The sequence below is a fragment of the uncultured Porphyromonas sp. genome (assembly GCF_938023125.1).
Classification (GTDB): domain Bacteria; phylum Bacteroidota; class Bacteroidia; order Bacteroidales; family Porphyromonadaceae; genus Porphyromonas.
Genome location: NZ_CALHDW010000011.1, coordinates 1 through 57,671 on the forward strand (window position 1 = coordinate 1; position 57,671 = coordinate 57,671).

Genomic DNA, 57,671 nt, shown 5'->3' on the forward strand with positions numbered 1-57,671 from the left:
ATTGACGCATAATTTTTTATTGAGGATTATATTACGACTTTTGTACCCCATATATTGTACTTTAATCCTCCTACTGCTTTTTGATGGAAGTTTCATTCTAAACATACCTATGTGATTAGAAATTGTACCTATATTGGAATTTTCCAAAATTACAGAGGCTCCGTCTAACGGCTGGAGGGTTTGTCCATCAGTAATTTGCCCAAAAACAATCTTTTGAGCAAATATATTCTGCCATGTAAATGAGAGAATTAGCACCAATAGGAAGTTGTGAAGTATATTCTTATCGCTCATGATTATTGTTTAAATCCATATTCTTTTTGACCTTTAAGCACTTGGAATACTCCCATTTTATTAAAAATGAACATTGCTTGGTTTTGTTCATAAAAAAGCGCACCGTTTTTTCTTGAACGGTGCGCTTGGCTTAACGGGAACCCATATCCCTGTGGTATGTCGTGTTTATTTCTTATCATAAGAATGAAATTTATTCGGTGCAAAGATAGAAAAGGTAAGGAAATGATACAATACCTCAAAATAGGTATTTTATAATGAAGTCTGATGATGATAGTTCCACCCTTTCAGTAAAAGTAATTTCCAATTCGCAGTTTGCATCATAGATGCGTAACTCTAAAAGTAGCAACAATACCACACGAAATGAATCGTGGTAGCACACGAGCCTCCTGTGGTGATTGCCGTGCTTGGCTTGTCAGACGAATACACTACGCCAGTTCGGGATAAAAAAGTGTCCTAAAAAGTTGGCAATCTCGCTATTATTTTGTAACTTTATAGTTGTAAATCAATAACTTACAAAACATATATAGCGATGATTACCACAGACAAAGTTACAGAAATATTTTGTATATTGGATGAGTTCTGCAAGAATTTAGATGCCGAGTTAACTAAAAACCTACACATCGCCCCCATAGACGAGGGATATAAGCGCATGCGAAACCGTAAAGGACAGATGTCCAAGAGCGAAATCATGACCATCCTGTTGTGCTATCATTTTGGCTCTTTCCGCAACTTCAAGCACTATTATCTCTTCTTCATCAAGGAGCATTTGGCAAGCTACTTCCCTAAGGCCGTGTCCTACACGCGTTTCGTGGAACTCATGCCTCGCGTGTTCTTCGAGCTGATGGCCTTCATGCGCATCCAAGGTTTTGGAAAGTGCACGGGCATTAGTTTCGTGGACAGCACGATGATTCCCGTATGCCACAACATGAGAAGGAATTTCAACAAGGTGTTTGATGGACTTGCTAAGAACGGAAAGGGAACAATGGGGTGGTGTCATGGTTTCAAGCTTCATCTGCTGTGCAACGAGATGGGCGATGTACTCACGTTCTGCCTAACTCCCGCAAACGTGGACGACAGGGACCCTAGGGTGTGGCAGGTCTTCACCAAGGTGCTCTACGGCAAAGTATTTGCCGATAAGGGCTACATCAAGCAAGAGTTCTTTGAGAACCTCTTCAACCAAGGCATCCATCTCGTTCACGGGCTCAAATCAAACATGAAAAACAAGCTTATGCCCTTGTGGGACAAGATGATGCTGCGCAAGCGATATATAATAGAATGCATCAACGAACTGCTCAAGAACAAGGCCAACCTTGTCCATTCACGCCATCGCTCCGTACATAACTTCCTCATGAATCTCTGTGCGGCATTGGCTGCATACTGTTTCTTCGAGAATAAGCCCGAGGCACTGCCCGTGCGCATTGAAAAGACTAGGCAATTGGAACTTTTCTAAGCAAATCCTTATCCCGAACTGGCGTAAGTTTATAAGTTCGTGAGTTTATGAACTTGTGAATTTGGGGTTGGTGAGCTTGTAAGTGGATGAGTAGATACATTCGGGAGTTGTTGGTTTTTCGTGAGCAGATTAGGCCCGTGAGTTGATTTGTACGACACGCCATATACGCTTGTGTGGGCATTTCGGAGATAACAAACGTCTCCCAATTTATAGAACCCTTAAAAGTCAAGACGACTTCTTTATTAATTTATGCCCACAGCGCGTACAACTTGCCTAGTTTTTCCTACTTTTGCGTTGTAGGTCGATGCCATTTTGCGGCAAAGTCCTTCATCGTACAAGAAACAATAGAATATGGAAATGAACATTAAAGAGATGTTGGCACAGCTTGCTACCACCACACAAAAGGCAGAAATAGAAAGCATGCTGCAACAAACCACAGCCCAACTGTTACACCATTATAAAATACGCGCGCACGAGGTGGAACTCTATCCCATCGAACTAGAAAGTTATTTCTATCGCGCAGGTGTGTTCGAAGACCCATACGTGCACACCAACGAACTGCAAGCAAACCATTTTGGCGAGCTGTATGTGCACCGCCGAGGCAAAGAAGCCTGCTCGCCTTATAAGATGGACAATCGCGTTTGCATGGGCATTTCGCTCTCTGTAAACGCAAACTATTATTATTCGGCCCTTATTCGCAGCGCGGTGTTTGCCGATGGCAGCATGGTTTTCGGCCCAAACAATGTGCTGATGCACTTCATGCGTGGCGTAAACGCATCGGCCAACCTCCTCGATGCCAACTTCTTCGACACGCATCACGCAGGCACATTCGCGCTTGCGCCCCTCTTTCATTGTGTTGAGGGTCAACAGGTGCTGTTTGAAGTTGATGCCGCTACCGACCCGCGCGACAAGTCGTACTTGATGTATGGTAGCCGAATAGGGCTTGGCGATGCCGACCCGCACTACCAACAACTGCCCTTACGCGCCGCCATAGGCAAGCTTTCCTCGTCCTTCGCCTTCAAAGAGAAAACCCAACTGCTGAACAACTATTTGGCAGAACGCAAATTAAGGGGCGATGCTGCAAAACTACTGGCGAAAGAAATGCGCCAATAGTGTGTATCGGCAGTTGTTTAACAAGGGGATACCATGCAAAATCAGCTGTATGGTGCTACTTTGTTGCGCTCACACAAATCGCTTTTGCAGCCATCGCCTTACGGGCATATCGTAAAATTTAAGGCATACCCAAGCTAAGGCGATGCAGGCAAACACAAGGGCTAGGACTTGTGGAATGGTTTGGCAGAAAGGTAGGTCGTTTCTCTTTGCATAAGCAAAACAGGTGTAGATAAGGGGAAAATGAACGATGTAAATACGCCAGTTCGGGACACTTTCTTATCCCGAACTGAGGTGAAATCTTCTCCTTCTCTTGTTTGTCTTTTGAAAAAGGACTACATTTGCCCTCGAATAAATGATATAAAAGCATCAGGGTTTTAAGAGTTTCGAGCAGTGAGTTGGCTCAATTTCTTATACCTCTTTATTGTTTAATTTATATTTAATTCGTCTGGGGTTTGCGATGAGCCGGAAGGATTTGTTTTTCTTTTGCATTCGATTTTTCTTGCTTTTTCCCGCATGGTTGGGAGTGGGAAAGGGTGCGATGTGGGCACAGGAGCAGTGCGGGGGGCAACCACGAGGCATTGGCTCTGTTGTAGCCACTCGGGCAAAGGTTAACCTTACTCATCTGAATAGACAGGATACTGAGGCACGCCTCTCGTGGAAAAATCGGCAAGATGGCGTTTTCTACATAGGGCAGACGATTTCCCTGGATAAGAGAGCGCCCGCTTGGCAGTACAACCCCGATTTATCCATTTGGCAACTAGAGGTTGCGGCGCCCGGGGCCAAAGCCCTCTCCCTCTACTATTCCTCATTTGAGATCCCTCAGGGGGCTCGCTTGTTTCTCTATACTCCAACAGGAAGCGAGGTGCTGGGGGCTTATACAGAGTTGTCTGCACCTAAAAGGTCGGGGACGCACTTTGCTACGGAGATGCTGATGGGGGATCGGGTAATCCTGGAGTACCAGCCCTCCGCCCGGGGTGAGGCCCCACAGGTGGCAGTTGAGGCCCTTGGGTATATCGTTCGGCTCCCTAGAGGTCGTAGGCTTCGTGCCGATGGTTACGACTATGCTGGTGAAGATAATTCCGGCTCCTGCATGGTCAATATCAATTGCGAGGAGGGTGTTGCATGGCAAAAGGAGAAGAAGAGTATCGCCTTTATTCAGACGAAAGTAGGCAACGATATAGCCGTGTGTACGGGTACTTTGCTCAATAATAGCAAGCAAGATGGTACCCCCTACCTCATTACGGCAGCGCATTGTGCTATCCCCGGTGAGGGTAGACAGGCTTCGGCAGAAGACCTAGAGCAATGGGTCTTTTACTTCCATTACGAAAAAGAGCAGTGTGGGAATGAGAGTGCCGCATCGCTACATGCGGTATCCCTTGTGGGGGCAGAGCAATTGGCAGTTAGCTCGCTCAAGGGCGGAACAGATGGACTCTTCTTACGGCTAAAGGAGGCGATTCCCCCCTCGTATGATCTCTATTTTAGTGGATGGTCGCGCTCTTCTACGCTTCCAACTTCGGGGGTTGGGATACATCACCCCTCGGGAGATGCCGCTAAGATTTCTACTTATACCTCTACCCCGCGAGTAGGCAGATGGGACGAATCCTCTCAAATGGATGCCCATCTGGATGTAACCTACGCAGCCACGAAGCATGGCTATGGGGTGACAGAAAAAGGCTCTAGTGGCTCAGGCTTGTTTGATGCAGAGCACCACTTGGTAGGTACTCTAACGGGAGGAACTGCGGCTTGTAGTGCGCCCGAGGGAACCAACTATTACGGAAGGCTTGCAGTGCACTTTGGGAGTATGGGCTTGGCTCAATGGCTTGCCCCTGGGAACTCAGATCTCCTCTCCCTTGCAGGGTATTATCCCTTGGGAGCACGCCCTAGAGTACGAGACTTTGTGGTCTGGCAGGGGCAGCTGGGGATGCATGCCTCCTGGGTCGCTCCTGATGGGGATTTAGCCTCTCTACAGGGCTATGTCTTGTACGTGGATAACCAAAAAGCGCTAACCATCCCCAAGGGGCAGCAAACGGCGCTCCTCAACTTCCAGCAAGAGGGCACGCATTATATCTCCATCACGGCCCTCTATACAGGTGACGAAAGTCGCCCCGTGGGCACCTATTTCTCCGCACAGAGTCGGCATATCTCAGTTCCCATAGATGCTCTGCGGGAGGGCAAAGTGCTCTGGAAGAAGCCGCAACTAAGGCAAGTTTGGACCTATAACGCAAGGATCCTTCCCGAAGAGCTGATCAAGGTGGGGGGCATTGAGACAGCCTCTTTCTTCTATGTGGGGGTGCGCTATGGGGCCGATCAATTGAGGAATGCCGTGATGCATGGTAAGTATATTACTGCTCTTCGTTTTGTCCCTATCAGTGCCAAGGCTATTCCTTATCTATACATCAAGCAGGGGGATCGTACCCATGTACAGAGGGTTGTTTTGCCCGAGCAGCTAGGGCAGGTGCAGGAGGTCGCTCTTACCACTCCCTTCGAATTGAAGGAGACAGAGCCCCTGTTTGTTGGGCTTCGATTTAGGGGCGATACAAAAGATCCCTTCGTAGCCATGACCTCAGAGCCTAGGCTCTTGGGGCGCAGTATGCTCGCCTCTCTCAATGGAGAAAACTTCTTCGAATACAAAACTTTGACCCATAGTTTAGCTCTAGAGACCCTCGTGTCGGATGCTCCTCTCTCGGGACAAGCCGTAGAGTTGTATCGGGGAGAGTCGCCTAGCCTATTCCCCCATATTATAGGATATAACATGCTCTGTGATGGGAGGTCGCTAGGGCAAATAGAAGAAAAGGGGGAGGGGCAGTATAGTTTTGATCTCCCCCCGGAGTGCCAAGACGAAACGAAGCTAAAGATAGAGGCGATCTTGTCGGATGAGAAGCCCTCGTTTACTCAACCGTTGATAAATGGTAGCCCCACTCCCCGGCTTTGTGTTGGGGCCGGAGGGCATCCCTATTTGCTGGATTCGGGAGCTGTGGAGCGAGTTCTTTTTTATGATCTCTCGGGGCAGCTATTGGGAGATCTCACCCCTCAGCAGTTGGGGCAAATCTCCCTCTCTCCGGGGCAATATCTCGCCCAAATCGTGCTGGTGGGAGGCTCTATTGGTTCGCAGAAGCTACATGTTCATTCAAATTAAAAAGCATAAATAGTTTAACTGAAAAACAGAAGAAAGATTATGAAACACCGCTACATTTTTTCTACGGCTTTAGCTCTTGCCTTTGTGGCATGGCAGGCATTCTCGCTTAGGATGAATGCACAAGAGACGGACAAGTGGACCACTGTACTACACGAGACTTTCGACTCGCTTACGAAGGGAACTAACAATACAGCCGATGCCCCCTCCGACGACCTCAAAGTGCCCGCCGACGCAGCACTCAAAGACTTCGACCTCTCTAAGTCGAAGGGGTTGTACCAAGCCGGTGGAGCCGTTCTCTTCCATGGCAATAAAGGCGCTTTGCTTATTACGAAACCGATGGACTTCTCAGGAGAGGAGATCAAGATAACCATAAAGGCAAAGTCTTTTGAGACCTCAAAGTATATCTACTTCCGCTTCGATAAAGAAGACTACGACTCCGAAAACGAAACGGTAACGGCTACCTACTCCGAAGATTATGAGGAGCTGGAGATCCTGATGCCCGCCGGAGACGACAACTGCGCCCTCAAGATCTATACAAGAGATATGGGCATCTTCGGAGCTGCACCGAGTATTTACATTGATGAAATCAAAGTGGAAGCCAAAAATCGCATGGCGCCCACGCCCGATCCCTCGCTCGTAGGTATCCCCTCTACTGTGGTGTTTGAGGATTGCGATGTCAACGACAATTCTTATGTCAAGGAGATAGAAATCAAAGGCCTTAACCTCAAAGAGGTACCTACCTATACCCTAATACAGCAAGATCCCTCCGAGGCCACCTTTACCATCACAGGGGCGCTGGCCATCGATGGCGGTAAGCTTAGTGTTGTGTTTAGACCCCTCAAGCCCGGTGTGCACGAGGCTAAAATAGAGGTTGTAAGTGGCGAACTTAAGGAATCGATCCTACTCAGAGGCCGTGGCCTAGGCGGTAACCCCGTAGAGGGATTGCCCACAGAAACAACGCTTACCGAGCTTGCCGAGCCTTTTGCAGCAGCGGCGCTCCCTAAGGGCTGGTCTACCGCTGTCGCTGCCGGATATGAGGATTGGAAGTTTGCGCCTTCGTCTTTCGATGCAACCAACATGGTGGCAACGATGGATATCTCCTCCACACCTTGGGACTTGGGTATGGCCTATTTGATAAGCCCCTGCTTGAATAATCCCGAAAAACATATCCCCGAGGTTTCTTTCGATTTTGCCATGCTCAAGGGTAAGGGCCTATTTACTACTACTTCGTTTATGGCCTACCTTATTGCACCGGACGGTACCATGGGCAATCCTATCTTCGAGATGAATTACGAAAAACAAGCCGAGTATGCCACCCTAAAGAGGGTGACTGTAAAGGCACCGAATGCTCCCATCGGGAAATATTTCCTTGCCGTGGCTTACAAGGGGGCATCCACAGCCGTTTACTCTACGGGGGTAGAGGTGGATAATATCGAGGTTAAATCGATGGAAGATACCGCTACAAGCAATCTCACGTTGGGCGAAGCAAAGGTATGGCGTGCGGCAAGCACGATTTATTTCTCGGATATGAAGGGCTGCGAACTCAAGGTATATGCTCTCGATGGTACCCTTCTTATCTCTTTCCCAAAGGCCCAAGAAGGCTCCGTTACGCTTGTAAATGCAGACCAACGAGTAGTGGTTCGCTATGGCGAAAAGAGCCTATTGCTCTAATTGAGTTGGCGATATAGTGCTAAGAATACAGGTTATGAATATGAATACAAAAGCGCTACAATGGGGGTTTGCCTCCCTTCTACTGCTGGTCGCTTGTGCCTGTGGAAGAAGCGGTAATACCCCCACCCCTCCGGTAGAAAAAAGGGCAGAATACAAGTTCCCCATCATCGATTACGACTTTGCCGGCAGCGTAGACGATATCATTAAATTTGAGGAAGGCGAGGGCCATCACTACGTCAAAGCGGAGTCTGATGCCTCTACCTTGGTTTTCTCTACGGGCGACGAGGTGTATCCTCAAACAATCTATCGTCTGGAGAATCAGAGGATCGTAGAGGTGTATCAACCCTGTACCAAGGGCGACTCCCTAAAGCAGGATCTCTCCAAGATAGACGAGCGGCTGAAAAAGGGAAAGTGGGCAGAGTGGCCTACACCCGTGCAGAGAGGAGAGTGTGAGGCAGCCTATTTGCAAACTCGTGCTATCAATGGACAGAGCGTGCAGATTGCCTCAGCCTTGATCCGTACCACTACGAATCATGTGAAAAAGACGACCCCGGGCGTGACGTATCTTTTTGCAAGAGTGCAAAACGACCTCGACTACAACAAAGTGCGTATGCCCGAGATTTATTTTGAGGCTGTGGGAAAAACCAAAGACGAACTGAAGACCTACTTCGAGAGCAAAGGGCAGGCGGTTAGCTTCTCGTCCTCGTTTTTGCGTGTGAAGGTGGATAACGTGGCTTTCAACAACGAGGTGCTTTACTATATCCCGGAGGGAGAAGAAACGTGTTCGCAGATCATTCTGACCTCGGTGAGCTTCGTGCTAAACAAAACTGATAACATAGCAAATCAACTCAAGGAGAGGGGATTCGAGTTTAATAACGAGACGAACCTGATACGCACGTTCTACAACGAAGCGCAAGACCTGTGGGCTATGGTACGGATCTATCCTGTCAATCAATTCACACAACCCAACATCGTGTTTGCTAAGAAACTTTAGCAGTAGTTGTGCTCTTACTAGGGCTTTGTGCTCTCCCCTATGGCGGGATATTCGCTCGCGAGAGAGTGGGAGAGAGGCTTAGCTCTAGAGCAGATGACGAAGAACTATTGACCCTTTTAGTTCGATTGATGATGGGGTGCTAGATTCCGTTTTAGCTATCTGAGGGAGAGGTTTAGGCCTTCCCTTGGGTAGCTTTCTCTATTTATGGAAAAGTTTATTCTCTCTATTTGTTGCCCTTCTTGTGGGGCTCTCTCTTCGCTATGAGGTGTTTGACTCTCCGCTTCTTGCCCCTCTTTTGCTGCTCTCTGTTGCTTGGATTACACCCTCTTGAGGGGTGGGGGCAGCGGGACAGCGTGCGCACCACCCAGAGGGATTCTCTACTAGATGCCGAGGAGCTTCGGGATGATCTTCTGGAGCAGTTGCTAGAGCAGGGGGTACTTGACGAGGCTGAGGCAGGCGAAGTGCTGGGCGAGTTTGTGAGCGATCCGGCTTTGCGTATCGATGTCAATAGCGTGAGCGAAGAGGAGCTGGTGGGCACGGGGCTTCTCACCCCCTATGCGGCGCACCAATTCGTATTGGCTAGGCTGCATCGTGGGGGCGCCTTTCGTTCGCTTCGGGAGCTAAAGCAAATCCCGGGGTGGGACATCCGTACCCTCCGCCGTGTTTTGCCCTATCTTGCGCTCATCCCCGTGCGAGAGCCTTCACAGATTGTACGCTCTTTTGCCGATGGCTCGCTCTCGGGGCAGGTTGCATTTGGGGGTGTTCAGAGCGATTCTCCCCCCTCTCCCCAAACGCTGGGAGGCCCCTATTCGCTCGATCTTAGGGCACGGTATCAAGTGCGCCGTCGCCTCTCTCTTGGGGTGCTTGGGGCGAGCCAACGTGGAGAACCCATCCTGCAACAGCGGTATCCGCCTCTCGATAGGGGGGCTTTTCACCTCTCCTTGCAGCTACCGGAGTACGCTCTTCGCCGGCTTGTTGTGGGCGACTATCGCCTTAAGTTGGGATTGGGTTTGGTAGCCTACCAAGGCTTTATGCGGGGTACGGAGCTGCGCTTGGGGATGCCTCTCTCTCCCTCCCCCATACAGGCCACACTCTCTGCCGACGAAGAGAATACCCTGCGTGGTGTTGCTACCGAAGTGGGCACCTCTGCCCTGCGTTTGTCCCTTTTTTACTCGGATAGAAGGCGTGATGGGGTGCTCCACGAGGGCGATAATTCGGTGCAACTCTTGGCGATAACGGGCTACCATCGCACCCTGCTGGAGTGGAAGCATCGTCACCAGGTGCGGGAGCGGATTGTGGGGGGACGCCTTGCCTTTCGGGTGCCACAAGCCTCTTTGGCATTTAACTACCTCCGTATGGATTGGCCGGGGCATCTCGTGCAGCAACTTCCCCACTATAGCTACCTCCACGAAGCCCACGACTTACGCTATCTTCAGTATTTCTCGTTGGATTATCGGGCCTCTTCTCGCTCGGGGCAGTGGCTTAGTGCCGGCGAGATAGCTCTCTCGTCTCGAGGCGGAAAGGCGGCTCTTGCTTACGTGCGATTCCGCGACCCCGATTGGGGAGAGTACACACTCTCGGGGCGTTATCTATCGCCCTCTTATATGGCTCCCTTGGGCAACGCTGCAAGCCGATATGCCTACCCCGGTAATGAACTTGGTTGCTACATGGCGGCACATGCCCCTCTTTTCGAACCTCTCGATCTGCTGCTGAGTTGGAATGTTTACCGAAGTCTTCTGGCTCGGAAGGGCGAGTCTGCTCCCTCTCAAGGCGGTATCTTAGGGGTGCGTGTGGGCTATGCTTTTGCCTCCCAATGCCTCATCTCTGCTCAGTATCGTCTTCACTATGAGCGTGACAAAGGGCAACGGCATGCTCTGTACCTGCGAGGCATTGTCCCCTTTTCTCCCAGATGGAAGGCAACCCTAGGGGCACAAGTCAAGAGAAATCATATAGAAAGGGCAAAGGGGATGGCTTGGCAGGGGGGCTTCTCTACTTCGTTGCAGGTTGATTATACCCCCACGGAGCGTTTCCGCATCGGCGGATTGGGCCTCTTTTACCAAACCGACTCGTTCGACGAGCGGAGTATCTACTACACTCCCTATGTGCGTACAACCTATTTGCTTAGCTCTTTCTACGGCAAGGGCATTGCCGGTATTGGCTATGCCCGCTGGCGTGTAGGCGAGCATTGGGCTATTGAGGCGAAGGTGGTTACCTCCCTGCCGATGGGGCCGAGTCTGGGAGCGCATCGGGCCTCTGCTAGGGCCACTGAGTTTGCCCTCTCGCTGTCGCTGTTCTAGGGCAAGGGGCAAGGGTCCTTTTTTCTCTGCCTGATTTCTGAATTTTTTTTCACCCTGCTCTCCCGATTTTTCTACCCTAAAATCAAACTTTTTTCAGCCGGAAAGGGACTCCCTTTTTGGCTGTCTTTTTTTTCTCTTTTCACCGTATGCAAAAATAGGGGGAGGGGAGAGGTGAAATAGGGGCGGGTAGGAGCGGATAGCCTCATGGCATCAGCCGGTGGTTGATAGGGGGGCGGCAGGCTCTCTTGCTGAGAGGGGGCTCTTCCCTAGAAAAAGGAATTATATCACGATAATAAGCTACCTTTGCAGGAGCGTTTAGATAATTACTAAATCATCTCTAGATATGAACAAAGACAACATCATCTTCAACCTCATCGAGGAAGAGCACCAGCGCCAAATGAAAGGCATTGAGCTCATCGCCTCTGAGAACTTCGTAAGCGAACAAGTAATGCAGGCTATGGGTAGCTGCATGACCAATAAGTATGCCGAAGGTTATCCCGGTAAGCGTTACTATGGTGGTTGCGAAGTAGTAGACAAAAGTGAGCAAATCGCCATCGATCGCATCAAGCAGCTCTTCGATGCCGAATGGGCAAACGTACAACCTCACTCAGGTGCACAAGCCAACATGGCTGTTCTCCTCGCTTGTCTAGAGGCTGGCGACACCTTTATGGGTCTTAATCTCGATCACGGTGGTCACCTCTCTCACGGTTCTCTCGTTAATAGCTCAGGTATCCTCTACAAGCCCGTAGGTTACAACCTCAGCCGTGAGACCGGTATGGTAGACTACGATGAGATGGAGCAACTCGCTCGTCAGCACAAACCCAAACTCCTTATCGCCGGTGGTTCGGCTTACTCTCGCGAGTGGGACTACGAACGCATGCGTAAGATTGCCGACGAAGTAGGTGCTATCTTTATGGTAGATATGGCTCACCCTGCAGGGCTTATCGCTGCCGGTCTTCTCAAGAACCCCGTAAAGTATGCTCATATCGTAACCTCTACTACGCACAAGACTCTCCGTGGCCCTCGTGGTGGTATCATCCTTTTGGGTAAAGACTTTGAGAATCCTTGGGGTAAGAAGACTCCTAAGGGCGAAATCAAGAAGATGTCTCAATTGCTCGACTCTGCCGTATTCCCCGGAGTACAAGGTGGTCCTCTTGAGCATGTTATTGCTGCTAAGGCTGTTGCTTTTGGCGAAGCTCTCGACCCCTCATTCAAGGTATATCAAGAGCAGGTAAAGCTCAACGCTGCTACCATCGCTAAGGCCTTTATGGATTGTGGTTACAACGTAATCTCCGGTGGTACAGACAACCACTCAATGCTTATTGACCTCCGCACCAAGTATCCCGATCTTACGGGTAAGGTGGCTGAGAAGGCCCTTGTAGCTGCTGATATCACGGTGAATAAGAACATGGTTCCCTTCGATAGCCGCTCTGCATTCCAGACTTCGGGCTTCCGTGTGGGTACGCCTGCTATCACCACTCGTGGCGTGAAGGAAGACAAGATGCCTATCATCGTTGAACTTATCGACCGCGTGCTTCGCGATCCGGAAAATGATGCCGTAATCGCTGCCGTTCGTGCCGAAGTAAACAACATGATGCGCGAGTATCCTATCTTCGCTTGGTAATCGCATCGAACTGTTAAAACGATCCCCTCTCCTGCTCTTGCAGTGGAGAGGGGACTTTTTTTACTTCCTTTTGCGCCCTTCTGGAGCATAGGAAGAGGGGAAAGAACGGATCTGTGCTTTTCGTTCTTTCCTAAAAATCCTGCTTTTTTAGTTTTCTTCGTGATGAGAGGGGATGAAAATCGAGAGAATAACTTTGCTTCTTTCTTCTCCAAAACACTCTCCGCTTTCTCCTTTTTTTTGAGTGCTGAGGGTGGGGATGAGGACAAGTATGTGCTTCTTGCTGTGCCATGAAAAATATCTCTTTCACCCCATCTGGCGCGTTAAAAATCAAGAGGGTAGTATAAATCTAGTTAAATATTCGGGGGGGGGGCTGACTGATAAGGTCCGAAATGGCGATAAAATGATTACCTTTGTGCTCGTTAGTAACAATGTATATGAAGCAGCACGATTTTTCTGCCACGCCAGAGGTATCTTGTCCGTCTATAGACATAGAGACGGATGTTCTTTTTGCCGACCACCCGCTGCAGTACTCTACAGCAGTGGCCTCTTCTCTTCGGCAGCCACCCGCAATATTATCCCTTGCGCATGGTGCCGCTCGCCCCATAGAAACGGAGGATGAGTATGCTCTTGTGATCCCGCTTAATGGGGATATTGTGGTTCGTGAGGCTCCCTATCTTGATCGTGTATTGCATCAAGATCATATGCTTCTTGTGCCCCATTTCACCCAGCTCACGCTGCATACCCTGGCGGAAGAAAGTTCTGTTTTAACTTTCCGTTTCCTCCCCAGTATCCAGCTATGTGCCGGCCGATGCCCAAATAGAGCTCATTGTAGCGCAGATTTGGATCATCACCATCGGGTCACCGCTTCAGATACACAGCTTGTTTCGGCCACTACCTATCTGGAGATCAAGCAACCTATCTATAGTTGGTGCCAAACCGTAGTTTCCTATATTAGAAGGGGGTCTACAACGCTTTCTCTCTATGAGTATAAGTTGCGTGAGTTCTTCTACATCTTGCGCACCTTCTACGACCGAAATGTAGCAGATGCCTTCCTCGAAAACTTCCACTGTCACAATGTGGGCTTCCGAGCTTTTGTCTTCAGACACAACCTCGACTGCCGTAATGTGGAGGAGTTGGCAGAGATACTTGGGATGTCGCTATCGACCTTTAAGCGTACGTTTAAAGAGGAGTTCAACTGCCCCCCACTGCAGTGGATGCACAAGCAAAAAGCCGTCTATATCTACCGTGATCTCATCGCAAAGGAATTGACCCTTGCGGAGATCGCCAAAAAATATCACTTCTCTTCGGTGAGTTACCTTTGCGCATTCTGTAAGAAAATGCTCAATGCCACTCCCATGAAGATCAGTGGGCAGAAGCAATAGTTTTGCCTTCCCCTATTCCCCCACTGAAGGGGGGAGTAGGCGAGGGAGACGATAGAACGAGTAGAGCTAACTTGCATAGATTGTTGTATTAAGTAGTCAACAATCGGCGAGAGTTACTATCTTTGTTATAGAATTTCTCGCAGTGAAAATAAATCTGAGGTAGCTAATAACTACATATGATGCAAAACAAAAACAAGCTTCTACTAGCTACGATCCAGGGAACCGATCGCCCCGGCGTAACTGCCTCGCTCATGCAGATCCTCGCAGAGCACGATGCCTTTATCCTCGATATTGGTCAGGCGGACATTCACAGTAACCTCAATCTGGGAATCCTTTTCCAGACCAGTGAGGAGGCTTCTGGTAAGATCCTCAAAGATCTTTTATTCCGCAGTTATGAGTTGGGTGTCTCCATTCGTTTCTCTCCTATCACTAGCGAAAATTATACACGTTGGGTAGATGCTCAGGGTAAGAACCGCTACATCATCACGGTAGTAGCTCGTAAAATTACCGCAGAGATGCTCTCCGCTCTTGCACACGAGGCTGCTGACCAGGGACTTAATATCGACAATATTCGTCGTCTTACAGGTCGTATCCCTCTAGAGAAAGATGCTCGAGCACCCATGGCCAGTATCGAGTTTTCGATGCGTGGTACCCCCAACGATATTGATGCTCTCAAAGAGTCTCTCTTGCGCATTTCGGCCGAGCTCAATATGGATATCTCCTTCCAGAGGGAGTCTATGTTCCGCCGGATGCGTCGTCTTATCTGCTTCGATATGGACTCTACGCTCATCCAAACAGAGGTTATTGATGAGTTGGCCATGAAGGCCGGAGTGGGCGACAAAGTAAAGGAAATAACCGAGCGCGCTATGCGTGGTGAGATTGATTTCCGTGAGAGCTTTACCGAGCGAGTGGCACTACTCAAGGGTTTGGATGTATCTGTGATGGAAGAGATTGCAGAGAATCTCCCAATGACAGAGGGGATCGAGCGTCTTATGAAAGTGCTCAAGTTCATGGGCTACAAGATTGCCATCTTGTCGGGGGGATTTACCTACTTTGGTCACTACCTCCAGAAAAAATATGGGATAGACTATGTGTATGCCAATCAGCTGGAGGTGGGCGAGGATGGCAAGCTTACCGGTCGATATGTGGGCGAGATCGTAGATGCTCATCGTAAGGCCGAATTGCTCAAGCTCATTGCCCAAGTAGAAAAGGTAGACCTCCAGCAGACGGTGGCCGTAGGGGATGGCGCCAATGACCTCCTCATGTTGCGTGAGGCCGGGCTGGGTATCGCCTTCCACGCTAAGCCTAAGGTGAAGGCAACCGCACGGCAGAGTATCTCGTTTGTGGGGCTCGATGGTATCCTTTACTTCTTGGGATACAAAGACTCCATGTTCGATGAGACGCTCCTCAATCATCAGATTATCTAAAGGTTGTTTCCCATCTAAATCAAATAAATCTTCTCGATTATTCGCTAGTACAATGGTCCGTCATCTCGTTACCTTTACCCTAGAGGGGTTTGCTTCGTCCGATGCTGCCCAAACCCATCTTCAGCAAATAAAAGTGGCTTTGGAGGCCCTCCCTGCTAGCATCCCAGCCCTTAAGGCTATGCGTGTGCACCCCAACGAGAACCCTGCCGAAGCCGTGGGATTTATCCTCGAAGCAGACCTGGAGACTTGGCAAGATCTCCCTCTCTATGCCGAGCATCCGGCGCATCAGAGTGTGGTAAAAGAGCTTATTGCTCCCTACAAAAAGGGGCGTGCGTGTGTCGATTTTGAGATCTAAACAAAAATCCCGATGAGTACTCTCCGTACCGATAATCTGATCAAACGTTATCGCAGTCGCACGGTTGTCAACCATGTATCTGTAGAGATAAACCAAGGCGAGATTGTGGGGCTTTTGGGCCCTAATGGCGCCGGTAAGACTACTACTTTTTACATGACCGTGGGGCTTGTTGTGCCTAATGAGGGGCGTATTATCCTCGATGACGTTGATATTACAGACTATCCGGTGTATAAGAGAGCACGTCTGGGTATCGGCTACCTAGCTCAGGAGGATAGTGTATTCCGCAAAATGACGGTGGAAGACAACCTCCGTACGGTACTCGAGATGACGCCTCAGTCTCGCGAGGAGCAGACCGAGAGCTTGGAGCGTCTTATCAAGGAGTTTAGGCTTGATAAGGTGCGTCGGAATCTGGGAAGTCGCCTATCCGGGGGCGAGCGTAGACGTGTGGAGATAGCACGCTGTTTGGCTATCAATCCTCGTTTTATCATGCTCGATGAGCCCTTTGCCGGCGTCGATCCCATCGCCGTACAAGATATCCAATACATTGTGGCGCACCTCAAAGAGCGCAATATTGGTATCCTTATTACGGATCATAATGTGAATGAAACCCTCTCCATTACAGATAGAGCGTACCTCCTTTTTGAGGGGAAGGTGCTTTTTCAGGGTACGCCGGAAGAGTTGGCAGAGAACGAAATAGTGCGGGAGAAGTACCTCGGGAGAGACTTCCTTTTGCGCCGCAAACAGTTCTCTTAGCCCCTCAGATTTTTCGCTACTGCGCTGGCACTCAGCGATAAAATTCTTCCTATCAATATCCTGAATGGTGCGATAGAAAGAAATCATTGCTGCGGTCCAATGGTTGGAGTATCTTAGTGGTGTGATTGATCCTAAATAGTGATTAGACAGTCCCCCAATCCTTAGATATTTCTTCGGTGCGTATTTATGTATATAAGGAAAGAAGAGCCGATTAAACCTTCGGCTCGAGGGGGCGTCTAAAGAAGTAAAGGCACTGAGGCAAGTGAGAGAACTTGAGCCCTCGATGATATAATCCCTCAAGGGGGTACAGATACCCGAGTAACCAAGGCCTTAACCCATAGTCGGGGGAGAACATTACTCCAAAGGGAGATTGTTCTTCAATCTGTCAAGATCTCGAACTCCTCAGTGCCTTCCCTCAAACTCCTTTCGCTTGGCCTTTTAGGGGCTATTGCGAGAGGATTTCTTTCGTTTCTGTCCTATGCGTTTTTACGTGTAGGGCAGTTTTTTTATCGATCTTTGGTAGGATGTTTTTAGAAGTTGAGCTATTCAAAATTGTTAATTAACTTTTTAGGCGTTTGCTCCTAGGTGGGGTCTAGAGGCTTCATCCCTCTTTTTCGCTTATCGGACAGTAATAATTCGCTATCTTTGTCCCTAGGACAAAAAATAAATTAGATACAATATCGTACGTATGAAGACGACTCCATTTACCGACCTGCACATTGCACTCGGTGCTAAGATGGCAGAATTTGCCGGCTACAATATGCCTATCGAGTACAATGGCATTATCGAAGAACACCTCAATGTAGTGAATAACGTAGGGGTATTCGATGTTTCGCACATGGGCGAGTTTTGGGTAAAAGGCCCCAATGCTTTGGCATTCCTCCAAAAAGTATCGAGCAACGATGCATCCAAACTTGCCGTAGGTCAAGTACAATACTGCTGCTTCCCCACAGAAGAAGGGGGTATCGTAGACGACTTCCTCCTCTATCGTTACGAAGAAGAGAAGTACATGATGGTACCCAATGCCGCTAATATAGAAAAGGACTGGGCTTGGTGCCAAAAGCATAATACGATGGGGGCAGAGTTGGAAAATGCTTCGGATAATATTGCACAGCTAGCCGTGCAGGGCCCCAAGGCTACCGAGGTAATGCAACGCCTTACCAACATCAATCTCTCGGAGATCACCTACTACACCTTCAAGGTGGGCGAGTTTGCCGGATGTCCTAACGTGATTATTTCGGCTACGGGCTACACAGGAGCCGGTGGTTTCGAGCTCTATTTCTATCCCGAGTATGCCGAAAAGATCTGGAAGGCACTCTTCGAAGCCGGTAAGCCCGAAGGGATTATGCCCGCAGGTCTTGGTTGCCGCGATACGCTCCGCCTAGAGATGTCTTTCTGTCTCTATGGTCATGATATCGACGATACGCACTCTCCCATCGAAGCCGGTCTTGGCTGGATTACCAAACTTGTTGAAGGTAAAGAAGAGTTGATTGGTCGCAAGCTCCTCGAAGAGCAAAAGGCTGGTGGGCTTACACGTAAGCTCGTGAGCTTCGAACTTCAGGACAAGGGAGTACCCCGTCAGCACTACGAAATTGCCAACGAAGCTGGCGAAATTATCGGGGAGGTTACCTCAGGTACGATGTCTCCTTGGCTCAAAAAGGGTATCGGTATGGGCTATGTAGCCAAAGAATATGCCAAGGTTGGTACTCCTATTGCTATCGTGGTACGGGGTCGCAAGCTCAAGGCAGAGGTTGTGCAAGCCCCCTTCCGTAAATAATTCGGAGCTTAACCTTGATGCAATAATAGTTCTAGAGGGTCTTCTCATTTTCGGGTGGGGAGACCTTTGTTTTAGTCTATGAAAAAATACTATTTACGCCGTAGTCTACGCAGCGCTAAGGCAGCTTATCTCGTGGCAATCCTCTATGTTCTTGCCATGGTCGCCTTTATCATCGTTATTTTTCATACCACAACAGCTCCTTTGTGGACGCTCATCCCGCCTGCACTACTCATCCCCATTGGGGTGGTGCTTTACCTCCGGTACGATACCTATTACTATATAGATGAAAAGGCGTATCTACTCTATGCCGGTAATGACTATGGGCGCAAACCCCATGTCGTATGTAAGTTTACCGACCTGGTGGAAGTCACCTATCTCCCTCACACCAAAGAGGTGAAATTGACCAAACCCGGGGGCACAGATTATCTCAAGCTAGCCAAAGGAAAAGAGTTTGTAGACGAGATAACAGAGATCTTCGAACGCATCTATCCTAAGGATGGACACCATACGGAGGGCGCTGAAGAGGCTACAGACTCCTCCAAAAAGGATTAATACCATGGCGATAACCCTACAACTTTGTCCCTCTCCCGATCTGATTGGCTGCTATGCTCAGCAAGATTGGGATAGTACCCTTGTAGTGATAACGGATGTATTCCGAGCCTCGGCAACCATCCTTTCTGCCCTCTATCATGGAGCCCTAGAGGTGCAGCCGGTAGCTACGGTAGAGGAGAGTTTACAACACCAAAATGACCCTGATTACCTCGTAGCTGCCGAGCGCAATGCACGGCGCGTAGAGGGGGCAACCCTAGGCAATGACCCCGAAGAATACACTCGAGATAGGGTAGCGGGCAAACGAGTGGTACTCACCACCACCAATGGTACCCGAGCTCTTCACCTGGCTCAAGAGGCTGGGGCAAAGCATCTTGCTGTGGGGACTTTTGGCAACATCTCTTGCCTCTCCGACTATATCCTTCGGGAGAATTTCAAGAGCGTACTCGTGGTCGCTGCCGGATGGAAGGGGCAGGTTGCCGGAGAAGATTGTCTCTTTGCAGGAGCCTTGCTGTACCATCTCGGCGAGCGAAATGTAGATGCAAAGGGAGCCAACGATGCCCTGCTGATGGCCGAGGTTACCTACCAAAAATATAGAGGCGATCTCCTCTCTTTTATCTCCCGAGTAGAGCACTATGCTCGTTTGGAGCAGCTGGGGTATCTCCCCACCATTGCCATTTGTCTGGAGCAAGATCGCTATCCCATACTTCCTCTTTTCGACCTAGAGAGGCAAACGCTATTGCCTCAAAGATAGAGGCAAATCGGCTTCTTCGCCTTCTTTTCCCTGAGTCCTAAAATAGAAACCCTCCCTCTATGGCGACGAACCATAGGGGAGGGTTTTTCTTATTACTGCCTTAGAATATTGTTCTATTAGACAGCCGTATTATTTTTTCTCATCGTAGAGCTGCTGCCACCAAGAGGGATCGTCTTTGAGGAAACGGGCGAACCAAGCTTGTATGCTGGCCGTCCACTTCTCACGGCGTTCGGGCTCAAGGATAAAGTGGTCTTGCCCTGTGAATTCGATAAGTTCCACCTCCCGACCGAGTACCTTTAGCGCATTGTAGAGGTTCACACTCTCGCTGGTGGGTACGTTGGTATCGCTATCGCCATGGAGCAATAGTAGGGGGGTATGGATTTTGTCGGCATTGAATAGCGGGCTACGGTCTACGTAAATATCTTTGCGAGTCCAAGGATAGTTCCCCTCCGCGGCAGTTGCGTTGTAACCGACACCCCAGTAGCCGCTACCCCAATAGTTACTGATACTGCTGATACCGGCATGGCTTACCGCTGCTGCAAAAGTATCTCCCTTAGTTTGTAGGTATTGGGTCATAAAGCCTCCGTAGCTCGCACCAAAGCAACCGATCTTTTTAGCATCTACAAAGGGATGCTTTTGGCAGAATTCCTTGGTGGCTGCAATGATTTCGGTAGCGGTAGGTTCGCCCCAGGCGTTGAGGTGACGTGCTGAGAACTCTTGTCCATAGCCCGTAGTACCACTCGGATTGAGGGTGTAAACCACATACCCTTGTGCTGCATACATGGCAAGCGAGTAGGTCCCCTCTAGTCGGCGAGATATGGGAGAAGTACCTCCATAGTAGTAGATAAGCATGGGGTATTTCTTCGAGGGGTCGAAGTTGGGAGGGAGGTAGTACCAGCCTTCGATAGGTGTACCCTCGGGCGTGGTGTAGACGAATTCTTTGATGATAGGACGCTCATAATCTGCCATCTTTTCTGCGTCAAGGTCCCAGATCTTTTTAGCTTTACCCTTGTAGACGGCATAGAGGGCATCGGCCGTAGTTGCACTCTGCCCGAAGTACCAATAATCGCCCGTATTGTAGGCTACTGATAGGTTCGTTACATAGTCTTCTGCCACGGGGAGGGGCTGTACGGCCACCTTCTTCATATCCAAACGATAGATATGACGGCGAGAACCATTCTCTGCAACAAAGTAGTAGTTGCCCTCTTTGTCAAAGGATCCTCCCTCTGCGGAGGGATCGAAGTGTAGGGTCGGGGTTTGTACCTTTCCGCTAGATAGGGAGTAAATGAATATCTCGCCTTCGAAGCTATTTGCCACCTGCTCTTTGGGGAGTTCCTTACCTACGCCGTCGAATGCATTGGGGGAGCTACGGATGAGTAGATAGTCGGGGTGCCCGGGTACATAGCGTGCCTCATGCAAATCCACAAACCTACGGAGTAGGGTATCTACCTTGCCCGTAGCCGGATCGAATTGGTATAGGTCGCTAAAGTCGTAGGGTTGCTTTGTCCAATCTGTGGTGTAGCGAGCAAAGAGTAGTTTGCCCGAAGGGGCAATATCGAGTAGTCCGATATTTTCTTTCCCTGAGGTGAGCGGAGATTGTACTCCCGTGGCAAGGTCTATGGCAATCCATTGTGTAGCGTCTCGCCATGAGGGCATACGGTCGTTGGGGTCTCGCATGCGTATTACTTTTTCGTCCTTGGCATCGCCCTTTACCTCTTTGGCAAGATAGATCGTTTTAGCGTCGGGAGAGAAACGGTATTCCCCTTGAGGTAAATCTCTGAGGAGTATCTTTTCGCTAGCACCCTCGGGCGATTGCACTACGAGTAGGCGTTTGCTCCCTTCGGTGCGTACGAAGTGGAGTTGGTCACTTTCGGGGAGCCAATTGGCATAAACTAGTTCTTTGCTTTCGCGGATGAGGCGACCATCGGCGTGCATCAGGCGTCCAAAATACTCTGTTTTGCGCTCACGCTGCGAGTAGTAGATCACGAGGGCATACTTGCCTGAAGGGGAGAGGCGCACTCTGGAGAGGTTATTGCCGGACATCATATAGGCGAGGGAGAGTAACTTCTTCTGCTGTACATCCGTCTGAATAGAGCTTTTCTCAGAGGGTTGCTCTAGGGTGAGGCGGAAGGCTTGTCGGGCATTATCCGAGGGTTGAGAGAGGAAGCGTATCTCTAATTGATGGCTCCCCGGGATGAGGGTGAGGGGGGCGGTAATCAGAGCAGCTGTGTCTGTGGCGGCTCCCTTTAGGGCTTTATCCAACAAGACCCCATCCAAATAGATCGCTGCAGGGCGAGTGCCATAAAGGCGGAGGGTGCTCTTAGAGAAATTCGTACAAGAGAGCTGTGCAGAATAGATCTGGAGTGTGCGTGCCTTGGGCTTAGCCTCGTTGAGTGCAAACCATCCCTTGGCATCGGCTTTGATGGTAGGGAGTACTGCGGACGAAGAGGCGGCTAGCGCCGAAGCGTTGAGGAGTGGCTCTGTAGCCGTTTGAGCTGTTGTATCCGTGAGCCCAAAGCTGTGAGGCAGTGCAATTGCAGCCTTTTGCTGGAGAGAGAGGATCGGGGATTCTACCCCTTTTTTCTCTTGGGCAAAGCTCGCAATGGAGAGCATCGATGCCCCTACTAAAAGGATAAGTTGTTTGATTTGCATAGCTTTTCTTAGATTACCAAATAGAGAGAGAGGACCCAGTAGATGAGGCAGGTGATGCCACACCGATAAGGGCCGATTGAGCTGTATTAGGGTTGTCTTGGAGCCGACGGAGGAGCTCGGGCGCTTCTTCTTCGGGGAGGGCAATTAGGAGTCCACCCGAGGTTTGTGCATCACATAGGAGCAACGTCTCTTCCGGCGAAGCGTGGGTGTGGAGATGCTCTTCTACGTAGCGTCTATTGCGCAGTGCTCCACCGGGGATACATCCCTCGTGCAGTAGATCACGCACGCCGGGCAGGGCCGGTATGGCGGAGGATTCGAAATGGAGTTCTACACCCGAGGCAAGCGCCATTTGCATAGCGTGCCCTACCAATCCAAAGCCGGTAATATCGGTCGCTGCATGGGTGGCGACTTGGGTCATTTGCTCGGCGGCGTAGCGGTTGAGTCGTTGCATGGAGAGGAGAGCCTCTTGGTAGTCTTCTTCGCGTGCCATCCCTAAGCGGTGAGCTGCAATCAATACCCCTGTCCCTAGGGGTTTGGTGAGAATGAGGGCATCGCCGGGCTTGACTCCCTTGTTCGTAATCACTTGCCGGGGGTGTACTCGCCCCACTACCGCCATACCATACTTTACGGGAGAGTCTTCTATTGTATGCCCTCCCACAATGAGCGCACCGGCCTCGTCTGCTGCCGATTGTCCCCCTCGTAGTATCTCACGAAGTACCTCCAACGGCATTTGAGAGGAGGGGAAGAGGACGATATTGAGGCAGAGGAGCGGGGAGCCTCCCATGGCGTAGACGTCGCTCAGAGCGTTGGTGGCCGATATCCTTCCAAAGGTGTAGGGATCGCTTGCTACGGGTGGGAAGAAGTCGGTGGTGACGATGAGCGCTTCGTTTTCGTTGAGCTGATATACTCCGGCATCGTCGCTAGTATCGGTCCCAACAAGGAGCCGATCGGAGTGAGGAACCGGTAGATCTGCAAGTATTTTGTGCAGCTCTTTGGGATCGAGTTTGGCGGAGCATCCCCCTTGCTCCTGCCCCTCGAGAAGGTCGATTAAAGGTGGTGGTACTAGTTCCATTGCTTGATAAGATTATAGGGATGAGTGGAGAAAAGCCGTCCTGCGATTCCCTCCTTTTGGAGCAGTTGACAGGCAGGATCTATCGTGTCTTGAGAGAGGCCCAGGCACATCCCACAGCCTGAAGTAATAGCATCGGGCACGGAGAGTGCTCGCACAGACAGACGTGCCGACTCACAAAGCGTGAGTGCTCGGATAAATAGCCGTGTAGAGCTAAATAGGATAAGAGCACTATCTGAGTACATCGTCTAAAGCATGGGCTAGTAGCTCGAGGTCTTGCCTCGTATGGAAGGGCGAGAAGGCTATGCGCACACTACCGCCCTGGGCTAAGGTACCTAGGGTTTGGTGGGCAAGTGGAGCACAATGCAATCCGTCTCGTACAATTATCTCATGATCGTATCGTAAGGCATTCGCTATCTCATCGGCTCGTTTTGTCTGATGGACGAGCGAGAATAGGGGGCCTTGGTGCGCAAGATCAAGGGAGCGGAGGAGGCGCACATCGGGGTTCCGCTCTATTTGATCGAAAAGATTTTTCCACTCTTGGCGTGAGGTATTCCATGCCACAGGGTGCTCCACGGCGGCGGCGAGGGCAGCAAGCCCCAGCATATTGGGGGTACCTGCCGAAAATCTCTCGGGCATCTCGAGAGGAGTATCGGTGTAGTTTTCGCTGTGTATCCCGTTCCCCCCGACGATGAGAGGCTCAATACTTCGTGGATTACGGATGTAAAATCCACCCGTCCCTGTGGGACCAAGTAACCCTTTATGCCCGGAAAATACGATATAGTCAAACTCGATCCCTTGGGGTATTTGGCTAAATCCTAAGAATTGTGCCGTGTCGATGAGTAGGGGGATGCCCAATTCTCCCCCTATCACTTGGGCTATCTCTTCGAGGGGTTGTATTACTCCGTTTACATTGCTCTCGGCATTGACAATTGCTAGTGCCGTACCCGGGCGAGCTTCTCTACGCAACCTCTCTATATCAATGCGCCCATCGGGAGCAGAGGGCATTATGCGCAGATTGAATCCGTAGCGCGCCTTAAGGCGTGTGAGGGGGCGCATTACGGCATTATGCTCTAAGGGAGAAATCCAAAGGGTGCGTCCCTCTAGCTGAAGACTGCTGAGGATGGTATTGATGGACTCTGTAGCTCCGCTATTGAATACGATATGCGTAGGATCTACCCCGCCTAGTAGTACGGCAAGGCGATCCCGTAGCGTCTCAATGGCAGCCGTAGCTTGCAGCGTTGCGGGGTCTGTGCTCCTACCATAACTGCCGATGGGGTGTTCGTAGTAATGGGCCAATACCTCTTGTAGCTCGGGGCTCTTAGGCCATGAGGTAGTACCGCAATCGAAGTAATGTAGGGAGGATTGAGACATAAAAGGAAGGGTTAGGGGGTTACAAGGCGTGAGGCTTGACGCATATATTCGGCAATAACCAGCATGTTTGAGATGGTTCCTACCGCCATTTTTTTACGAAACTCGAAGTAATCTACACAAGTGCCGCAGAGTATTACTTCTACACCATGCTCCTTGTGAAGGCGAGCAAGGGTGGCTCCGGTGTCGGTGTCTTTATCTGCCAGGAGCACTCCACGATTGTAGCAAATAATGCGATTGGGTTTGCGTTCTACTCCCTCAAGTGCATTGACAAACGCCCGAGCCAAGATGCGCCCTAGTTCTTCGTTACCTCGCCCCATCGTATCACTCGACAGCACAACGGTGTAGTCTTCGCTGCCTGATTCTTTTTCCCTTATAGGCCTACAACTTTCTTCTTCTAGGGTAAAACGCAGAGAAGTATAGCCTTGTAATTCTTCCGTTTCTAGCGAGGAGGTGATCTGACGAATGTAGTCTGTGAGGTTTTGACATGCCGTAGCATTGTCGGTTAGAACCTGCCATTCGCCGGAAAATCCCTCGCTGTTGAGTGCCTTTTTGAGGAGGATGAGCGGCATGGGACAGAGTTTGCCGCGTGTATCTACTGTGTTCATAATAATGGGATTATGAGAATTATTTTGATAACTTTTCCATGGCTCGTTCCCACTCAATCATCGCTTCGTCGAGTTTTTTGCGAGTCGTATCGTATTTGTTGTATAGAGGGCTGTCGATGGGGATGTTGGGGGCTGAGAGTTCGCCCTCGAGGCGCTCTAGTTCCTGCTCGAGAGAGGCTACCTTTTTCTCAATCTCTTCGGCTGCTTTCTCCAGATTTCGTTGCTGTCTAGCACGCTCTTTTTGGGCTTGATAGTCCTCTTTTACAGCACTTTTTGTGGGGGCAGAAGAGGTGGCCTTGCTCGTGTTTTTAGGCGCTTCAAGCTCATGCAAACTCTCCATCCTCCGTTTGGTGAGATAGTCGTAAATGCCGCCTAGGTGGGGGATTACCTTCCCGTGAGAGAACTCGTACACTTGGTCTACTAAGCCATCGAGGAAGTCTCGGTCGTGCGAGACGAGTACCACGGTGCCCTCAAAGTTCTTGATGGCTTCCTTCAAGACGTCCTTAGAGCGCATATCGAGGTGGTTGGTCGGTTCGTCGAGGATCAGCAAGTTTGCAGGCTCAAGTAGAAGGATCAAAATAGCGAGCCTTGCTCTTTCTCCTCCGCTGAGTACGGATACGGGTTTGTCTGCCAGTTCGCCGCCAAACATAAAGGCGCCTAGAAGGTTATTGATCTTGTCTCGCACAGGACCTCGGGCGGCACGATCTACCGTATCACGTATGGTTAGGTTGGGGTCAAGCTCTTGGGCTCTATTTTGAGAGAAGTAGGCAATATGGATGTTGTGCCCTATCTTGAGGGAGCCTGTGTAGTCATTGATCTGTTGCATGATACACTTGACCATGGTAGACTTGCCGGCACCATTCTTACCAACAAAAGCTACCTTGTCTCCACGGCGGAGGGTAAAGGTTGCATGATCGAATACTTGATGCGCCCCATAGGCCTTGCCCAGGTCTTCTACAATAATGGGGAAGTCTCCCGAGCGTTCGGCAGGGGGGAAGCGGAAGTGAATGTGCGAGAGATCAAGTTCGTCTAGCTCAATCAATTCTATTTTTTCTAGCTGCTTGATGCGGCTTTGCACCTGTATCGCTTTAGTGGCTTGGTAGCGGAATCGCTCAATAAAAGCCTCAATCTCCTCAATCTCTTTGCGCTGATTTTCGTAGGCACGGCGCTGGTACTCGAGTCGCTCTTGGCGCAGGGTTACGTACTGAGAGTAGTTGGCTTTGTAGTCGTAGATGCGCCCAAGCTCTATCTCTATGGTACGTGTGGTGGTGGCATCGAGGAAGGCACGGTCGTGGGAGACAAGTAGTAGGGTGGCTCCCGAGGTTTTGATGAATTGCTCCAACCATTCTATGGATTCGATGTCAAGGTGATTGGTCGGTTCGTCTAAGAGAAGAATGTCGGGTCTTCTGAGCAATATCTTGGCAAGCTCGATGCGCATGCGCCATCCTCCACTAAACTCGGAGGTGGGGCGCTCAAAGTCCGTGCGCTCAAACCCGAGGCCCACGAGGGTGCGCTCGGCCTCGGCTTCGTAGTTGTCTTGCCCCATGAGGTTTAGTCTGTCGCTTTCGTGCGAGAAGCGTTCGATGAGATCATGATACTCGGGGGTATCGTAATCTGTCCGCGCTGCCATCTCGTCGGCAAGTTGGGCTACACGCTCTTTGATGCGGGCTACATCCTCAAAAACCGTCTTCACTTCTTCGATAACGGTGCGCCCATCGGCCAGTTGCATTACTTGCGGTAGATACCCTATCTGTAGGTCTTTGGGATGGGTGACAGATCCGCTGGTGGCCTCTCTAAGCCCGGCGATCAATTTGAGAAGGGTAGACTTGCCCGCTCCGTTTTTTCCCACAAGGGCTACTCGCTCTTTGGGGGATACGACAAAGGAAACGTCGTTGAAAAGAAGTTGCTTGCCAAAGTCTATTGTGAGGTGTTGCACCGAAATCATAGTTGCTCCTGGATGCGTTTGATGATGTTATATGCTTGGAATATTCCCTGCTCGCCGGCTAGGCTAAGGTCGGCTATCGCCTTGTCTTTTTGCCCCATAGAGAGGAATAGAAGCCCCCGATTGAAGTAGGCCTCCGGGAGGAGGGTACCTCCGAGAGTAATAGCTTGAGAGTAATCTTCGAGAGCTTTCTCCTTTTGACCCAAAGCGAGATATACGATGGCTCTATTGTAGTAGGCGTAGGCAAACTTGGGGGCTAGCTCTATGGCCTTGTCAAGATCGTCTAAAACGGTATCCATCCCTCGTAGGCTTGGAGAGGTCTGTTCCTTTTTTGTGGGAATGCTTATCCCTAGTCCGTTGTGCTTCTCTTGTGAGGGGGCACTGGGGGATGGTGTGGTGAGGGTGGTATGCTGGCGCACCTCAAGGCGTCGAAGCCATGCAGCCGAACGAACGAAGTAGGCTAGCGGATTCTTCTTGTCTAGCGAGAGGGCGTGGTCGAAGTCGTCTATCGCTCTATCAAAGTCTATGAGGAGCAGAGAAGTAATGCCCCTACGGAGGTAAAAGTTGGCCTCTTCTTTGGGTTGAGCATCGAGGGCGGAGAGGGATTGACGTAGCTCGCCGGTGGCTACGCTATCAAGGATGCGATTGCTCGGAGCCACCAACAAACGAGGTAATTGTGTGGGGTGGGCTTCGTTATAAGAGGTTACTTCTTGACTGTAATATACTCTAGGAGGAATGCCGGGTTGAGGAGTGGCGTGATAGTAATTGAGCGAGAAGGTGCCAAAAGGTACGATAGCCACTTCGGCATCCTGCACTCTGCCGCGGAGCGACTGGGGTAGAGTAGTTGTTCCTCCCATGGTAGAAGCAGAGAGCGAGGTCTCTACAAGTTCGTTGTACCGCTCGATGGCTTCTTCTGTTTCGCTTCGGGTGGATTTGGATGTGTTCGATGGCTTTTTCTTTACCTGTTTCTTCTGCTGTTGGTAGGCTTGCCAGCTATCTCTATCGGCTCCTGCAGCGTCTCCCAGTCCCCGTTTTGCATCGGCTCGGGCTAGTAGTCCCATCTGGAAGTTGGGGTACTTCGAGAGTACTTTGTCAAAACTCTTGAGTGCCGTGCGAAAGTCTCCCACCTCAAGACTCAGTAACCCTCTATTGTAGAGAGCCATATAGTTATTGGGCTGCACCTCTAGTACTACGGCGAGATCTTCGAGGGCGTTGTTGGCATCTCCCACTGTGGCACGGAGCAAGGCGCGGTTGTAACGTGCTACGGGGTCGGATGGGGCTAGGTTGATCGCTGCGGTATAATCCTCTATGGCTCCTACATAGTCATTGAGTTGATAGCGAGTGAGACCGCGGTTGATGTAGTTGTTTTTGTCATCGGGAGCAAGCTGGAGGGAGCGGTTAAGATCGAGGAGCGCACTCTTGTAATCCTCCTTTTTAGACGCGAGCATAGCGCGAAAAGCATAGGCTTGTGCCTGTGTGGAGTCGAGGGCAAGAGAGCGATTAAGTTCCTTGGTTGCTTGTAGCGTATCTTGCTGATTGAGCAGAATATCGGCACGCAGTAGGTGGGCTATTGCGTGCTTAGGATGTCTTTTGATTAGGGTAGAAATGGTGGTGTCGGCAGCATTGTATTGCTTGTCGGAGAGCTGAGCCGCCGCAAGATTGAAAGCAATCTCGGCATCGTCCGGAGCTAAATAGAGAGAGTGCTTGAGGTCGGTTATGGCCCCTTTGTACTCGCCCAAAGAGTGACGTACTACGCCCCGCAGTACATAGGCTCGGGATATAAAAGCATTGCGCTCTAGGGCTAGAGAGGCATCCAATTCTGCTCCGCGATAGTCCCCAAGCATGTACTTAGAGACGGCACGGTGGAAGTAGGGCTCTGCCATCCAGGGGCGTACCTCTATTACCTGATTGAAGTAGCCGATGGATACAATGTAGTCTTTGAAGTAGAGCGCATTCTGCCCAATGGTCATTACTCGCTCTACGTCGAGTTGAGCCTTGGCTCCCCATAGGAGACTTAGTAGTGCCCCTAGGGTAATCAGAGTACAGCGTAGCCCTCTCATCTCTTTGTGCCCTTTCTCCGAAAAGATATTAGCGACGCATCCCTTTTTTCTGAGGGGCTGCCACTACGGGGTAGCCGGGGTACGCCTTGCCGGATGCAATGCGTGCCAACTTGTTTTTGAGCAGACTTTTGCGGAGCGTGCTCACGTGGTCGGTAAAGAGTTTGCCCTCAAGATGGTCGTACTCGTGCTGAACGACCCGAGCCGCAAAGCCCGAGAGGTGACGAGTTTGGGGGTTGAATTGCTCATCGAGATATTCTATTGTAATCTCCTTGGGTCGCTCTACTCGCTCGTGGATCCCGGGGAGGCTGAGGCATCCCTCTTCCTCAGAAAGGGTCTCTTCGCTCAGCTCTGTAATGCGAGCATTGATCATCACGGTTTTGAAGTCTTTGCACTCGGGGAAGTATTCTGCCATGGGCGAGGCGTCAATCACAAGAAGGCGGATCGACTTGCCAATTTGGGGGGCAGCCAGTCCGATGCCGTCGCTTTCGTACATACTCTTCCACATCTCGGCAATAAGCCCCGATAGGTTGGGATATTCCGGAGTTATATCTTGTGCCACTTCGCGTAATACCGGGTGACCGTAGAGATAGATAGGTAGCATATTATTGGGTGTTTAGTTATTTCTGTTTAGGGGATAGGGGGGAGTGGAGCACCGGAGTAGGCAAGAGACTCCATATACGATTGGAGAATAATGATGGCACTCACCTCGTCTACCAACGCTTTGTTGCGTCGTTTTTGTTTTCCTATTCCGCTCTCTAATATCGTTTTTTGGGCAAGGCAGGAGGTAAATCTCTCATCGTAGTAGACGATGCGGAGCTGGGGGAAGTGCTTCTCTAGCTTCGCAACAAAGGGACGGATATAGCGCATAGATTCGCTCTCTTCGTTGTTCATTTGCCGAGGGTAGCCCACCACTACAAGGTCTACTCCCTCCCTGGGGATATACTCGGATAGGTACTGAAGTAGTTCGGACGAAGCCACCGTTGCAAGGCCTCCCGGAGTGATTCTGAGCGGATCGGTCACGGCTAGTCCCGTACGCTTCTTGCCATAGTCTATTGCTAGTATTCTGCCCATAATGATGCTTACAAAGATACGTTATTCTCCCCAATCTTAGGGGCTAATTTTGTGTATAAATGGGGGAGAAAATGTCGTATTGCAAAATAAAAAGAGCTACCAACTTCCCTCCCTCGGAGGCGAGTCAGCAGCCCTTTTAGAGACAAAACCGCACTGTGAATTGTGAAAACTCCTATAATCAGGATTAAAGCGTGTCAGCACTTTTGTAATCCGTCTCGTACACACAAGGTGTACCAACGGCCCGCCATTGTTGCCAACAACATCTCGGTAAACACAAAACACTTGATGAGTTTCCCAATTTGACAAGTGCGGTTTTTATTTCGACTTATCAATACGTAAATGAAAGATCGTCTTCTATCCTGTTACTACAAAGATAGTAATTAATCCGATAAAAACAAGGGATAAAGAGAAAGAAAGCCCGCCTTAACTGCAACTTTTCCCCTCCCTGTAATGAAAGGGAGAGGATAGGTTGCAGACTTTATGATATGAGGGAGGTTTTCTCCCCCCTTGGGAGCCTCCTTTTGTCAATTCCTGAGGGTGCTCAGCCAACAATGCAGGCGTTGCTGTCAAGAGATGCCATGGCCGTGATATTTACAATATCCTTTACGGAAGCATCGTGGTCGGCAAAATAGATGGGGCGGGCAAGCCCTACCTGGATGGGACCTACCACCTCGTCTGCATTACCTACGGCTTTGAGGAGTTGGTAGCAGGCGTTTGCTGCCGAGAGTCTTGGGAAAACGAGTACATTCACTTGCTTTCCTTGGAGCTTGTTTTGAGGGTACTTGGCATCCCGTTGAGCTAGCTGAAGGGCCGTCTGTATCTGCATCTCCCCATCTACGGATAGGTTGGGGTACTGCTCGTGCAGGAGGGTAACGGCTCGGCGAGCTTCGCAAGAAGACTTGGCATCGTCGCTACCAAAGTCGGAGAAACTGATGAGAGCAATGTTGGGTTGAAGCCCAAAGCAACGCACTTTTTCCGCAGCAAGTACCGAAATATCAACCAGGCTCTCGGCACTGAGATTGCGGTTAATGAGTGTATCAACAAGGAATAGCGGACCCGACTTGAGGGTTACAAGGTGCATGGTGGCAAAGTGATTATGCCCCGGAGCCAGCCCTACGGTAGAGCGTGCTACCTCGGATAGGTAGGAGTAGTTGGAGTACAACCCTGTGAGCATGCCATCTGCATCTTGGTTTTGCACCATCATCATACCAAAGTAATTGGGGTCATACATCTTGTCGAGAGCCTCTCTGAAGGTGCCCCCCTTTCGCCAGTTTTGCTCTGCGTAGAGCTGAGCGTAGCGATGGCGAGTCTCCTTGAATGCATCGGATCGGTGGTTGATGATTTGGATGCCAGCTAGATCGAGATCGTCATGCTTAGCCATGTCTTGGATATGGGATTCATCGCCTAAGATGATAGGCTTTGCAAGCCCCTGGTGGAGTACCTCCACGGCTGCTTTTAGTACCGTATCGCTCTCTCCTGCGGCATAGACCATTGTGCGAGGAGCCTGGCGAGCCGACTCGTGCAAGCGGCGCATGAGGTGGTTCATCTGCCCGAGGCGAGCCATGAGTTCGCCTTCGTAAGCCGCCCAGTCGGTAATCTCTTTTTGGGCTACACCCGAAGCCATGGCAGCTCGTGCCACGGCAGTGGAGACGCGTACAATCAGTCGGGGGTCTACGGGTTTGGGGATAAAGTAATCGGGTCCGAAGTGCAAGCGCACATTGCCATAGGCTTGGCTCACCTCCTCGGGTACGGGCTCCGAAGCCAGCTCGGCAATGGCAAGGGTAGCGGCCTTTTTCATCTCCTCGTTGATGGCAGTAGCTCGTACGTCTAATGCCCCACGGAATATATAGGGGAAGCCAATTACATTATTGATTTGGTTGGGATAGTCCGAACGCCCCGTAGCCATGAGTACGTCGGGGCGAGCCTCTTTGGCCTTTTCGTAGGTGATCTCGGGATCGGGGTTGGCAAGGGCAAACACGATGGGGTTGGGAGCCATCTGGCGTACCATCTCTTGGGTGAGTACGCCCGGGCGGGAGAGCCCTACAAAGACGTCTGCCCCCACAATGGCATCGGCAAGCGTCTTGAGTTCGGTGCGATCGGTGGCGAAGTAGGCTTTTTCTTCGCTCAGCCCTTCTCTGTCTTTTGTGATTACCCCTTTGGAGTCTATCATCACGATATTGCTGCGCTGTGCCCCAAAAGACTCGTAGAGCTTGGTGCAAGAGAAGGCAGACGCTCCGGCTCCGCTTACAACGATGCGAGCCTCTTCGATGCGCTTACCGGCAATCTTGAGGGCATTGAGAAGCCCTGCCGACGAGATAATGGCAGTACCATGTTGGTCGTCGTGCATTACGGGGATAGACAACTCCTTCTTGAGTGTTTGCTCAATGTGGAAGCACTCGGGAGCTTTGATGTCTTCCAGGTTTATCCCCCCAAAGGTGGGCGCAAGGGATTTGACAATTTCGATGAACTTATCGGGGTCTTTTTCGTCAATCTCGATGTCGAATACGTCAATGCCGGCATAGATCTTGAAGAGAAGTCCCTTCCCCTCCATCACAGGTTTACCGGCGAGTGCCCCTATATCACCCAATCCCAATACGGCAGTACCATTGGAAATCACGGCTACGAGGTTGCCTTTGGAGGTAAATTCATAGGCCTGGGCGGGGTTCTTTTGTATATCGAGACAAGGGATAGCTACCCCGGGGCTATAGGCAAGGGTAAGATCGTTTTGTGTGCTATAGGGCTTGGTCGGTCTCACCTCTATCTTACCGGGTTGCGGTAAGGCGTGATATTTGCGTGCGGCTTCGGCTAATTTGCTGTTCATTATATTGTGTCTTACAAATTCAGTTCTGTCGTTCCCCTACAAAGATAGCGAATAAGAACTTGTTTTACCACCCTTTTTGTAGAAAAATAGCCGGTCTATTCCGAAAAATAGCCGGCCATTTTGTTTTCTTGTCATGTTTACTTGTATCGAATCCAGCGACGAAGTTCTCGCCAACTAGGTTTCTTTCCATACATCAGGATGCCAACTCGGTATATTTTGGCACTTAGCCAAGTAATTCCACCAAAGGTGGCAAAGAGGAGCACAAGGCTGAGGATCTGTTGCCACACAGGCACATCGTAGGGAAGGCGTATCATCATAACGATGGGCGAAGTGAAGGGGATGAGTGAGCACCAAAGAGCCAGAGGTCCATCAGGGTTACGCATGCTCCCAAAGCCGGCATAGAAGGCAAACATGAGAAGAAGCATTACGGGGGTGATGAATTGGTTGCTGTCTTCTTCGCTAGAGATAGCGGAGCCTACAGCGGCAAAGAGGGAGGCATAGAGGAGATATCCGCCTACAAAATAGAAGAGGAACATGAGGAGGAGCTCGCCAAAGTTGATGCCCATTAAGGCGCCAATCCCCATCTGCAACTCACTAAAGCTGTCGGAAGATAGCCCGGCTCCCAAGCCCGTCATGTCGCTTTGTTGCATAGTGGCAAGGGCGGCAACGCTTTGTAGGTTCCCGGCCATAAGGCTGCTAAAGATGGTTAGGAGGATGCCCGTAAGAGCCACCCAAAGCACGATTTGCGTGATCCCGACTAAGCCTAAGGCAATGATTTTCCCCATCATCATATCAAAGGGGCGCACGCTCGATACCATCACCTCCATGATGCGGTTCTTTTTCTCCTCAAGCACACTGCCCATTACCAGGGAGCCAAAAGTGGTGATAAAGAAGAAGCTGACCCCCGCAAGTATCATCCCTATGATGCTGGCAATATCGCCGCTCGAGCGCTCTTCTTCACCATCGGCAGCCCATTTGAAGGTGGGGACATTGATCTCTACCTGACTGTTGGCTACAATCTCTGAGATGCCCTCTATTTCGCTAGCTTCGAGCTTCTTTTGGCTCAGATAGGGCGAGAGAGTATCATTGATGTACTCGGCCACCCCGGGAGGAATTTGCTTATAGCCATAGAGGGTAATGGCGGTAGGATCTTCTAGGAGGTCCTTTCTGATCTCTAGTACGGCGGCGTATCCCTCTTCGTTGTCCTTGCCCAGTGCCTTTAGTTCCTCTAGGGATTGCTGAGTTGGGACAAAGGTGTAGGCTTCTGTATCCTCAAAGAGATCAGCATACAATCCGGTTGCATCCAATACGGCAATCTTCGTTTCTGAGACACTCGTCTTCCCTATGATGATGGGGACGGTGAGGAATGCCATAAAAAGAATAGGCATCAAGATCGTCATGACAAAGAACGACTTCTTGTGCACTCGGGTCACATACTCGCGCCCTATAACAATGGCAATTTTGCTCTTACTCATGGTCTTCTTGATCGTTTTGTTGTTGGGTAATCGTTTGAATAAAGATCTCATTCATTGAGGGGATCTCCTCACGGAGGCTGAGAAGATGGAGCTCTCTTGGGAGCGCTTGTACTAGGTCTCGCATGTCTTCTCCGGTGCGCATCTTGAGGCGCAAGAGCTGTTTCTTCTCCCCCGGATAGAAGTTGCTCTCAACCACTGAGAGCTGTGACAATTGCTCTTGTGTGAGCGCCTCCGAAGTTCCTACCTCGAGGCTCACAATCCCTTGGGCAAAACGCTGACGCACCTCACCCACATTTCCCTGCAGTACTACATGCGACTTATTGAAAAGTGCACACTCATCACATACCTCTTCTACCGATTGCATGTTGTGCGTAGAGAAGATAATGGTACGCCCTTGGTCTCGTAGGAATAGGATCTCTCGCTTGAGGAGCTCTGCATTCACGGGGTCGAAGCCGCTGAAGGGCTCATCGAAAATAAGCAGATCCGGCTCGTGTATTACGGTACAAACGAATTGGATCTTTTGTTGCATCCCCTTGCTCAGCTCCTCCACTTTGCGGTTCCACCAGGGCATGATGTCGAACTTCTCAAACCACTCGGTGAGCCGCTTGCGGGCAGTCGCCTTGTCTATCCCCTTAAGGCGTGCTAAGTAGATGGCTTGCTCGCCGACCTTCATTTTGCGGTATAGGCCTCGCTCCTCGGGCAGGTAACCAATACGTGCCACATCCGAGGGGGCGAACCTTCTTCCTTCGAAAAGGATCTCGCCACTATCGGGGGCTGTGATGCGGTTGATAATACGTATAAGGGTGGTCTTGCCGGCTCCATTGGGGCCCATAAGACCGAATACAGAGCCCTGGGGTACCGAGATGGAGACATCATCGAGTGCCAAGTGACGGGCATACCTCTTGACAATATGCTGCGCTTCTAAAAATGCCATAGGATATCTTTCTATTCGTTGTTATTGATTTGGTGATAGGTGCGGAGGTCCGCAAAGCTGGGGACCGAGCTGAGGAATTTGTACTCCGCTGTGTGGTAATTGATCTGGCAGACCATATGTTGCCTGCCGTTGGTAAGTACCAAATGGGCTGCCTTGTAGGTGAGGTTGTACCTACAGATCTGCTGCCACATCTCTCGGGTAAGCTCTAGGTGAGCCGCTTTGTACTCCACGACCATCCAGGGCTTGCCCCCTACGCCGTAAATAATCGTATCCGTTCGTTGTGCCGTATGGGCGGATGCAACGCGAGTCTCGAGTGCGAAGCTGGCAAGCGGGTAGCCAAGGTGCTCCCTCAGATAGTGTACAAAGTGCTGCCTTACCCACTCCTCGGGGGTTAGGGCAACGCGCTTCCTACGAATATCGTCGTAGATCAGTTTTTTTCCATTTTCCTCCTCAATTATGGCCCCATAGGCTGGGAGGTTCAGTACATTCGCCTTATCTTTGCACACAAGCTACCAACTACTGCTCGTTTGTTTCTCGGCAAAGATACGATATATAGGACATTCTATGGCAACCTCCACTCCCACCTCCTCCCAGAGTTATCACCAGCTTGTAAAGATATTCTCTTCGGGCAAAGAGCTTCCCCCGCTCCTCTTTTTGGGAGGGGAAGAGTCTTACTACATCGATAGGCTTGTGGAGCTACTTGCCGAGCATTATCTGCCCCGTGAGGAGTGGGCTTTGAGCAGGACCATCCTCTATGGTTCGGAGCTCACGTTCCCCGAGTTGAGGGACACCGTGCTCTCCTCCTCTCTGCTGGGCGGGCGTCGTCTCTTCATTATACGAGAGGTGAATGCCATTAAAGGGTTGGATGAGATTGTGGAGGCAATCCCCTCAATACAGCCCGAGACTACCATTGTACTTTGCTATAATGGAGATCCCGAGCGTGGAGCTCGTTCGCTACTGAAGCTACTTGCCGAGGCTCAAGTACCTCTATTCTTATCCCCCAAGATGAAGAATAGTCGGGATACGGCATCGCTGATTCGTGACGCTGCCGACCTCCTCCAGATCACTGTAGAACCGGATGCCATGGGGGCTCTCTACGATTTTATTGGCACCAATGGTGCTACCCTCTATAGTGAATTACGCAAACTTGCCGTACTCGCCTCGGGCCGAGGGGGCATGGTGACACGCGCCATGGTGGAGCAGAATGTAGGGATTAGTCGTGAGTATTCTCCCTATGAGCTTCTCAATGCTCTGGTAGCGAAGCAACGAGCCAAAGCCTACAAATTGGCTCGCTATATGGCGCTTAACGAGAAACGCTATCCCTTGCCCATTATCCTATCGACTCTGTATACTTACTTTTCCAACCTGATGATTGTAATGTACCAACCACGCAATATCTCCGCCGATGATGTAGCTAAGGTGTTGGGCTTACGCAACTCGTATGCTGCGGAGAGTTACATGACGGGAAAGTGGGCTTTTACCCCGATGCAGGTATTCAACATTGTGCATGAGCTTCGTATGACGGATGCCCGATTCAAAGGCGCCGAGGGGGGGGCCTATACAAACGATGGTTTGCTTATCGATCTTGTAACCTTTATTCTAGGGTGATGGCTCCCGAGTTTTCCTATTCGCAACGCTTGGCAGAGTGTGACTTCTCTACCTATATACAACGCTTTTTCCCCGGAGAGAAGATCCAAAAGATAACGTTGGATGCAGGTTGCTCTTGCCCCAATAGAGATGGAACCATGGGGCGAGGGGGATGCACCTACTGCAATAATGCCACCTTTAGTCCCTCCTTTGCTCTCCAGCCCGGCTCTATTACGCAACAGCTGGAGCGGGGAATCGATTTCTTTCGCCACAAGTACCCTCACATGTGTTACTTGGCCTACTTCCAGTCCTATACGGCAACCTATGGAGAGGCCGAGCAGCTAATCCAACTCTATGAGGAGGCGGCACGATTCCCCGGAGTGGTCGGTTTGGTAATTGGTACGCGACCCGACTGTATGCCGGAGGTGCTTCTCAATTACTTTTCGGACCTCTCTCGCCGCTGCTTTGTACTAATAGAGTATGGGATTGAGTCCTCCCTCGATCGCTCCCTGGAGCAGATCCGTCGAGGGCACTCGTGGCAATGCTCTCTAGAGGCGATCAAGGCAACGCACGAGGCGGGCCTCCCTGTTGGGGCCCATCTCATTTTAGGGCTCCCCGGAGAGAGCCGAAGCGAAATGCTGGACCATGCCTTGCGCCTAAACGACCTGCCCCTAAGCCTTGTAAAACTGCACCAATTGCAAATAGTGCGCCATACGATTATGGCCCATCAATACCAGACGAATCCGGAGCAATTTCACCTCTTTACGGCAGAGGAGTATGCCGACCTTTGTCTGGATTTCTTAGGCCGCCTAAGGCAGGATATTGTCGTGGATCGCTTTGTGGCACAGTCCCCTCCCTCGCTACTGATTGCCCCCCAGTGGAATATCAAGAACTATGCGTTTATGGACCTTCTCAGGAAAAAGGCCCGAATGCGCGATAGTGAGAGGAGCGCCTAAGGGAGACCACTCCCCCTCGTTTTTCCACCCCTACAAAAAAGCACCGGAGTAGATCTTGCGATCCATTCCGGTGCTTCCCTTTATAGATTTGCACCTAGGGGCTTTTGCCTCGATGGGCTAGCCCTCTCTGGTAGGTTTCTATTAGTTAGCTTTCTCGCCGGGGATAACTTGGAGGAGGGTAACCTCGAATACCAAAGTAGCGAATGGCTCGATGTCGCCACCGGCACCTTGCTCACCGTATGCGAGCTGGTAGGGGATAACCACCTTTACCTTTTCACCTTCGGCCATGAGGAGGAGCATTTCTGTCCAACCGGGGATTACTTGAGTAACACCAAACTCTACGGGTTCGCCATTGCTAGCGTCGAACTCAGTACCATCAATAAGAGTACCCTTATATTCCACCTTTACGCGGTCTTGAGGTTGGGGCTTCTTAGCGCCTTCTTTGGCTGGAGTAAGCACCTTGTAAGCAAGACCTGTAGCTGTGGTTTGTACACCGGCTTCTTTCTTAAACTCTTCGATGAACTTGAGACCCTTTTCTTTGTTGGCTCCGTACTTTTCTTCCATCTTCTTAGCTTGGAGCTTTTCTTCAGCTTTTTGCATGTAGTTTTGCATGTCATCTTGAGACCAGCCCTTGAGGAATGCTGTATCACCCTTGATACCGGCTTCGAAAGCCTTTAGGAAAGTACCGGTAGCGATCTTGTCTTCGTTGAGGCTCTGACCGATCTGGTAGCCTGTAAGCATACCGGCAAGATAGGCATACTGAGCAGAGTCTGCACTCTTACCCATACCATCCTTTACACCCTTGAGGAACATGGTGGTATCCATAGCCATTCCTTGCGCATTTGCCATGGCAAGTTGCTGAGCCATTTGCATACCAATCATGTAACCACGAGCCATACCGAGGCTGTCGTTTGCAGGATCTGCACTTTGGGAGTTGCCACCATTGCAGGCAACCATACCCAACATCATTGCTGTACCTAGTACAGCAGAAAAAATCTTTTTCATATTACGTTATCAGAAAGTTTTTATTTCTTCTTGAGTTTTGTTTTTGAAGTAGCCTTCATCTCTTTGGCGTCTGCTTTGGGGGCAGCTCCCTTGTTATCGGCTTTGGAAATGTCCGATACGGGGATGGGTTCTCCCTTAATTACATCGAGCATCTCAATCTCGAAGATGAGTACAGAGTGAGGGGGAATCTTATTGCCGGCTCCACGCTCTCCGTAGGCGAGAGAAGCCGGAATGTATAGCTCGGCCTTGTCGCCCTTGCGTAGGAGGCAGAGTCCCTCTGTCCAACCGGGGATTACTTGTAGGGGGGAGAACTTGATAGGCTCTCCATGGCTGTAAGAGCTATCGAACTCGGTGCCGTCGATCAGTCGCCCACGATAGTGTACCTGTACGGTATCTTCTACGGTAGGTTTAATGCCCTTACCCTCTACCAAAATCTTGTATTGTAGACCGCTCTCGGTTACCTTGACGCCCTTTTTCTTCGCATTCTCTGCAAGGAATTTGGCGCCTTCTGCCTTTCTTGCTTCCGTCTCGGCTACTTGTGCAGCCTCGAAGTAGCTGTTGAGCTGCATACCGGCCTCATCGGGAGAGAGTTGCGAACTACCTGAGAGGTATTCGGTAAGAGACTTGAGGATAAGGGCCTTATCGAGAGCCTTACCTCCGGGCGCAGCCTTGAGGGTCTCCTCAATAGAGCGGCCCACCATAGTGCCTAAAGCAGACGAAGCCTGCTCTGCCGTTACCTTTCCCCCTTCCGAGGTTGTAGCCGTCTGAGCCCACGAGTGGGAGTGTACTGCTGCCAAAAGGAGTGCGGCAGCGGACAGCGTACGATAGAGTTTCATAGTCTTTTTATTGAAGAATTACTGTTTATCTTCGATGCGAAGGAGCTGAATGATGAAGATCAGGGTCATGTTTGGCTCGATCATTTGCCCTGCACCACGCTCACCATAGGCTAGTTCGGCGGGGATTACCACACGCCACTTAGAGCCTACCGGCATCATCTGAAGTATCTGCGTCCAGCCGGGAATAACAGCTGTAACTGGGAAAGAAGCCGGCTCGCCACGGCGGATAGAGCTGTCGAATATCGAACCATCGATGAGGGTGCCTTCGTAGTGAACCTCTACCGTATCGGTGCTCTTGGGGAGAGCGCCTTCGCCCTTCTCTAGAATCTCATATTGCAACCCATTGGGGAGGGTCGTTACTCCTGCCTTCTGCTTGTTGATCTCCTGGAATTCCTTACCGGCTTTGAGGTTTAGCTCCTTCTTTTCGTTTTGTATTCTCTGGAAGAACTCATTGAGTACTCCTTGTGCTTCTTCGTAGGTCATTGAGGGCTCTTTCCCTTCGAAAACGGTGTTCATAGCTTCTGCAAAATCATCCATGGAGATGGTATGAATGCCCGAGCTTCTGAAGTTGTTGGCCATGCTGAGACCTAGTGCGTAGCTTACTTTATCTTTCATCACTTTATCCTTTTAGAGATGTCCGGGGGCTTTTGTTGCCCCATAATTCCCTGCAAAGTTACCCATTCTTTGTATATGAGCAACTTGTAGCAAGGGATTTTTCTACTGATGGAGCTCTCTTTACTCCTGATTTTCCAAAAGATGCTGCCCAATTCTTCCCCGAATCTAGAGCTAAAGAAAAAGCTTTTCCAACCTAGACTTCGGAGAAAATAGGCTGTGGGGGAATAAAAAAGAGACTGACTTTGAATCCAAAATCAGTCTCCAATTTGTATGAAAGAGGGGGTGAACTTCTCTAGGCGAAGGCTCTATTTTACCCGAGAAGCCGCTCTTTGAGTTTTTCGGCTTGCTCTATATGTTGGGAGAAGTCTCTTTTGAGTCTCCCTACAAAATCCTGCTTTATAAGCTCTTGTCGTACGGCTAAGAAATCCTCCTCTGCCACTTTTTCTGCCTCGGGGAGAGGGAGAAGCCCAAAGCCTACGGAGCTGCGTGCGGGGGATAGTTCTTTGCGACCATCCGAGAAGATGCGCTTTTGTAGGAGTTGCTCTGCCGTAGGAATTGCCTCGATAAACGCACGAAGAGAGCCTTCCAAATCGTTGGATAAGAACAGACGAAGCAGCTGCAACATCCACTCCTTCTCAGCCTCTTGGCTTAGGGCATGTTGCTCTAGAGATTGCTTTATTTGTGCGCAAGACATCCCTCCCTTAGCCACCTCTGTACACCATGCGAGATAGTCCTTTTCGCTAATGGCAAAGCCCATGAGGTCGAGTATGGGAGAGGGCTGATCCGTTGCCTTGATAGCCGATAGCTCTTCTAGAAGTTGAGATAAAGTCCGAGAAGTCTCTGCGTAAAGGAATCTTCCGATATAGGCGGAGAGCAGGGCATGGTACAGCTGTATGCCGGGGGTAATATCCTCTTGAGCAATGGTGCATCCTCCCATCAGATGATGGTAGGTCTTGCCGGCTTGGGCAAGCTCTTGGGCGAGCGTGAGTTGCTTCCACCCCTGCCATACGCGGTACATAATAGCCGGTTGCCAAAGGCGGAAGACGAGACGGTCATCGGGTAGAGTAGAGGTGCGATTATCCCGTAGGGGCCACTTCTCAAAATCTCTCCAAGTGCCGATGTGCCCAATCGTTACGGCAGGTTGGATTTGCATCTCTCCGCCATCGCTTGTGAGCACAGCGAAGGGGAGTTCGGCAGTGTCGGGGTGGCGGTAGAATCTCCCCACCAGCTTACTGAAAGCTCCTACGCGAGCCGGCCAAAGCATATAGGAGTCGCTGGAGCATTTTACGCCTCTCTCCATGAGTCCGTGATGTATAGGGCCTAGACGGTATTGATGGTTGCTTTGGTTGGTGCCACTACCTGCGTTGAAAAAGGAGAATGCCCCTCCGATGAGTAGGGTGGAGCGATGCATGGAGACCGTATAGGGGCCGAGGAAGGCGGCCGATGCCTCTCCGTTGCTCAGGTTGCTATTGGCAAAGATGAGGGAATCGTGGGCCGAGAATCCGCCATCGAGCCTACACCCTTCTCCCACATAGCAGTGTTGTAGCGAGCAATTACCTAGATGGGTATCATCCTCTACGATAAAATGCTCCGAGATGATGCTCCCCTGCATCTTTACGTTGCAGCCTATGTACCCTTGGGCGAGGTGCTGTACACCGATAATCGTCGAGCAGTGCTCCGTTGAGATGTCCTCCAAAATGCCGGATTGGGCAATCAAATTATCTTTGCCAATTGCGGCATATCCTCTCTCTTCTACCTCCGAAGTGGCAAGATCTACAGCCTCGTCCCAGGCTTGCATCAGAGCCTTGTCGGCCTTGCCAAAGACCATGCAATAGGCCAAAGCGGCCGGTAGATGGCGTACAATACGTAGGGCACGACCCCCCGTCTCGTCGAGTACGGAGACTTTCGTCCCTACGCCACAAGAAGAGCCCTGCCGAGCCGTGAGCGAGAAAACGTGGCTGATAATGCTGCCCTCGCCAATGCTGTAATTTGAGATTTTGTTGCCAATATGCCCGATATAAACCTCGTTGCCTATACTACAATCTTCGATGATGGCATGATATATCCCGGTTGGTCGGGAAGCAAAGTTCGGTCGGGAAGGAGTTGCCCCTAGCGTAGTCCCGAGGTGGCATTCTCCCCTAAACTCCACAAATTGATAAGCCTCGGGGGTGAATTTTTCGGGTACGAAGATGAGACTCCAATCGGTGGCACTACAATAATTTGCCTCTAGTTGTGCAATTTCTATGGAGTAGAGATGACGTAGTGCGCACCCTGAGGTGTGATCCGATTTCTGAGGCATGGATATATCTAGTATAGCGAAGGTATTAGTTGAGTTTGCCCTCTTGCTTTGCAGCGATGTACTCCAAAGCCTCTTGGCATAGGCAATCGAAGGACTGCGTTCCGTCTAGGTAGTGGAGGGTGTATCCTCTGCGCTCCATCCCTCGGAACCATGTCATTTGACGCTTTGCAAACTGACGAATGGCGATCTCTAGCTGAGTGACCATTTCTTCACGGCTTAGCTCCCCAAGGAGGTGTTGCGTGATAAAGCGGTATTCAAGTCCGTATTGGATAAGTCGCTCTGTAGGTACGCCCGAGGCGATCAATTGCTCCACTTCTTCGATAAGTCCCTCCTCGAGACGCTTCTTGAGACGCTCCCCGATACGGCGGATGCGCTCTTCGCGAGGCAGTTGTATACAGAGAATAAGAGGGGTGCTTTGAGCTTCGTTGCTCCGGAGTTTGACCGTAGCGTTTGTCCTCTTTAGAGGATCTTGCTCGGGATGGCGAGCGTAGTAGGCAGCGATCTCAATAGCTCTAATGGTACGACGAACGGAGCCGATGTCGGTGCGGGGAGTTCCCCCATATCTCCGAAGGATATCCTTGAGATCTTCGTGTGAGAGACTGTAGAGTTCGTTGCGTAGGCGCTCATTCTGAGGAGCATTGGAGAGAGAGTCGCCTCGGAGGGCTGTCTCTACATACAACCCCGTTCCCCCCACAAGAAGGGGCGTCTTACCACGATTGAGTATCTCTTGGTATGAAGTGCGAAAGGCGGCCAGCCAATGGAAGAGATCGTACACCTCTCCGGGGTTGGCAATGTCAATCAGATGGTAGGGAATGGAGGAGCCATCCGGTAGGATATATTCGCTTAGGTCTTTCCCCGTTCCTATATCCATTCGCCGATATACTTGTCGGCTATCGGCACTGATAATCTCACCAGAGAGAGCTGCTGCTATCGCTACCCCTAAAGAGGTTTTTCCCGAAGCTGTGGGGCCAACCAAGGTGATAAGGTGATGGGGTATCATAGGCTGCAGCTCTCTCTTGTGATGGAGAAGAAGGTCTCTAGCGGACTATTCTTTGAGGATAACATCGTGCGCCCCGCCCTCTACAATAGAGGTGGAAGAGACGAGCGTTATCTTGGCATTCTGGCGAAGCTCTGCCAAATTGGGAGTGCCGCAGCTACTCATGGTGGCTTTTATCTTCATCAGAGTTTGGTCGAGATTGCCCTTCATCGGACCGGCATAGGGCACATAACTATCTACGCCTTCTTCGAATTTCATCTCCTCTTTTACATTACCGCCGGTATCGTAGCGCTGCCAGTTTTGAGCACGGTTGGAGCCTTCGCCCCAATACTCCTTGACGATATTTGCACCGATCTTTAGCTTGCGAGTGGGAGACTCATCGAAGCGAGCAAAGTAGCGTCCCATCATCAAAAAGTCGGCACCCATAGCCAATGCGAGTACCATGTGGTAGTCGTGAACAATGCCCCCGTCACTACAGATGGGAATGTAGATGCCGGTCTCTTCGAAGTATTTGTCGCGCTCGCGTGCTACCTCTATCACAGCGGTAGCCTGACCGCGGCCAATCCCTTTCTGTTCGCGAGTGATGCAGATAGAGCCACCCCCGATACCCACTTTTACGAAGTCGGCACCAGCCTCTACTAGGTAGCGGAAGCCTTCTCCGTCTACTACGTTACCTGCGCCCACTACCACGCTGTCTCCATATTGTTGGCGGATCCACTTGAGGGTATCTGCCTGCCATACGGAGTAACCATCGGAGGAGTCAATACAAAGAGCATCGGCCCCTGCCTCTATAAGGGCGGGGACACGCTCGCGGTAGTCGCGAGAGTTGATGCCGGCACCCACGAGGAGAGTCTTGTCTTCGGGGTGAGAAAGCTCCATGGGATTCTCTTTGTGACTATCGTAATCTTTGCGGAAAACGAAGTAGAGAAGGTTCCCTTGTTCATCGAGGATGGGTAGGGTATTGAGTTTGAACTTCCAAATAATGTCGTTGCACTCGCTCAATGTCATGCCCTTAGAGCCTACGTGGAGTCGCTCAATCGGGGTCATGAATTCGTGGATCTTGCGATCGAGACTATCGGTACTCAAACGATAATCTCGCCCGGTAACGATACCGAGTAGCTTGCCGTGTGAGGAGCCATCGTGCGTAATCCCGATGGTTGAGTGCCCCGTTTTGTGTGTGAGGGCTACTACATCTGCTAGTGTTTGGTCAGGGCTGAGGTTGGCATCACTCGTTACAAACCCGGCCTTAAACTTCTTGACACGGCGTACCATGTCGGCCTCTTCCTCAATCGTCTGCGAGCCGTAGATAAACGAAAGTCCCCCATTGCGCGCCAATTCGATAGCCAAGGTGTCGTTGGATACCGACTGCATAATTGCCGATACGAAGGGGATGTTTAGACGGATGCGGGGTGTCTCTCCTCGCTTAAAGCGCGAGAGAGGGGTTTGCAGTACAATCTTATCCGGGGTGCTCTCGGGCGTGGTAAGCCCCGGCACCAAAAGGTATTCACCAAATGTGTGTGATACGTCTTTGAGGAAAATAGCCATACAATGGAGCGTTATTTTTTTATTGAGGTGTAGGGATAATTCGCAGGTTGCGGTTGGGGAGAAGATTTAGCGGATGCGGCTGCTGATGCGTATCAGGATCTCGTCTTTGCGGATACCTCGGAAGGCAAGATAGAGCAAAACGAGAGCGATAAAGGGGAGACCCAAGGCAAACTTGATACTGAAATCCGCATTGAGAATGGCTTTGAATTGCCATGCTCTTACTACAAAATCAATGATATAACCTACGGTGAGAAGCATGCTGAAAACACATAGACGCATCTGCACTTTCCGCTTCTTGAAGAGGAAGATGGTAGCGAAGGATATCATAGTGATAAGGGCGCCGAGAGCAAAAAGATCCCATGTAATGAGCCCTTTGCCAATGGAGCCGTCACTTACATTTTTTACCCATAGGCTGTACATTTCGAAGTTCTCTGCTCCCATCACACTCTGCGTAGAGAAAAGTGCAAGGGGCTGGAATAGGGTTAGCGTCATGGCTACTCCGGCAAGGAGCAACCAGAGGGTTTGTATTCTTTGCCACATAGTACGGAGGAATCCCGAAGCCGGGATTAAGCTTTAGTTTGAGTTAGTCTTCTTTCTTCTTTTCGCTTGCCAAGCGGAAGTATAGTTCGTCGTTTTCGTACTCGGCAGTGGCTATTAAGGTAGGTTTGGGAAGGCGTTCGTAGCAGCGAGAAACCTCTATCTGCTCAGCGTTTTCGTATACTTCTTCTAGGGTATCTGCGCCCTTATTGAATTCTTCTAGTTTGCTTTTTAGCTCCTCTTGCTGCTCATGCGCAATTTGGTTGGCACGCTTAGCAATGACCATAACGGTCTCGTAGAGGTTCCCCGTTTTTTCTGCCATTTGGGCAGTAGAGCGAGTGATAGCTTCGTTGGGTACAGATAGTTTTTTCTTCGATTCCATTCTAGAGTCTCTATAGTTATATCGTTCTTTTTCTTTTGATTAAGCTTCTTCTGAGAGTAGGGGCTGGATGCGTTTGTAGATGCGGTCCGCCTCCTTGATGTACTTCCCCTTAGGGTATTCGTTTACGTATGCGAAGTATCGGTCAATCACATTGCGGTAGCGCTCTTGTTGCTTAGAGACTACACTGTTGATCGCTTCTTGGTAGGTAGCACGTAGGATTAGGATGTAAAAGTCTTCGCGCCACTTGCTATAAGGGTAGTCTTTGAGGGCGTTGTTGGCGGTTACAACTGCACTTTGGTAGTTATTGCCAAGGTACATGCCCATGTCGTAGTAGAGTGTCGCACTCTTTAGTTCTTTGTAAGCGAGTTTGTCTTGCAGGTCGAAAAGCATGCGTTCGGCATCCTTTCGGTAGTCGCTGGTAGGGTAGAGTTCGATAAATGTTTGCAACTCCTGTATTGCGGTGTAGGTCACCGTCTGGTCTAGTTGAGCCTCCGGAGAGGAAATGTAGAAGGCTTCTCCGGCACGGAATCGACTCTCTTCTGCCTTTGCTCCCTTGGGGTAGTTTGTATAGTAGCGGCGAAAACTCTCTGCGGCAATATCCCCATGCTCTAGGGCTAGCTCCGAGATGCCGAGCATATAGAGAGCCTGGGCTCCCTCGCTTGTGCCCTCATAGGCGGGTACAACATCGACCAAAAGCTCCGAGGCTTTGCTCCATTTTTTCTGATTGAAGTACTTCTTAGCATAGTCGTACTTGAGGGAGGTGTCGTTGCTCTTTTGGATGCGAGCCATCTCTCCACAGCTAGTGATTAGGAGGGAGAAGAGCATTAGACTCCCTGTTGCAAGGAGCTTTATGATTTTATCTTTTGTCATGCACTCTTATATTATAGGTGTACATTCTCTTATATGTTCTGTGGCGCCATGATGACCACTTTCGGAGGCGTTCCCGTCTCAAGGAGAGGGGGATATCCATCGAGAATACTTGATGTACGAGTATCTCAATGTGCAAAGGTACAATTTATTGTGGTAGCCCGTATCGCTTTGTTGCCGCTTTTGTGCTTAGAGGATTCCGGTTGTCTCTTGCCGGAGTTGTCGGGTGGGTTTGAAAAATCTGCAGGCCTATTTTCTTTCCGTTCTTGCCCAGGAATGGGAGGGGTTGCTGCCTGTGAAATAAAAAAAATATAGACCTAAAAGGAGTCAAGAGCAGGGCAGGCTTTTTGAGGGGTTTCACGGCTGAGAAAAAGGCGGGAACGCAGGGCTTTTTTATCCTCCGGCTGAAGTTGGAGTGAGAGGGGGCTGATTCTCTTATCTATCCAAAATATCTACCTTTGTAAGAAATAGTGCGGGGAGGCATGGAATGTCCCCCACGGATGAATGAATTTTATAGTCTATGAATAATTGGTACGAGTGTTCAGTTCGTTACGAAAAGCTAGCAGATACGGGGCTTTCTAAGCGGTCTGCCGAGAGCTATCTGGTAGATGCGATGTCTGTAACAGAGGCAGAGGCACGCCTCGTTGAGGAAATAACTCCTTTCTCCTCCACGGGAGAAATTGTAATTAGCACCATCAAACGTGCCAAAATAGCAGAGCTATTCTTAAATGATAATGACGAGGACGATAAATATTACCGCTGCAAGGTGCTCTTTATCGTGCTTGATGAGAAAAACGGAGTGGAGAAGAAGACGCCCGTAACGATGATTGTGAAGGCAAGGTCGCTTGCCAATGCCGTGGCTGTAATAGAGCGCGAAATGTCTCGCACAACCCACGATTACTCTATCGCCGCTGTGGTAGAGACCAATATCATGGACGTCTTTACGCTCCGACTCTAATCACATCCCCTTATCCCCTCTCTTAATGGCAACAATTCAAGAACGGCTCGATCAGATTCGCCCGCAGATCCCTAGTAATGCAACTCTCGTGGTTGTCTCTAAGTATCATACGGTGGAGGAGATACAGGAGGCTTACGACGCCGGAGTACGTGACTTTGGCGAGAATCGTGTGCAGGAGCTGGTGAGTAAGGTGGATAAGTTGCCCGAGGATATTCGATGGCATCTTATTGGTTCATTGCAACGGAATAAGGTTAAGTATATAGCTCCGTTCATTACTTCCATACAAAGTATAGAGTCTCTTGCTCTGTATGATGAGGTAGAGCGACGAGCCGCTCAGCACAATCGTACGATAGATTGCCTTGTGGAAGTCTTTGTGGCGCAGGAGGAAACCAAAAGCGGAGTTCCCTACGATGAGGTGGAGTCGTTCTTTGAGGCTCTACTAGAGCGGCAGGCCGAGGGAAATACGCATATTCGCCTGCGAGGCTTGATGGGTATGGCTACCCATACCGATAGCGAAGCTGAGATCCGAGCCGAATTCGCCAAGTTGCGAGCGCTTTTTTGTCGCCTAAAAGAGGGGCTGATGAGTCAATTCCCCTGGTTTGATACCCTCTCTATGGGAATGAGTGAAGACTGGTCCATTGCCCTCAGCGAGGGGAGCAATATGGTGCGTATTGGTACTGCAATTATGGGGCCAAGAGCCTATTAAGAGCCCCTATTAAGCTATAAATACAGAGAAGAAATAATTTTAGAAAGAGACGAAGATATGTTAGACTTAACTTCAAACTATGCGGGTATTGTTTTGCGCAACCCCATTGTAGTAGGTAGTTCAGGGCTTACGAATAGTGCCCAGAAGATAGAAAAACTAGTAGCTGCCGGTGCTGGTGCCGTTGTGCTCAAGTCCCTCTTTGAGGAGCAAATAGATGCTCTCTCAAACTCTATGACGAGTGAATCGGATTATCCAGAGGCTGCTGACTACATTTCCGGCTACGTAAAAGCCAATGAAATCAATAAGTATCTTGATTTCGTTCGCGATGTGAAGGGCCGTGTGAATGTGCCCGTTATCGCAAGTATCAACTGCTATAAAGCCGGCGATTGGACGAACTATGCAAAGCAAATTGCAGAGACCGGAGTAGACGCTCTAGAGGTAAATATTATGCGCCTCGAGGGTAAGGTGTCGGCAGATGCTACTCAGTTGGTAAATGACTATGTATCTATCGTAAAAGGTATTACAAGTGCGGTTAAGATCCCCGTACAGGTGAAGTTGGCAAAGACTTTCTCTTGCCTTCCCGCATTGGTAGACAAGCTCCGCCTTGTAGGGGCAGCCGGCGTTACGCTCTTCAACCGCTCTTACCAAATGGACATTGACATCGAAAACGAACGTATGTCGGGCGGCGAAGTCTTCACCACAGCTGCAGATATCTCAGATACCCTCCGCTATACGGGCCTCATCGCAGGTCAGATTGCCAACTTCCCTGTGTCTGCATCTACAGGTATCCACACCAGCGAAGGTGTGATTAAGGCCCTTCTTGCAGGAGCTTCTTCTGTACAGATGTGCTCAGCTCTCTATAAGAATGGAGCTCAATACATCCAAGAAGTGCTCGCCGGTCTTACAGCATGGATGGAGCGTAAGCAGTATCATGCTGTGCGCGAATTCCGCGGAAAGCTCAAGGCCGATCAGGGTGCCGATGCAACGCAATACACGCGTATGCAGTTTATGAAGTACTTCACAACGCACGAGTAATTACAATACTCTAGAAGAGACAGAGACGAGAGGGGCGCTCCAGAAAGAGAATGCTTTGCTTTCGTCTCTCTGTCTTCCTAAGAGAGGATGGTTGCCTCGCTCTTCGGGGGACCCAACTCTTTGGATCAAGAGATGTGCGGTGTTGTTTAAGAAAGACTCTCCCTATAAAACGAATAGATATGAATAGACGTCGTCTTATACAGATGCTGTTGTTAGGATGCTTGTCCACGATAGCTCTTTCGTCGTTTGCGAGCTGCCAAAGAAACAAAAGTGGGCACACGATAGAACAAGACTCTGTGGAACGAGTGGATACTTCTGACGTTGCTCCCGCTTTTCCCTTGCCAGCCATCCCTATGACTATCCAGAATGTGGATGATCGAGCTGCTTACTTCGTTGCCCACTTTTGGGATGAATGCGATTTCAATGACCCTGAACTCGCACAGCACCCTACACGACTTGAGCAGTCTTTGGCGAACTTCCTTGGTATTGCCTCTCGCCTCCCTCTTGACGAGGTGAAGAAACCATTGCTTCAGCCGCTAGAGACCTCCCGAGGAGAGCTCTTTTCCCTATTTATTGATCTCTATGAGAAGTATCTCTTTGAGCCAAATTCTCCATTTTTCAACGAGGATCTTTACTACCCCATCGTAGAGTGGATAACCCATTCTCCTAAGGCATCTCTCGCTCAACTTGAGCGTGCAAAGCATCGTCTCCTCCTAATGGCACGTAATAAGGTGGGTACGCCCGCCGAGCAGTTCTCGTTTATCCAGCCGGGAGGCGAGGTGGGGAGACTCAGTGATATGAGGGGAAAGCCTACCTTGTTGTTCTTTTATTCGCCCGGCTGCCAGAGTTGTAAACGTGCGCTTGAGGAACTTCAACAGGATGCTTTCTTCTCAAATAAGGTGCAGGCAAACCGGCTCAATATCCTATTTATAGATGCCGAGACAGATCCGGACGAATGGGCGAGAACCCTTGACGAACTCCCCTCTTTTGGTGTCAAGGGGTTCAATAGTGACGGTAGAATTGTGAATGTTCCCCTCTACGATTTGAAGGCAAGTCCCACACTTTTGTTATTAGATGCCAAGGGAATCGTACTCCTCAAAGATCGTTCTCTTGGGGAAATTCGGGAGAGCCTTGGGGAGCTTCTCTAGAGATTTTTGATGCTCAAAGTGTGTATTATTAATAGGAAAGTGCTACTTTTGCAGTTAAGAATGGCGATTCGGCTTGCACAAAAGTGTGAGAATAGAAGTCGAAATGGTTGCTTGCCAGATAGTTTGGTGTTGCTTGTTTCGGATCTTTTCTTATCTTTGTGCAAGAGTATAGTATAGAGTTGACAAAAGAAGAACTAAGAAAATGCTAACAATTTGAATAGTAAAATTATGAAGGTAAAGTACTTACTGCTCTCTTTGATGGGAGCTATGGCACTCTCAGCAAGTGCCCAGACTACGGCGCCGGAAAAACAACTTCCTGCCCGTAAGACAGCTTTTGACCGCTCTGGGGGGCACTGGTTTATCACCTTGCAAGGTGGTGTTAGTGCACAATTCCTAGAAGGAAACGAATCTCAAGACATCGTAAAGCGTCTTCACGTTATGCCTACCCTTTCGATCGGTAAGTGGCATAACCCTTATTTCGGAACCCGCTTGCAACTTATGGCAGGTCCTACGCCTACGTATTACAAAGACGCTACCGGTAATGTTGTAACCAACAATACTGCAATGGCTGGTGCCTTCTTTGATTTTATGTTTGACGTAGTAAACTATTACTCTAAGTACAACGCTAAGCGTGTATTCCACCTCGTTCCTTTTGCAGGGGTAGGGTACAACTTTAAGTACTACAACGACTTTAACCTTAAGGACTTCTCTAGCATCTTCTCTATGAGCGCTCCTTATCGTCATTCTGCAGCCGCTAATGCCGGTGTTCAGATGGCTTTCCGTCTTGGCAAGCGTGTAGATTTCGTGCTTGAAGCTCAAGCTATCTACAACAACCTCAACATCGTAAAGAAGGATTTCGACTATGCAGACGCTAGCGCAACTTACATGCCTGCCACTGTAGCTGATGCTTACAATGGTCTTCTTGGTGTAGTAACTGCAGGTCTTAACTTCAACCTTGGTAAGGTAGAATGGGAACCCGTTACTCCTATGGATATGGATCTCATCAACGACCTCAACAGCCAAATCAACAGCCTTCGTGCAGAAAATGCAGAGCTTGCAAAGCGTCCTGTTTCTTGCCCCGAATGCCCCGAAGTTGTTGTCGCTGCTCCTGAAATAAAGGTTGTTGCTGGACTCAGCGAAAAGGCTATCACCTTCAAGTTCGACTCTGATAAGCTAACTCCTAATCAGGAAATCGTACTTTACGAAATCGCTAAGTTCGTAAAGGAAAACAATCAACCCATCGCTGTAATCGGTTTCGCTGACGTAACAGGTAACGCAGATTACAACCTCGCTCTCTCTGAACGTCGTGCTAAGGCCGTTGCTAACATCCTTACGTCACAGTATGGTGTTCCTTCGGACATGATCAATGTAGAATGGCAGGGTGAGACTGAACAGTTCGATGCTCGTGCTTGGAACCGCGTAGTTATTGTTCGTTCAAAGTAATAGAATCACTAACCAGAAATTTAGAAGAATAGATATGAAAGCTAAAGTTTTAATGCTCGCCCTCATGGGTAGCTTCGCACTCTCTATTGGTGCACAAGCTCAGCAGGAAGTAGCAACTCCCAATAAATCTGGTCACAAGACTGTCTTCAATCGTGATAGAGGTTGTGACCACTGGTTCCTCGAAATTCAGGGTGGTGTTGGGATGCTTCCTTTCGGTGAAGCCAACAATAAGGCTGAACTCAAAGATCGCATTTACCCCATCGCTCAGCTTGGTCTAGGCCAATGGCATGAACCTTGGTTCGCTACTCGTGTACAGATCGGTGGCTGGAACATGAAGGGTTTTGCTATAGATCCTGCAACTGGTGCAAACCAAGCTTACAACAACCTCTTTGGTGTAGCCCACTACGACTTCATGTTTGATCTCGTAAACTACTTTGCAAAGTACAACGCCAAGCGTGTATTCCACATCGTTCCTTACGTAGGTCTCGGTGCAGGTTACAAGCATCACACTACTACTGGTGGCGCTTTTGCTGATGTTTTCGATGCTAACAAGCGTGTCAAGGATGCTACAACTAACGACTTCGGTGGCCTAGTAGATGCCGGTATCATCTTCAAGTTCCGTCTTGGTCGTCGTGTAGACCTCAACCTCGAAGCACAAATGGTAGCAACAAAGACTGGCATGATCGGTACTTCTTGGACGAAGCAAGGTGCTGACCTTATGGCTTTCGCTACTGCAGGTCTTGGTTTCAACCTTGGTAAGCCCGAGTGGGATGTTCTTACTCCCATGGATTGGGGTCTTGTAAACGATCTCAATGGTCAGATCAACAACCTCCGTGCAGAAAATGCAGAGCTCTCTAAGCGTCCTGCTTACTGCCCCGAATGCCCCGAAGTTCAACCTGCTCAAACTACTACAGAAGTAAAGACTGTTGTAAGCAACGTTGTTTACTTCCGCATTGCTAGCGCTAAGATTGATCAGAACCAGTACATCAATATCTACAACACTGCTAAGTACGCTCTTGATAACAATAGCAAGATCTACATCGTAGGTTATGCTGACGAGGGTACAGGTACATCAAACGGTAACATGGCTATCTCTGAACGTCGTGCTAAGGCTGTTGCTAAGGCTCTTGTTGAAAAGTATGGCGTATCTGAAGATATGATCGAAGTTGACTTCAAGGGTGACACTGTACAACCTTATGAAACCAACGAGTGGAACCGTGTAGTTATCATGACTGCTGAGTAAAACTCCTTGATAGATTATTCTATCATCACCTAATTATAGGGTGCGTCTCAAGTAGGCGCACCCTTTTTTCTTATCTCTTCTACCTTAGTGAATAAAAAATTCTACCTTTGTAGCGAAGTAATTTTTTCGCCTCATACTAGGCGTGTACTCTGTGTCAAAAAGCCCTCTCGTGGGGAGGAAATGGCAGATGTATCGTGTGATGTGCACTAATAAAGGAAGAGGATTCTACTATCAAGGCTACTCTCTATTAAGATAGTGAATGGCTTGCCTCCTAGAGGTTTTATTCCCCCTTGGCAAGGATGTCTCCCTTGATGGGGCGGGAAGTAGCGCAGAGGTTCATTTTATATTCTCATGCGCTCGAAAAGAATCTCCTTCACAGACAAAAATTAATTAGCAAATAAAATGAATTCAAAAGGACTTCTCAAACTCTTTTCGCTTCTTGCTTTTGTTGCTTTTGCGGCTGTTAGCTGCTGGGCTACGGCAGAGTCGTTACACCTTTTGTTACCTAATTGGCCTTCCGTTTTATGTTGGATTGTTACCATCGGATTCTATGTAGTAGCGTCTTATGGTACCAAGATGATTGTGGATAGTTTGAACCAGTCTGTATATGTAGAGAAGCGTAGAGCAAAGTTTGTGGGGGGGATTTTATTGGCACTCTTTTTCTGGATTGTGTGTAGTTTCCCCACCAATACTCACACCTTCTTTTATCGCAGCGCTATTGTGGACGTGGTGATAGACGACATTGCTACTACCCGTACCTATCTGCAAAATCTTGCGAGTGATGCCAAGGGCGAGACGGATGTAAAGAGGGTACAGGATAGTGTTAGTGCTATTGTCAATGCCCAGCTCATAGCTTTGGAGGGGGAGATTGATAATCTTGCCAACCCGGGTTTTGGAGATCGTGCAAAGTCGCATCTTGCCAAGATTGCCCAGACGCTGCAAGTGGCTCAGATCCCAACGCTTTCGTATACGGGCAGTACTCCCGGGCAGATTAAGAGCCTCAAGGAGCAGTATCGTAAGACCATTGTAGAAATGCTGGAGAGAAGAAAGATGGAGATTGCTCGCCAGATGACCAACGTACAAGCTCTTGAATATAAGTCGGAGGCTGAGGCGCGACTTCGGGAGCTGGAGACAATGTCCGCCAAAATTACGGATATGGCCAATGCCAAGAAGATTGACGAAGATCTCATCAATCAGACGGATATGGAGCTTAAGAAGTCCTATGCCACAATTAAGAACTATCAGCACTTTGTAGAGATAAAGCCTGAGGATCAGGAGCTGTATCTCTCAGAGCGTCCCGTGACAAAGACTTCTCGCATGCTTAGCGTCTTTGATGTTTGGAAAGACTTCTTAGAAGGTAAGTATGCAGGCCGTGGTATTATCTTCTGGGTGATACTCTCGCTTCTTGTCGATATTGCAGCCTTTATCTTTTTCGATCTTGCTTTCAAGAAAAGAGAATCCTTTTAATATCCCCTTCAGACTATGGCAAATATCAATTTTGATAATAATGAGGAGTTGCAATCTTCTGCCTCTGTGCAGCAGGAGGAGGTATCCATACAGGCTCCCTCGGTAGCGGAATATGCGCAGCCATCCTCTTACTCTTCTGAGTCGAATCTTGGGCTTAGCGAGATAGAGATAAACGATGCCAACAAGATAAATGTAACCATTGCCGATACGGAAGCTCCCCTGCTTATGTTGTTTGGTCCCCCTTCGTGCGGAAAAACGATGACGCTCATTCGTCTCACTCGTTACTTGCAGAAGAAGGGCTATACGGTTGCTCCCATCCCGAGTTTCCGCCCAAGTTACGATAAGAATTATCGGGAGTTGTGCGAGAATTTTAATGCCATGATCAATAGCTCTGATGCAGCTAAGGCTACAAGCAACGTGAGCTTTATGCTCGTTGAGGTGCTCAAGGAGGGACGGCGAGTTTGTCAGATCCTAGAGGCTCCCGGGGAGTATTATTTCAATCCGGAGAACCCCATGGCAGACTTCCCGGCCTACTTCAATAAGATCATCAATATGACAAGTCGCAAGATTTGGCTTTTCTTCTTGGAGCCCATTTGGAGAGAAGAGCAGGATCGAAGGAACTATGTCAAGCGTATAGAGATGGTTAAGAATAGAAGCCGTGCACATGATAAGGCGATTTTTGTTCTCAACAAGATTGATAAGACAAACTATGTAATTGCTCCGGGGCGAGTGCATCGTCAGCAGGCTCTGCAGCAGGTTAGTTTCCTTTATCCTAATCTATTTGTTCCATTCCGCAATACTAACCCCATAACCTCGTTCTTCCATCAGTATAATTTTGATTTTGTCACGATGCACACGGGCGACTATGTGGCGGCTGTTGATGGTACGCTCACCTTTCAGGAGGGACCCGAGGAGTATGTGGCAGAGTTTTGGAAGATTATTCAGCGTCATATTAGAGGATAGTAGAGAGCATTATGCAGTTTGAGATATTTGTACACGGTACCCCAAATGGCCAGCAGTTGCTGGGTAATTCTTCTGAAGTTTTTGGTCGGTTTGTTCAAACTTTTTACGCTGCAAATACTTCAGAGATAGCTGAAAAGCTACGAGTGGATAGGCTGACTATCGGAGAGAATAGTACCCTATTTTATTCCTTGGTGATAGCTCGTGGTGTTTTGGGCGATGATGGACGTGAGGGCGGCTATGTAGCGCTCTCTTTACAGCTCGATTCTCTGGCTCGTAATACAGCTCAGGTCTACGATCTACTCAAAGCTCTCTATCTTACCAAGGTGCTCGGGCGCATCGTTCGCACGAAAGAGGGAGGGAAAGTGCAGTTTGTCAGCTCTAAACTCTCTTCTGTGGGCGGGAATTACATCTCCGAATTAGAACAGTTTGTCGCTAATTACATCAAAGAAAATATCGGTCTTGCGGGCTTTGCCCCCATCCCTTCTGGCGAAAATAAGGGGACTCCTAGGGGAGGAGTCGCTCGGATCAATCGCTTAGATCTTGCAGAAAATCGTGTCGTAAGCCTTCTTTTACAGGGGAGTTCTATTGAGATTTCAGATGAATTTCCTTCGCAAGCACTGGCGAGTCAGGTAGAGGAGTTGTACCACAAATTAGAGGCGTCTGAGTCCGGAGCGAGTAGGAAGCTAGCCGAAATGCAAAAGGCCCATGAGCAGGCTACAGCTTCTGTAGAGCAGCAATGGCAGAGCAAAATAGACCAGCTTGCTCAAGAAAATGCTGCCGACAAGAAGAAGTCTCAAGAGCAGATACGTACTCTCACGGAGGAGAAGAATAGCCTTGCAAAACAGGTGGAGCAGATAAAGACAAAGCTCCAGGGCCAAGAGGTGCATGAGTATCTAGTTCATAACGAGTCTGACTTGAAGAGACTTGCTCAGGCTATCCTCTCTTTGTTTGGGCTTGGGCACTCTCAGCCATCTTCTGCAGCTGGTAGACAAGAGAAATCAACCTCTAAGGCTGCCTCTTTGGGCCGATGGATGCCTATTGCCAACTTAGTTTTAACCCTTATATGCGCCCTGTTGCTCACAGTGGTTTTGGTCTTTTTTCGTCCTAGTAAAGGCGATAATATGCCTACCCCTCTACCTATTCAACATGATACAATCTATTTGGAAAAACCGGCCATAGACTCTGCCGATCTCTCGGCTCACGATTCTGCTACACTCGTGCACTAGGGTGCTAGCTCCGCTTTTTTCATCCATGATCTAGACTTATACCCCAATGAATTGTTCTGTCTACCTCTTCTCCGGAGCTTCTGCACAGCACGATCAATATCCCAACGACTCGCTAGCACCGCTTTTTAAGCGGTTGGTTTCGCTTTGTACAGAGCCAAGGCAACTGGTAATATACCGAGAGGGCGAACTCGTCTTCTATGCCTATATCTGCCTTTTAGAGCCGACATCTAGGGAGTATTTTGGCTTTGCTTTACTTCTCAATGGGGAGCAAATCAAGGGG

50 protein-coding genes (1 of these 50 running past the window's edge) are annotated in these 57,671 nt (G+C 49.7%); 26 read left to right on the top strand and 24 right to left on the bottom strand.

Features of this window, described 5'->3' with window-relative positions:
* Window positions 1-291 (bottom strand): carboxypeptidase-like regulatory domain-containing protein (locus Q0090_RS02955; protein ID WP_297947297.1); only part of this gene is annotated, 291 nt, incomplete at its 3' end.
* Window positions 292-293: 2 nt separating this feature from the next.
* Window positions 294-470 carry a hypothetical protein gene (locus tag Q0090_RS02960; protein WP_156932271.1) on the bottom strand — a complete coding sequence of 59 codons (177 nt, stop codon included), beginning with the start codon at window positions 468-470 and terminating at the stop codon, window positions 294-296.
* A 350-nt stretch (window positions 471-820) separates the two neighbouring features.
* Here Q0090_RS02960 and Q0090_RS02965 point away from each other — a divergent pair, with 350 nt between their 5' ends.
* The 14 genes from Q0090_RS02965 to Q0090_RS03030 all read left to right on the top strand — a co-directional run bounded on the left by Q0090_RS02965 (window position 821) and on the right by Q0090_RS03030 (window position 19,573).
* Window positions 821-1,741, top strand: a complete 921-nt coding sequence (locus Q0090_RS02965; protein ID WP_297947299.1) for an IS982 family transposase — start codon at window positions 821-823, stop codon at window positions 1,739-1,741.
* 351 nt (window positions 1,742-2,092) lie between these two features.
* Window positions 2,093-2,854: a hypothetical protein gene (locus Q0090_RS02970; protein WP_297947301.1), complete on the top strand. Its 762-nt coding sequence runs from the start codon at window positions 2,093-2,095 to the stop codon at window positions 2,852-2,854.
* Window positions 2,855-3,392: 538 nt separating this feature from the next.
* A complete protein-coding gene (locus Q0090_RS02975) occupies window positions 3,393-5,990 on the top strand; it encodes a hypothetical protein (RefSeq protein WP_297947303.1) in 2,598 nt (865 codons plus the stop codon).
* A gap of 39 nt (window positions 5,991-6,029) precedes the next feature.
* Window positions 6,030-7,661 carry a hypothetical protein gene (locus Q0090_RS02980; RefSeq protein ID WP_297947305.1) on the top strand — a complete coding sequence of 544 codons (1,632 nt, stop codon included), beginning with the start codon at window positions 6,030-6,032 and terminating at the stop codon, window positions 7,659-7,661.
* A 40-nt stretch (window positions 7,662-7,701) separates the two neighbouring features.
* Window positions 7,702-8,655 carry a hypothetical protein gene (locus Q0090_RS02985; RefSeq protein ID WP_297947307.1) on the top strand — a complete coding sequence of 318 codons (954 nt, stop codon included), beginning with the start codon at window positions 7,702-7,704 and terminating at the stop codon, window positions 8,653-8,655.
* 353 nt (window positions 8,656-9,008) lie between these two features.
* Window positions 9,009-10,952 carry a hypothetical protein gene (locus Q0090_RS02990; RefSeq protein WP_297947309.1) on the top strand — a complete coding sequence of 648 codons (1,944 nt, stop codon included), beginning with the start codon at window positions 9,009-9,011 and terminating at the stop codon, window positions 10,950-10,952.
* Window positions 10,953-11,295: 343 nt separating this feature from the next.
* Complete coding sequence (glyA, locus tag Q0090_RS02995; RefSeq protein ID WP_297947311.1) at window positions 11,296-12,576, top strand: serine hydroxymethyltransferase; 1,281 nt, start codon at window positions 11,296-11,298, stop codon at window positions 12,574-12,576.
* A 434-nt stretch (window positions 12,577-13,010) separates the two neighbouring features.
* Complete coding sequence (locus Q0090_RS03000; protein ID WP_297947313.1) at window positions 13,011-13,958, top strand: helix-turn-helix transcriptional regulator; 948 nt, start codon at window positions 13,011-13,013, stop codon at window positions 13,956-13,958.
* Window positions 13,959-14,137: 179 nt separating this feature from the next.
* Window positions 14,138-15,385 carry a phosphoserine phosphatase SerB gene (gene serB, locus Q0090_RS03005; protein ID WP_297947512.1) on the top strand — a complete coding sequence of 416 codons (1,248 nt, stop codon included), beginning with the start codon at window positions 14,138-14,140 and terminating at the stop codon, window positions 15,383-15,385.
* A gap of 52 nt (window positions 15,386-15,437) precedes the next feature.
* On the top strand, window positions 15,438-15,740 hold the full coding sequence (locus tag Q0090_RS03010) for a Dabb family protein (protein ID WP_297947315.1): 303 nt from the start codon (window positions 15,438-15,440) through the stop codon (window positions 15,738-15,740).
* A gap of 12 nt (window positions 15,741-15,752) precedes the next feature.
* Window positions 15,753-16,493, top strand: coding sequence for an LPS export ABC transporter ATP-binding protein (gene lptB, locus Q0090_RS03015; protein WP_297947317.1), 741 nt, complete (start codon window positions 15,753-15,755; stop codon window positions 16,491-16,493).
* 688 nt (window positions 16,494-17,181) lie between these two features.
* On the top strand, window positions 17,182-18,270 hold the full coding sequence (gcvT, locus tag Q0090_RS03020) for a glycine cleavage system aminomethyltransferase GcvT (RefSeq protein WP_297947319.1): 1,089 nt from the start codon (window positions 17,182-17,184) through the stop codon (window positions 18,268-18,270).
* Window positions 18,271-18,348: 78 nt separating this feature from the next.
* Window positions 18,349-18,822 carry a hypothetical protein gene (locus tag Q0090_RS03025; RefSeq protein WP_297947320.1) on the top strand — a complete coding sequence of 158 codons (474 nt, stop codon included), beginning with the start codon at window positions 18,349-18,351 and terminating at the stop codon, window positions 18,820-18,822.
* Between the two features lie 4 nt (window positions 18,823-18,826).
* On the top strand, window positions 18,827-19,573 hold the full coding sequence (locus Q0090_RS03030) for a 2-phosphosulfolactate phosphatase (RefSeq protein ID WP_297947322.1): 747 nt from the start codon (window positions 18,827-18,829) through the stop codon (window positions 19,571-19,573).
* A gap of 129 nt (window positions 19,574-19,702) precedes the next feature.
* On the opposite strand, the gene Q0090_RS03035 is transcribed toward Q0090_RS03030, so the two are convergent.
* From Q0090_RS03035 to Q0090_RS03095, 13 genes are all read right to left on the bottom strand, one after another.
* Window positions 19,703-22,225 (bottom strand): prolyl oligopeptidase family serine peptidase, encoded by a 2,523-nt coding sequence (locus Q0090_RS03035; RefSeq protein ID WP_297947324.1) that lies wholly within the window; start codon window positions 22,223-22,225, stop codon window positions 19,703-19,705.
* Window positions 22,226-22,238: 13 nt separating this feature from the next.
* A complete protein-coding gene (gene selD / locus Q0090_RS03040; protein WP_297947326.1) occupies window positions 22,239-23,297 on the bottom strand; it encodes a selenide, water dikinase SelD in 1,059 nt (352 codons plus the stop codon).
* Window positions 23,288-23,539, bottom strand: coding sequence for a DUF3343 domain-containing protein (locus Q0090_RS03045; RefSeq protein ID WP_297947328.1), 252 nt, complete (start codon window positions 23,537-23,539; stop codon window positions 23,288-23,290). The genes selD and Q0090_RS03045 overlap by 10 nt, the downstream gene beginning before the upstream one ends.
* Window positions 23,526-24,668 (bottom strand): aminotransferase class V-fold PLP-dependent enzyme, encoded by a 1,143-nt coding sequence (locus Q0090_RS03050; protein ID WP_297947330.1) that lies wholly within the window; start codon window positions 24,666-24,668, stop codon window positions 23,526-23,528. The genes Q0090_RS03045 and Q0090_RS03050 overlap by 14 nt, the downstream gene beginning before the upstream one ends.
* Window positions 24,669-24,679: 11 nt before the next feature.
* Window positions 24,680-25,273 carry a sulfurtransferase-like selenium metabolism protein YedF gene (yedF, locus tag Q0090_RS03055; protein WP_297947332.1) on the bottom strand — a complete coding sequence of 198 codons (594 nt, stop codon included), beginning with the start codon at window positions 25,271-25,273 and terminating at the stop codon, window positions 24,680-24,682.
* 19 nt (window positions 25,274-25,292) lie between these two features.
* Window positions 25,293-27,218: an ABC-F family ATP-binding cassette domain-containing protein gene (locus Q0090_RS03060; RefSeq protein ID WP_297947334.1), complete on the bottom strand. Its 1,926-nt coding sequence runs from the start codon at window positions 27,216-27,218 to the stop codon at window positions 25,293-25,295.
* On the bottom strand, window positions 27,215-29,275 hold the full coding sequence (locus Q0090_RS03065) for a tetratricopeptide repeat protein (RefSeq protein ID WP_297947336.1): 2,061 nt from the start codon (window positions 29,273-29,275) through the stop codon (window positions 27,215-27,217). Before Q0090_RS03065 ends, Q0090_RS03060 begins: the two co-directional genes overlap by 4 nt.
* A gap of 28 nt (window positions 29,276-29,303) precedes the next feature.
* Window positions 29,304-29,876, bottom strand: a complete 573-nt coding sequence (gene def / locus Q0090_RS03070) for a peptide deformylase (protein ID WP_297947338.1) — start codon at window positions 29,874-29,876, stop codon at window positions 29,304-29,306.
* A 26-nt stretch (window positions 29,877-29,902) separates the two neighbouring features.
* On the bottom strand, window positions 29,903-30,346 hold the full coding sequence (ruvX, locus tag Q0090_RS03075) for a Holliday junction resolvase RuvX (protein ID WP_297947340.1): 444 nt from the start codon (window positions 30,344-30,346) through the stop codon (window positions 29,903-29,905).
* A 541-nt stretch (window positions 30,347-30,887) separates the two neighbouring features.
* Window positions 30,888-33,167 carry an NADP-dependent malic enzyme gene (locus tag Q0090_RS03080; RefSeq protein WP_297947342.1) on the bottom strand — a complete coding sequence of 760 codons (2,280 nt, stop codon included), beginning with the start codon at window positions 33,165-33,167 and terminating at the stop codon, window positions 30,888-30,890.
* Between the two features lie 137 nt (window positions 33,168-33,304).
* Window positions 33,305-34,642 (bottom strand): ABC transporter permease, encoded by a 1,338-nt coding sequence (locus tag Q0090_RS03085; RefSeq protein ID WP_297947344.1) that lies wholly within the window; start codon window positions 34,640-34,642, stop codon window positions 33,305-33,307.
* Window positions 34,635-35,576, bottom strand: a complete 942-nt coding sequence (locus Q0090_RS03090) for an ABC transporter ATP-binding protein (protein WP_297947346.1) — start codon at window positions 35,574-35,576, stop codon at window positions 34,635-34,637. Before Q0090_RS03090 ends, Q0090_RS03085 begins: the two co-directional genes overlap by 8 nt.
* A gap of 11 nt (window positions 35,577-35,587) precedes the next feature.
* The gene (locus Q0090_RS03095) at window positions 35,588-36,082 is read right to left on the bottom strand and encodes a type I restriction enzyme HsdR N-terminal domain-containing protein (protein WP_297947348.1); all 495 of its coding nucleotides are present in this window, start codon (window positions 36,080-36,082) and stop codon (window positions 35,588-35,590) included.
* Window positions 36,083-36,140: 58 nt separating this feature from the next.
* Here Q0090_RS03095 and holA point away from each other — a divergent pair, with 58 nt between their 5' ends.
* Both holA and Q0090_RS03105 read left to right on the top strand, forming a co-directional pair.
* A complete protein-coding gene (gene holA, locus Q0090_RS03100; RefSeq protein ID WP_297947350.1) occupies window positions 36,141-37,184 on the top strand; it encodes a DNA polymerase III subunit delta in 1,044 nt (347 codons plus the stop codon).
* A complete protein-coding gene (locus tag Q0090_RS03105; RefSeq protein WP_297947352.1) occupies window positions 37,184-38,119 on the top strand; it encodes a TIGR01212 family radical SAM protein in 936 nt (311 codons plus the stop codon). Before holA ends, Q0090_RS03105 begins: the two co-directional genes overlap by 1 nt.
* Before the next feature lie 141 nt (window positions 38,120-38,260).
* Here Q0090_RS03105 and Q0090_RS03110 read toward each other — a convergent pair whose 3' ends face one another.
* The 9 genes from Q0090_RS03110 to bamD all read right to left on the bottom strand — a co-directional run bounded on the left by Q0090_RS03110 (window position 38,261) and on the right by bamD (window position 47,205).
* Window positions 38,261-39,124, bottom strand: coding sequence for an FKBP-type peptidyl-prolyl cis-trans isomerase (locus Q0090_RS03110; RefSeq protein ID WP_297947354.1), 864 nt, complete (start codon window positions 39,122-39,124; stop codon window positions 38,261-38,263).
* Between the two features lie 20 nt (window positions 39,125-39,144).
* The gene (locus tag Q0090_RS03115; RefSeq protein WP_297947355.1) at window positions 39,145-39,960 is read right to left on the bottom strand and encodes an FKBP-type peptidyl-prolyl cis-trans isomerase; all 816 of its coding nucleotides are present in this window, start codon (window positions 39,958-39,960) and stop codon (window positions 39,145-39,147) included.
* 18 nt (window positions 39,961-39,978) lie between these two features.
* Complete coding sequence (locus tag Q0090_RS03120; protein ID WP_297947357.1) at window positions 39,979-40,575, bottom strand: FKBP-type peptidyl-prolyl cis-trans isomerase; 597 nt, start codon at window positions 40,573-40,575, stop codon at window positions 39,979-39,981.
* A gap of 310 nt (window positions 40,576-40,885) precedes the next feature.
* Window positions 40,886-42,874, bottom strand: coding sequence for a DUF4954 family protein (locus tag Q0090_RS03125; protein ID WP_297947359.1), 1,989 nt, complete (start codon window positions 42,872-42,874; stop codon window positions 40,886-40,888).
* Between the two features lie 25 nt (window positions 42,875-42,899).
* Entirely contained in the window at window positions 42,900-43,874 is a 975-nt protein-coding gene (miaA, locus tag Q0090_RS03130; protein ID WP_297947361.1) for a tRNA (adenosine(37)-N6)-dimethylallyltransferase MiaA, read from the bottom strand.
* 45 nt (window positions 43,875-43,919) lie between these two features.
* Window positions 43,920-45,416 (bottom strand): IMP dehydrogenase, encoded by a 1,497-nt coding sequence (locus tag Q0090_RS03135; RefSeq protein ID WP_297947363.1) that lies wholly within the window; start codon window positions 45,414-45,416, stop codon window positions 43,920-43,922.
* A 66-nt stretch (window positions 45,417-45,482) separates the two neighbouring features.
* Window positions 45,483-45,956 (bottom strand): DUF4293 domain-containing protein, encoded by a 474-nt coding sequence (locus Q0090_RS03140; protein ID WP_297947364.1) that lies wholly within the window; start codon window positions 45,954-45,956, stop codon window positions 45,483-45,485.
* 43 nt (window positions 45,957-45,999) lie between these two features.
* Complete coding sequence (locus tag Q0090_RS03145; protein ID WP_297947366.1) at window positions 46,000-46,335, bottom strand: DNA-directed RNA polymerase subunit omega; 336 nt, start codon at window positions 46,333-46,335, stop codon at window positions 46,000-46,002.
* 39 nt (window positions 46,336-46,374) lie between these two features.
* The gene (gene bamD / locus Q0090_RS03150) at window positions 46,375-47,205 is read right to left on the bottom strand and encodes an outer membrane protein assembly factor BamD (RefSeq protein WP_297947368.1); all 831 of its coding nucleotides are present in this window, start codon (window positions 47,203-47,205) and stop codon (window positions 46,375-46,377) included.
* A gap of 517 nt (window positions 47,206-47,722) precedes the next feature.
* Here bamD and Q0090_RS03155 point away from each other — a divergent pair.
* The 10 genes from Q0090_RS03155 to Q0090_RS03200 form a co-directional block, all read left to right on the top strand.
* The gene (locus Q0090_RS03155; protein WP_297947370.1) at window positions 47,723-48,160 is read left to right on the top strand and encodes a DUF4494 domain-containing protein; all 438 of its coding nucleotides are present in this window, start codon (window positions 47,723-47,725) and stop codon (window positions 48,158-48,160) included.
* A gap of 25 nt (window positions 48,161-48,185) precedes the next feature.
* Window positions 48,186-48,866: a YggS family pyridoxal phosphate-dependent enzyme gene (locus Q0090_RS03160; RefSeq protein WP_297947372.1), complete on the top strand. Its 681-nt coding sequence runs from the start codon at window positions 48,186-48,188 to the stop codon at window positions 48,864-48,866.
* A 57-nt stretch (window positions 48,867-48,923) separates the two neighbouring features.
* Window positions 48,924-49,901, top strand: coding sequence for a dihydroorotate dehydrogenase-like protein (locus Q0090_RS03165; protein ID WP_297947373.1), 978 nt, complete (start codon window positions 48,924-48,926; stop codon window positions 49,899-49,901).
* 179 nt (window positions 49,902-50,080) lie between these two features.
* The gene (locus Q0090_RS03170) at window positions 50,081-51,049 is read left to right on the top strand and encodes a DUF5106 domain-containing protein (protein ID WP_297947375.1); all 969 of its coding nucleotides are present in this window, start codon (window positions 50,081-50,083) and stop codon (window positions 51,047-51,049) included.
* 228 nt (window positions 51,050-51,277) lie between these two features.
* Window positions 51,278-52,492, top strand: coding sequence for an OmpA family protein (locus Q0090_RS03175; protein WP_297947377.1), 1,215 nt, complete (start codon window positions 51,278-51,280; stop codon window positions 52,490-52,492).
* A gap of 34 nt (window positions 52,493-52,526) precedes the next feature.
* Window positions 52,527-53,735 carry an OmpA family protein gene (locus Q0090_RS03180; RefSeq protein WP_297947379.1) on the top strand — a complete coding sequence of 403 codons (1,209 nt, stop codon included), beginning with the start codon at window positions 52,527-52,529 and terminating at the stop codon, window positions 53,733-53,735.
* Between the two features lie 402 nt (window positions 53,736-54,137).
* On the top strand, window positions 54,138-55,202 hold the full coding sequence (locus tag Q0090_RS03185; protein WP_297947381.1) for a hypothetical protein: 1,065 nt from the start codon (window positions 54,138-54,140) through the stop codon (window positions 55,200-55,202).
* 15 nt (window positions 55,203-55,217) lie between these two features.
* Window positions 55,218-56,165, top strand: coding sequence for a hypothetical protein (locus tag Q0090_RS03190; RefSeq protein WP_297947383.1), 948 nt, complete (start codon window positions 55,218-55,220; stop codon window positions 56,163-56,165).
* Window positions 56,166-56,176: 11 nt separating this feature from the next.
* On the top strand, window positions 56,177-57,391 hold the full coding sequence (locus Q0090_RS03195) for a hypothetical protein (protein ID WP_297947385.1): 1,215 nt from the start codon (window positions 56,177-56,179) through the stop codon (window positions 57,389-57,391).
* A gap of 46 nt (window positions 57,392-57,437) precedes the next feature.
* Window positions 57,438-57,671 carry the 5' portion of a hypothetical protein gene (locus tag Q0090_RS03200; protein ID WP_297947387.1) on the top strand. It continues 1,047 nt past the right edge of the window, so 234 of the gene's 1,281 nt are visible here — the first part of the coding sequence; the start codon lies at window positions 57,438-57,440; the stop codon falls past the right edge of the window.

Coding starts and splice junctions, on each gene's coding strand:
- Q0090_RS03035 (WP_297947324.1), bottom strand. CDS start 22,225: ATGCAAATCAAACAACTTATCCTTTTAGTAGGGGCATCGATGCTCTCC.
- bamD (WP_297947368.1), bottom strand. CDS start 47,205: ATGACAAAAGATAAAATCATAAAGCTCCTTGCAACAGGGAGTCTAATG.
- Q0090_RS03175 (WP_297947377.1), top strand. CDS start 51,278: ATGAAGGTAAAGTACTTACTGCTCTCTTTGATGGGAGCTATGGCACTC.
- ruvX (WP_297947340.1), bottom strand. CDS start 30,346: ATGGGCAGAATACTAGCAATAGACTATGGCAAGAAGCGTACGGGACTA.
- Q0090_RS03080 (WP_297947342.1), bottom strand. CDS start 33,167: ATGAACAGCAAATTAGCCGAAGCCGCACGCAAATATCACGCCTTACCG.
- Q0090_RS03090 (WP_297947346.1), bottom strand. CDS start 35,576: ATGGCATTTTTAGAAGCGCAGCATATTGTCAAGAGGTATGCCCGTCAC.
- Q0090_RS03185 (WP_297947381.1), top strand. CDS start 54,138: ATGAATTCAAAAGGACTTCTCAAACTCTTTTCGCTTCTTGCTTTTGTT.
- holA (WP_297947350.1), top strand. CDS start 36,141: ATGGCAACCTCCACTCCCACCTCCTCCCAGAGTTATCACCAGCTTGTA.
- Q0090_RS03045 (WP_297947328.1), bottom strand. CDS start 23,539: ATGTACTCAGATAGTGCTCTTATCCTATTTAGCTCTACACGGCTATTT.
- Q0090_RS02975 (WP_297947303.1), top strand. CDS start 3,393: ATGTGGGCACAGGAGCAGTGCGGGGGGCAACCACGAGGCATTGGCTCT.
- Q0090_RS03195 (WP_297947385.1), top strand. CDS start 56,177: ATGCAGTTTGAGATATTTGTACACGGTACCCCAAATGGCCAGCAGTTG.
- yedF (WP_297947332.1), bottom strand. CDS start 25,273: ATGAACACAGTAGATACACGCGGCAAACTCTGTCCCATGCCGCTCATC.
- lptB (WP_297947317.1), top strand. CDS start 15,753: ATGAGTACTCTCCGTACCGATAATCTGATCAAACGTTATCGCAGTCGC.
- Q0090_RS03085 (WP_297947344.1), bottom strand. CDS start 34,642: ATGAGTAAGAGCAAAATTGCCATTGTTATAGGGCGCGAGTATGTGACC.
- Q0090_RS03030 (WP_297947322.1), top strand. CDS start 18,827: ATGGCGATAACCCTACAACTTTGTCCCTCTCCCGATCTGATTGGCTGC.
- selD (WP_297947326.1), bottom strand. CDS start 23,297: ATGGAACTAGTACCACCACCTTTAATCGACCTTCTCGAGGGGCAGGAG.
- Q0090_RS03190 (WP_297947383.1), top strand. CDS start 55,218: ATGGCAAATATCAATTTTGATAATAATGAGGAGTTGCAATCTTCTGCC.
- Q0090_RS02960 (WP_156932271.1), bottom strand. CDS start 470: ATGATAAGAAATAAACACGACATACCACAGGGATATGGGTTCCCGTTA.
- Q0090_RS03050 (WP_297947330.1), bottom strand. CDS start 24,668: ATGTCTCAATCCTCCCTACATTACTTCGATTGCGGTACTACCTCATGG.
- Q0090_RS03010 (WP_297947315.1), top strand. CDS start 15,438: ATGGTCCGTCATCTCGTTACCTTTACCCTAGAGGGGTTTGCTTCGTCC.
- Q0090_RS03165 (WP_297947373.1), top strand. CDS start 48,924: ATGTTAGACTTAACTTCAAACTATGCGGGTATTGTTTTGCGCAACCCC.
- Q0090_RS03140 (WP_297947364.1), bottom strand. CDS start 45,956: ATGTGGCAAAGAATACAAACCCTCTGGTTGCTCCTTGCCGGAGTAGCC.
- Q0090_RS02985 (WP_297947307.1), top strand. CDS start 7,702: ATGAATACAAAAGCGCTACAATGGGGGTTTGCCTCCCTTCTACTGCTG.
- Q0090_RS03155 (WP_297947370.1), top strand. CDS start 47,723: ATGAATAATTGGTACGAGTGTTCAGTTCGTTACGAAAAGCTAGCAGAT.
- Q0090_RS03125 (WP_297947359.1), bottom strand. CDS start 42,874: ATGCCTCAGAAATCGGATCACACCTCAGGGTGCGCACTACGTCATCTC.
- Q0090_RS03120 (WP_297947357.1), bottom strand. CDS start 40,575: ATGAAAGATAAAGTAAGCTACGCACTAGGTCTCAGCATGGCCAACAAC.
- Q0090_RS03145 (WP_297947366.1), bottom strand. CDS start 46,335: ATGGAATCGAAGAAAAAACTATCTGTACCCAACGAAGCTATCACTCGC.
- Q0090_RS02970 (WP_297947301.1), top strand. CDS start 2,093: ATGGAAATGAACATTAAAGAGATGTTGGCACAGCTTGCTACCACCACA.
- Q0090_RS02980 (WP_297947305.1), top strand. CDS start 6,030: ATGAAACACCGCTACATTTTTTCTACGGCTTTAGCTCTTGCCTTTGTG.
- Q0090_RS03160 (WP_297947372.1), top strand. CDS start 48,186: ATGGCAACAATTCAAGAACGGCTCGATCAGATTCGCCCGCAGATCCCT.
- def (WP_297947338.1), bottom strand. CDS start 29,876: ATGCTACCTATCTATCTCTACGGTCACCCGGTATTACGCGAAGTGGCA.
- gcvT (WP_297947319.1), top strand. CDS start 17,182: ATGAAGACGACTCCATTTACCGACCTGCACATTGCACTCGGTGCTAAG.
- Q0090_RS03105 (WP_297947352.1), top strand. CDS start 37,184: ATGGCTCCCGAGTTTTCCTATTCGCAACGCTTGGCAGAGTGTGACTTC.
- Q0090_RS03110 (WP_297947354.1), bottom strand. CDS start 39,124: ATGAAAAAGATTTTTTCTGCTGTACTAGGTACAGCAATGATGTTGGGT.
- Q0090_RS03000 (WP_297947313.1), top strand. CDS start 13,011: ATGAAGCAGCACGATTTTTCTGCCACGCCAGAGGTATCTTGTCCGTCT.
- Q0090_RS03060 (WP_297947334.1), bottom strand. CDS start 27,218: ATGATTTCGGTGCAACACCTCACAATAGACTTTGGCAAGCAACTTCTT.
- serB (WP_297947512.1), top strand. CDS start 14,138: ATGCAAAACAAAAACAAGCTTCTACTAGCTACGATCCAGGGAACCGAT.
- Q0090_RS03180 (WP_297947379.1), top strand. CDS start 52,527: ATGAAAGCTAAAGTTTTAATGCTCGCCCTCATGGGTAGCTTCGCACTC.
- miaA (WP_297947361.1), bottom strand. CDS start 43,874: ATGATACCCCATCACCTTATCACCTTGGTTGGCCCCACAGCTTCGGGA.
- Q0090_RS03025 (WP_297947320.1), top strand. CDS start 18,349: ATGAAAAAATACTATTTACGCCGTAGTCTACGCAGCGCTAAGGCAGCT.
- Q0090_RS03135 (WP_297947363.1), bottom strand. CDS start 45,416: ATGGCTATTTTCCTCAAAGACGTATCACACACATTTGGTGAATACCTT.
- Q0090_RS03065 (WP_297947336.1), bottom strand. CDS start 29,275: ATGAGAGGGCTACGCTGTACTCTGATTACCCTAGGGGCACTACTAAGT.
- Q0090_RS03115 (WP_297947355.1), bottom strand. CDS start 39,960: ATGAAACTCTATCGTACGCTGTCCGCTGCCGCACTCCTTTTGGCAGCA.
- Q0090_RS03170 (WP_297947375.1), top strand. CDS start 50,081: ATGAATAGACGTCGTCTTATACAGATGCTGTTGTTAGGATGCTTGTCC.
- Q0090_RS02965 (WP_297947299.1), top strand. CDS start 821: ATGATTACCACAGACAAAGTTACAGAAATATTTTGTATATTGGATGAG.
- glyA (WP_297947311.1), top strand. CDS start 11,296: ATGAACAAAGACAACATCATCTTCAACCTCATCGAGGAAGAGCACCAG.